The following is a 57,671-nucleotide window of genomic DNA, read 5'->3' on the forward strand; positions in this document are numbered from 1 at the left end:
CGTACAGGGAGGCAGGCGCGGCATTGGCAGGGGCGCCGGGAACGGACGGGGCGCCGTTGGCAGGCGACACGCCGTACGGGGCGGCATACGGGGCGCCGTTCTGGGCATACGGAGCGACCGGCGCAGGCGTTGCCGCACCGTTTCCGGACATGGAGGCGACACGCCTGTTTTCCGCGGCGCGTCGCGCCACGTCGCCCGGAAGCTCGACGTCGTATCCGGCGTTGTATGCGGCGAGGAACTGCTCCTTGGCCGCGCCGGACGTCTGCGCCAGTCGGCTCAGGTCCTGGCTGATGAATTCCTGCGACGCAATAACCGGCCTCGTCCCCTGCGACACGCCGGGCTGTGGGGCGACGGGAGCGGCCACCGGGGCGGCCATGGAGGGAGGCACCGCGGCACCCCCGGTCATTTGCGGCACGAAACCGGCCTGCTGCTGGGCGAAGGCCTGCTGCGGCGCGGGCTGCGGAGCAACAGGCTGCGGAACGACGAACTGCGATGGAACGGGTTGCGCGGCGACGGGCTGCGGAGCGATGCCTTGAACCGGAGCGGCATAGGACGCCCCGTATGGCGCCGCATCGGCGACGGGAACGGCGCCCTGAATCTGCATCGGAGCGGACTGCATCGGAGCGGACTGCACGGGAGCAGACTGCACGGAGGCGCCAATCACGGTGGGACTATCGTCCGACACGCCGGGACACGCCTCATACGGGGCGCCGTCCGCGGAGGCGCCCATGGCCGCCCCGTTCACCGTCTCGTCGTACTGTCCGGCGTCGTTCATCCGGTTCCCCTTCCTTGCACTCCCGGCCGGGGGCCGCATTCCGTCCACGGCCCCTCACCTACTTCACAGAGCATACACACCGCGCACGCCACGCCGCATACGACGGGGCGCCCGGAGCCGTAGCCCCGGGCGCCCCAAGCCGTCGATATTGCGGTCGTCGGCTGTTACCCGTCATCCGATGTAATCGGACCGATCAGGCGAGGTTCTGTCCCGTCGTCCCGGTCGCGGCATGACGCGGCGTGGCCTTCAGCGCATCCTCGCGCGCCTTCAGCGACTTGTCCTGCGGACTGTCGGCGGGAACCGCCGCCAGCGTGTTGGAGTTGATCAGCTGCTCAGGCGTCGACACGGACGGCTCCTCCGGCATGGCGAGGAAGACCTCGCGCTGGAAGGCCGCGGCCGCCGCCGCATCATGGTTCGGATCGTCATCGTCGAGCGGTTCGGCCTCGAGCACATGCGCGGCCACGAGCTCCTCCGGCGTCCTGACCATCGGCTCCTCGCGGGACTGCGGAACGAGAGGCTCGGTCCGCACCACGGTTTCCGTGTTATCAGCGAACGGAGACTGGATGGGCTGCGGCTGCGGCTTGGACTGCGGCTGCGGCTGAACCGGCGTCGGCGTCGGCTGCGGCTGCGGAGTCGGAGTCGGCTGCGGCCTGGGCTGCGGGTTCGGCCGCGGCGTCGGAGCAGGCTGCGGCTGCGACTGCACCGGAGCCGGAGTCGGCTGAGGCTGCACCGGAGTTGGCTGCGGCATCGGCTGCGGAGTCGGAGCAGGCTGGAACCTAGGCTGTGGCTGCGGCATCGGCTGGGGCTGGGGCGCCACGTTCGGCTGCGGAGCGGGTCGCACCGGAGCCGGAGCCGGCATCGGCATCGGCTGCGGCTGAGGCTGCGGTTTGGGCTGCGGAGTCGGCTGAACCGGAGTCGGAGCAGGCTGGAACCTAGGCTGCGGCTGCGGCGCCACGTTCGGCTGCGGGGCGGGACGCACCGGAGCCGGAGTCGGCTGCGTCTGCGTGCTCGGCCACTGTACGAGCGGGAAAGATCCGTTCGAGACAGGATTCTGCCGCGGCGTCGGCTGCGGGGTCGGAGTCACCGGCTGCGGACGCACCGCCGGGTTCTGCGGGATCTGACCGGAGCCAGATGTCATGTTCCCCTGCGTCGTGTTCCCCTGCGTCCGTGCCTGCAGCGGATTGAGCGGCTGCACAGGAGGCGTGGTCGGAGGAACCGGTCGAGCGGAATTCTGGCTCAGGTTCGGCTTCTGGGTCACCGGCGACGCCGGCACCTGCTGCGTTTTCGCCGCAGGGCGATCATTCTGCACCTGCGGCGCGGGACCGGGCTGGAATCCCTGCTGATTCTGAGGCGCTGCAGGCTGCTGCGTCGGCTGGGACACGCGCTGCTGGTTCGGAACCTGCTGGTTCGCAGTCGGCTGGTTCACAGTCGGCGGCACGAACCGCGGCTGCGCAATGTTCTGCTGCGCAGGATTTTGCTGCACAGGACGCTGCTGCGCGGCATTGTTCTGCGCAACCGGCATCTGAACGGGCTGCGGGAACTGCTGCGGCGTGGGAACACGATTCTGCAAAGGCATCGTCTGCCCATTGGTCGGCTTCATCTGCGCCGCGGCATTCGCATAACCCGCTGCGTTCGGGGTCTGCGGGGCAACCGCCGGACGACCGTTCTGCGGCGCGCCGTTCTGGGCAGGCGAAGGATTCACGGGCATCGTATTAAGAACCGGACGACCACCCGTCTGAGGCTGCGAAACCTTGTTCGGCACCGTCTGGTTCGGCACGGGCTGGTACGCGGTCGGACGACCGGCGGAACCCTGGCCCGGCACCACCTGGTTCGTCGCGACGGACGGAGCCGTCGTATTCGGAGCAGACGCCGTTCCTTCGGCCGACGTAGCCGAATGAGCGTTCGGCACATCGCCGGCAGCCGGCACAGGCTTACCGCAATGCCCGCAGAACTTTCCGCGGGGTGTCAATTCTCCATTGCAATACGGGCACTTTGCCATTCCCTTCTCCTTATCACGCGCCATGGTGGGAGGATCCGCATCGATCCGTCGAACCGGCCGGCCCACGTTGGGCCAATCACTCGGAAGACCCGCCGCACCCCCATCATGCCGTGCGAGAACGGGCGGCCATCCCGTAAAACAACGGACAGCCGTACCGTGTCGCAACGGAGCGGCGGACGCGACGTAGCGAATCGTTGCCTTCATACTATTGCGATGCCGCGAAAATCGCACATTCACGCCCAACTCAGGCCGGAATCCCCTCCCCAACCGCCCGAAATCGCGTTAGGCGGGTGCCGCCACACCCGCCGAACGCCATCCCAGGCGGAAATCCCCCTCCCGGCCAGACGAAACCGCGTTCAACGGGTGCCACCACACCCGCCGAATGCCATCCCAGGCAGAAAACACCGCCCAGGGCAGACGAAATCGCGTTAGGCGGGTGCCACCACACCCGCCCAAGCCCAACTCAGGCGGGAATTCCCTTCCCGGCCAGACGAAATCGTGTTCAACGGGTGCCGCCACACCCGCCGACCGCCATCCCATCCCGGGCAGGAGCAAAACGCCACCGCCGCGGCACGGAAAAGGCGGTACCCGCCCCTCGAAAGAGGTGGATACCGCCCTGATACCGGCCCCGCGCTAACCGCGCCGCCCTTACTTCGACGACATCGCCGTCGAGGAAGCGGTCGAGCTCGTCAGCATGGACCACATGGTGGCCTGGATGGTCAGGGTGGATTCGGTGTCGCCCGGACCGTTCTTGCCGAAGCTGTAGCTCACCGAGTTCGGCACGGCGATGCGCTGCATCTTCTGCAGCTGGCTGATGAACGCCTGCATCTGGTCATACGACCCCTGCACGGTGATCGACACGGGCACCTGCACCGGAATGCCGATGCTCAGCTTCGACGTGGTGACGGTAGGCAGCGACGCAAGCGTCGCCTCGCTGAAGGTGACGCTCTGGATCGTGACCTGCGCGCCCGCGGCGACGGTGTTCAGCGAATCGATGAAATCCTGCTGGTTGTAGGCGCCAGGAATCTCGGTCTGCATCTGGGCGAGTCGGCTCAGCTGGATCGACTGCTGCGGCTGGAGAATCGTGAGGTTCGCGATCTCGTCGCGCAGCTTCGCGTTCTTCGCCTCCACCGTCGCGGTCTGCTGGTCGGCCGACTCGATGTCGCTTTTCTTCGGCGTCACCACGGCGCCGACGGTGCCCAGAATCAGCAGGATGGCCAGCACGACCAGCCCGAGGGCCTGCCACTTGTACTTGTTCATGTCTCCCCCTAAGAGATAGTGCTACGAAAGACGATGTTTCCTAAGCCTTGAGCGTCACTCGCTGTCCGAGGACCCGCTCGTCGACGCCGTCGACGTGGACGTCGTGCTCAGGCCGGCCGCCTCGGATTCGAGCGACTCGCGCATCGTGGCAAGGAGCTGGCGCTTGCTGTCGTCGGCACCAGCGGAGTTGTCGCTGCGCTCGGTCGTGTTCCTGGACTGGCTGCCGTCGGCGTTGTCCACGATGAGGTGGAGGGTCACGCTTCCGGTGTAGGTGTAGCCGGCGTCGCTGCCGCCCGTAATGGACGTGAGCGAGCCGTTGATGTAGCCGGTGACTCCCTCGAAGTTGGCGATGAAATCGTGGGCCTTGATGAAGTCGGGGTCGGTGACGGTGAAGTCGACGGTGATGACGCCGCCGTTGCTCCACACGGTACCGGCGGTCGATGACGCCGACGAGCCCTTGCCCGTAGCGGAGGCGAGCTGGTACTCGGAGAAGTCAAGCGACTCGTACTTGCCGTTGGCCGGCAGCGCGGAGTTGAACTCGCCCGCCACCTTGTTCCAGTCGACCTCGTTGTACAGAACGCCGATCTTGACGAGCTGCTCGTCGTCCACGGAGTTGAGGGTGTCCTCGACGTCCTTGAACTGGGCCTTCTTCTGCACGAGCTGCGTGTACTGGTCCTGCGCCGCGGTGGTACGCTTGTCAGCCTGGTTCACGAGCACGCTCATGAGCACGATGGCCGCGATGCACAGCGCCGCCACCACCATGTCGACCACCACGAGCCCGTTGCGCACCACGCGGTCGTGGTTGCGGCGCACGACGGAGCGCGGGATGAGCTCTGCCCTGAAGTTCCAGTCCTTCGGATTGGAGGTGGTGGCCACCTTGGCCTTGGCGAAGGGGTGACGGAAGTCGAAGCCCTGCTTCTTGACGGTGGTCTTGCCCTCGCCGGCTCCCTCGGGATTCTGCCCTTCCTCGGAATCGACGGGCGGCATCGCCGCGGTCTGGGAGAGCGCGGATCCGTCATGCTCGCCGCGCGGCTTTGCGTTCTTCTTTCCAAACAGACTCATTGCGGCCTCTTTCCAAGTGCCAGGCCGAGCACGGCCGCGTAATCGGCGGCGTGGGCGGCGATGTTCTGATTCGTGACGTCCTTCGACAGCGAGAAGTTGCGGAAGGGGTCTCCCAGACGGACGACCTTGTTCGTCGAGCTTGCGAGCACGGCGGGGAAACCGCCGAGCGTGGCGCCGATGCCCGTGAGCAGGATGGTCTGCACGGTATCGTCGGGATGCTCGTTGTCGTAGTAGTTGATGGTGTTGCGCACGCCGACGATGAGCTGGGCCACGGTCTCGCGGATCACGGCCTCGGCCTTCTCGAGCTTCTCGTCGCCGACCACGTTCTGCAGGCCGATGCGGCGCTTGATCTGGATGGCGTTGTCCCTCGGGATGCTCAGCGCATCGACGATGGCGTCGATGACATCGTTATCACCGGCGGTTACGGTTCGCACGTACTGCGGATGCGCGTTGTCCATGATGATGACGTCGGTGTTGCTGGAGCCGACGTTCACGATGGCCTGCACCCTGTTCACGCTGGAGCTGGCGAACACGCGCGCGAGGCAGAACGGCGCGGCGTCGATGGTCTCGAGCACGAAGCCCGCCTTCTCGATCACCTCGGCCATGCTCTCCAGGCCGGCGCGCAGCGTGGCCACGATCAGCCCGTGCAGGATGGTTCCCTGGCTCGTGCGCTCCTTCGACAGCGGCACGAAGTCGAGGATGGACTGGTCCACCGGAAGCGGAATCAGGCCCTCGGCCTGGAACGGCAGCGTCTCGCGCAGCTCGTCCAGCGCCATGTCGGGGAAGTTCGCCTCGCGCAGCACCAGACGGCGGCTGGCGTAGGCCAGGGCCGTGTGCTCGGTGGGATACCGGTGGCGCGTGATGAGGTTGCCGATCAGTTTGGTCACGTTTTCCTTGGCGTCGTCCACGATCTCGCCATCGACCACCGCGCCCGCCGGCAGCGGCACCATATGGAAGTGCTGCACCTTGGGTTTGGAGGAATAAGGGTTTTCGATGACGGCCGCACGAACGGCATCATTCGACAACATCAATGTCGTGATTTGGCTCATGAGCACTCCCTTGCTAGTTTCTCTCCCATGCCGGGCTCACATGAGCCCGACGACGTGTAGATACAGGTCGGCGATGACCTGACCGGCGAAAACGCCGATCCAAGACCCCACGACCATGGAGGGACCGAAGGGAATCCCGCCCTTGGCCGTGACCTTCTTACGTGTTATTTGTACCAGTGCGGCAAGACCTCCGACGACGAAGGCCAGGAACGCGCCGATGATGAACTGCTTCCACCCCAGCCATCCGAGGGTCATGCCGAGCAGGAAGGCGAACTTGATGTCGCCGTCGCCCATGCCGCCTGGCCGGATGATGCTGAGGACGAAGTAGAAGGCGAACAGGATGAGCGCGCCGATGTACGCGCGTCCGTACGCCGGCCAGGCGTCCGTCATGCCGGATGCGAGCGCGAGAAGCACGGCGCTGACGATGACGGAGGGGTACACGATGACATTGAGGATCAGATGGTGATCGATGTCGATGTACGCCACGATGATGCTGATCGCCGCGAGGTACAGCAGGTCGGGCAGCATCCACCACGTGTACAGGCCTCCGACGGCCCCGCCGACGACGCCCGCCATGGCCAGGCCCGTGAGGGCCTCGATAACCGGGTAGCGCACGGAGATATGCTCCTTGCAGTGCCGGCATGTGCCTCCGAGCACGGCGTAGGACACAAGCGGGATGTTGTCATACCACGCAATCTGCGCGTTGCAGTTCGGACAAAAGCTGCGCTTGGGGTTGACGATGCTCATGTGGTTCGGCACGCGCCAGATGACGACGCCGAGGAACGATCCGAGGAAGCAACCCAGTATGAAGGTCACGACCTCGAGAAGAACGATGCTTGTGGTATCCATATCCTCACCTTATGTCACCGGTGCCCGCACACGGGCGGGGCACCGAGGTTGGCTCCTTGCTCCTGATGTTCCCGGCGCGGCGTCATCCCTTCGTGGCGCGCACAAGGGAATAGCCCTTGGACGCCGACACGGAGGTGTCGAGCGCGAAGGACGTCGACGATGTCTCCACGTAGTGCTTGTACTTGCCCTGTTCGGAAGCCGGGGCGTTCCATGTCTGCTGCGTGGACTTCAGCGTGGTGCGGCCGAAGAGGTCCTTAGAGGACGGCGTGGCGGCCTCGCACTTCTGCAGCGTGACGTAGGGGAACATCTGCGGATACTGGCTCACATTGCGGTCGGTGCCGTTTGTGCCGAACTTCCACCCGGTGAAGGTGTCGGTTTCCTCGAGACACAGGGCGCCGGCGTTCTTCGAGTCGTCCTTCAGGGCCTCGGCCAGACGGTCGGGGTCCGAGGCCACGGTCTGCGTGGCGGAGTCGAGGCTGCTCAGGAGAACGAACTTGTAATCGAAGCGGCCCGAGCTGGCGCCGTCGGCGGACAGCTTCTCGGTGCGCACGAACTGGTATGTCGGATCGGACACCGTGGAGCAGCCCCTCGTCGTGGCCTTGAGCAGCGCGCCCGGGGACGCGGCGTCCACCTTGAGGCAACCCAGCGTCGAGGAGATCTTGGCCTTGTAGGCGAGCTTCGTGGTGTCGATGGTGCCGTCGGCGTTCGTCGGGCGGTCATACGTCATCATGTCGTACTTGGTGCCGCTCGTATCCGTCTTCGTGCCGCACACGACGTTGGACGTTCCGTCGGACGACTGGCCGCTGATCATCTGCTTGTAGCAGAACGAGGTGATGGGCGCGGCGTTGACATAGCACTGCTTCGTCACGACGTTCTGTGTGTTCCACTGGAAGCTGCTCACGGCACGCGCCTGCATGCAGGCTCCTGTGTTGCTCACGATCTGGCTGGTGGTGTAACCGGCCTCGCCGCCGTTTCCGAGCGACTGGAGGTAGGTTCGTTCGTTATCCTTGTCAAGCCAGCCGGTGGATGTGACCTGGCCCCACTTGCCGGCCGTGACATAGCATCCGTCGGTCGCGACCGCGGGGTCGAGGTCCGATCCACAGCCACCGTGGTTGGACCACACGTTGTCCTTGGTCGGATAGAGTCCTTCGAAACGCGTGTCGTGCGCCATGGCACCTGTGGCCAGCGCCTGGCCGGGGTTGCTGTAGGCGGCGTTGATGAAGCCGAAGTAGAACGACCATTTCTGCAGTTTGTTCAGGGCGCTGTTGGCATCGGCGAGCTCGGCGGCGGTGTCATAGCCGTAGTTGCCGGAGGCGATGTCCACCTTGCTGCCGTTCCACGTGCCGGAGAATTCGCTCGGCGAGTAGCTCGTGCCGCATGTTCTCAGCGTCACATGGGCCGGAGCCGACGCATCCGGGTCCAGACCCGTGATGCACAGATCGGAGCCGGCCAGCCTGATCGTGTCGTCGGACGCGTAGCTCCACGCATTGTACTTGGAGTACACCGTGTTATTGGCCTGGCACATCGGGTTGTAGTTGTAGGTCACGGTGTTGCCGTCGCCCTTGACCGAACCGGGTGCGAACCACGCGCGCTTGAAGATGCGCACTGTCCAGCCCTCGGCGGGCACGGCCGTGCCGGTGGTGTCGACGTTGCCCGACGGGTCGGCCGCCACAAGGCAGGTCTCGTCGGCGGGGTCGTCGATGTAGTTGCCCTCGCCGTTGGTCAGATGCTCGGACGCGTGTTCGATCCATGTGCCCGTCACGGTGGCGGTGTCACCGTCGGCGGTCAGCGTCGAGCCAGTCACATGGAGCCATGCGTGCTGCGAGGCGCCCTGCTCGTTGTCATAGAAGGTGAACGAACCGTCGGTGGAGCCGTTTCCCGCCCAACTGCTGGATATCCTGGTCGTTTTCCCCAGGCTGGCGAACTGGTACACGCCCTGCTCGGCCAGGATGGGGTCGCCGGTGGTCGTCGAGGAATCGAAGCACTTCGCGGTCACGAGGGCATAGCGCGTCTTCGCCATATCCGCCAAGGTTGTCACCTGGTTCGCCGTTCTCGCGCCGGAGGCGTCGGTGGCGGTGGGATCGCCGTCCCAGTACGTCACGTCCACACTCACGGTGACGGCGCCGCTGGAGTAATCGTCGGCGGAGGACGCGGTGCCCGTGCCGTTGATGCGCGTGCACGTGTTCGTCTTGTTATCGGACTGCGACGAGTACACGCAGGTCAGCAGCACCGAGCCGTCCGACTGCACCACGAAATCGCTTGCGGATGTGGACGACGCCGGCATGTAGGGGTCGTACGACTTCTTGTCCACGGCCTGGGCGGAGGCGGAGCGCATGAAGCTCAGGCCGAGCTCGAGCCCGCTTTCCGCGGCGTAACGCGACTGCTGCGTGCGGCGGTCGGAGCTGTAGGGCACGGCCTGCCCCACGAGCACCGAGGTGATGATGGCCAGGGTGAGGATGACCATCGTGGTGAACAGCAGCGCCATGATCATGGCGGCACCGGTCTCGCCATGCGCCCTTTTGCGGATGCGGGCGCCCCACTGGCGTTCTACATAGGTCCACAACTGTGTGTTCCTCATATCTGTCAGTCCCTCCCGATCACATGTTGTTGATGGCGTCGTACATGGAGAACATAGGCATGTACAGGGCCAAGACCATGAAGCCGACGACGCAGCCGAGCAGAAGGATCATGATCGGCTCGAGCAGCGAGGTCAGCGACTTCGCCATGGCCTGCACCTCCTCGTCATACGCCTTGCCGGCGCTGGCGAGCATCTGGTCGATGGCGCCGGCGTCCTCGCCGATGGCCACCATCTGCACGAGCATGTTCGGGAACACGCTCTGCAGGGCCATGGCGTCGGAGAGCCTGGTGCCCTTCTCCACCTCGCGCGCCACGAACTTCGACGCGCTCTCGTACACGATGTTGCCGGACGTGGAGCCGACGATGTCCAGCGCTTCGAGGATCGGCACGCCCGAGGAGAGCATGGACGAGAAGTTACGGCAGAAGCGGGCGAGAGCCACCTTGTTGGTCAGCTTGCCGAACACCGGGACCTTGAGCTTGAACGGCTCCCACCACTGGCGGATGTACATCTTGTTGCTGTGCGAGCGCCAGTAGATGGTGAACGCGACGATGCCCACGATGAGCAACGGGATGGCCACCGGCGCGACGTTACCCATGCTCACAAGCGTCTGGGTGATCGCCGGGAGCTTGGCTCCCATGGAATCGTACATGTCCTTGAAGGTCGGGACGATGGTCAGGAGCATGACGCCCACAAGGAGGAAGGCGATGCACAGGACGACGATCGGGTAGGCCAGCGCGGACTTGATCTGCTGCTGGAGCCTGACGTCGGCCTCGAAGGAGTCGGCAACGGTGAGAAGGGCGCCGTCAAGGAAGCCGCCCGCCTCGCCGGCGCGCACCATATGCACCATGATGGGCGGGAAGAGCTCGTCCTCGTTATGCTCCATGGCCTCGGAGAACGACATGCCGTTCTCCACGTCGGAGACGCATTGGTGCAGGGCGTCGCGCAGGCGCTTGTTCTCCACCTGCTCGGTGACGATGTTCAGGGAGCGCACAAGCGGCACGCCGGCGGCCACCATGGTGGCGAGCTGGCGGGCCATGACGGCGTAGTCCTTCTTCTTGGGGTATTTGCCGCCGCCGAGGTTGATCTCCATGTCGAGACCGCTGGCATCGGCGGAGTTCTTGAGATCGGTGGGCAGAATCCCCTGGCGCTTCAGGCGGTCGATCGCCTGGCTGCGGCCGGTGGCCTCGATGTCGCCGCTGACCTTCTGCGAATTCTGGATGCCCTTGTAATGCCATACGGTGCTTACCGCTTCGTCTGCCATGGCCGTTCCTTTTCTCCCGACGGAACAACTCCTCGTCCCATCCGAGCTCGGTTTCCCTGGACGACGGCAACGACGCTATCGCCGTCTGATCCCTTTCTTGTGCATATTGTAGTCTATATGCTTTTCCCCCGCGCGTCGCCCGCATGATCATGGACAGGCGATCGACTGGCGGGCCGGGCCGGGCGCGAGGCGGGCGAGGCCTCCCCCATAACACTGTGATGGAATACGATTCCCCCGCCCCGAAACCACGGTCAGCGGGTGCCGGTCTGGAGGGCGGCGTCGGTGGCGGAGTCGTAGGTGAACTTCTTGACGGTTGTTTTCTGGTTGAAGGCCAGGATGGAGTAGCTCGTGCCGTCGCGGGACGGGGTAACCATAAGGAAGACTCCCGGCGAGCAGTTGAGATGTGCGCCGACGTCGAGGTAGGCCTTGTTGCCGCTGGCATCGCTGCAGGAGACGGCGGTGGTTCCGGGGAAGGTGCCGCCGTGGTCGGCCATATACGTCTCGACCACGGACTGTGCGTTCTTCGCGTCCTGCGCGGCGGCCGAATCCCAGGAGGCCCGGCGTTGGTTCATGAACAAGGGCACCGACACGGCGGCGAGAATGCCGATGATGATGACGACCACAAGCAGCTCGACAAGCGTGAACCCGCGCTCCCCGCGGCTGCGACGACCCTGTGTATGAATGACCATGGTCATACGACCTGCTTTCCGTTGTGGTGAATATGTGATTCCTCAGATGGCGACGACGCCCGGACTTCGCCGTCCGGAACGATTCTCGCACTTCACAAATCTATCACATAACAACGGAAGGCGCGACGAGGACGCAAAAAGGGGGCTGCGCCATGGCGCAGCCCCCTTTGGTTCTAACTAATCAGCGAACCCAGCCAATCAAGACTTATCACTTATCGGTGGACTTAAGTGCGGAGTCCGTATGGGAATCGTACGTGTAAGTCTTCGTACCGTTGGTATGATCTGCACTAATAGTATAGGTCAGATTATCATCTGACTTAGTAACCGTAAGGTGAACACCCGCGGAGCACGTGTAGTCCTGCCCGTCAACCGTCACCTTCACAGCGGAATTGGCAGCGGATGCATCGCAGTCGACAGCAAAATCAGCCGGCAGCTTACCCTCGTTCGCGCCCATCACAGTCTCGGTTACCGTCATGGCGTTCTTCGCGTCCTGCTCGGCGTTCGAGTTCCAGGCGGACTTGCGCTGGTTCAGGTAAATCGGGACGGACACGGCGGCGAGGATGCCGATGATGATGACGACCACGAGGAGCTCGACGAGCGTGAAGCCCTTCTGGCCCTTGCGACGACGCTCAAGCGCACGAGAAACCATATTCATGATTACCTACTTCCCTTTGTATGGGAATCTCCCATCTCAAGCCACCGTCCCACGAAGCACCATCTATGCGTTCCGCTTTCGGGAGGCTTTCCCTATCCCGGACGACTCCGTCCGTTCCAAAGGCTCCTGCCTTCTGGTTCACAAATATAACACAAAGTGAAGAAACCGCAAAGACGGACCGTATTCGGCGTGTTGCACGCAATTGCAAGGCTTCCGACATACACCGCGCCGGCACAACCGCCGCACCATTGCGAAGGAACGGCATTACCAGGCATGAACACGATGCCGACATGGCACAACGGACACCGACGCCAGGCATGCGACGGGGGCCGCGGGATTCGCCCCACGGCCCCCGATATCCGGTGTCCGATATCCGGTGTCACGGACAGCCGGCGCGGTGTCACGGACAGCCGGCGTCACTCAGACATCGCAACCGCGCCATCGGCCGGCCGCGCCCGTCAGATCTCGCACAGGTACTCCCCGCTTCCGCTGATGCCGATGCCGGGGTCGGCGGCGCCCGTGTCCGTGATGCATCCGGAGCGCGGCGCGGTGTACGCGGCGTAGTATTTGCCGGTCTGCGACTTGTACAGCAGGTACCGGATGTCGGACGACATCTTGGCGTCATACGCGTACACGTCGAAGTTCCTCGCCGTGGCGCCCGCCGGGTCGGAGTCAGAGCACGGGGCCACTGACGAGGCCGAGTGGTTCACGTAGCACGGCACATACAGCAACTCCACGTCCGCCGACTTCTCGAAAGTGGACTTGGGCTTGAACACCACCGAATCCACCGCCGCGGCGGGCGTGGGCTTGGAAATCTTCTCGCCCGCGGTGTCGCCTCCCAGGTCGGCCGGGAACATGCAGGACGAATAGTCGCTTCCCGCGCCCTTCAGGCAGCGGATCGACAGATTCGGCATATTGCCGTAGGTGGAGATCATATACGAGTTCAAGACGCCCACCGCCGTCTCGAGGTTCGCCCTCGTCTGCTGGAAGGCGCTCGAGCGCCGCTGGTTGCCGATCATGGGGATCGCGGCGCCGGTAAGCACCGCGAGGATGGCCACCACCGCCAGCAGTTCCACGAGCGTGAAGCCGCCCTGGCCCGCTCCCCTGCGCCTGAGGGCCCTGTACACCGTCGTCATGGCCTTGTCCTTTCCTTGGCCGTTCTCCCTATCGTCGAAAACTCAGCGCGTGCAGCCGCGCCACCCGTCAGACCGTGGTCACGCATGATGCCACGTCTCCCGTGCTCGTGTAGTTGCGCACCGTCAGCGTGGTGCTCGTGCTCGTGGCGATGACCTTGCCCGACACCATCGCGCCCGCGGAGGGCGAGACGGTGAGCATGCTGCCCGACTGCTCGAACATCTTCGCGTCATACGGCGACGGCGCGCTGGGCGAGTTGATGAGCCTGTTCGCGAACACCATGTCGGACGTCGCGTACGTGGTGCCCGAGGCGCCGGCCACGAACGGCGCGCTCGTCCACGAGAGGGTTCCCGCGGAGCTCAGCGCGTCGCCGCTCCACACGGGGGCCGTGTACGTGACGCGCACGCACAGGTTCGTGGCGGCCGACGTGCCGCCTGTGCCCGCGCTGGCGGCGGAGACCACGTTCGAGGGGATGAGCAGGTAGAGCTGCTGCGAGTCGCCGTCGTCCACCACCGTCATGCCCTCGGCGTACATGACGAAATGCGCGAGGTCCTCCGTGGCGTTGTTGATCTGCGTGGCGGACTGTGTGCGCATCATCGAGCGCTGGCTCGTGTGCATGAACTGCACCACGGTGGTGGCGAACATGGCGGTGAAGATGCTGAAGATGGACATGGCCACGAGCAGCTCCACAAGCGTCACGCCGCTCTGGACGCCGCGAGCCGCGCGGCGGAACCCACGCAGCCTCGCCTCATGCCAGGCGCGGCGTCGGCGCGCCGCGCAGTCGCGGATGGCGCTGCGGACGGAGGCGCGCCATGCGCCGAGGGTTTCGGCAACGGCACCGAGAACGGCGCCGGCCCGGCATGCGACGGCCGACGGCGCCCTGCGCGGCCGTTCGTTCCGCTTTTCCACTCTCTGCTTTCCTGCACTCTGCTTTCCTGCACTCTGCTCTGCCATATCATCAGCTCCATTGCCCGAAGTGTTCATAGCGACCATGGCTCATAGCGTCCATGCGCCCGAGTTGTTCATGGCGACTTCGCCGCAGCAGTCCAGGTACTCCGTGGTGGCATACACCTGCGGGGTGCTGGTGCTGCTTCCGTACGTCCAGCTGACCACCACGGTGACTCGCAGCATCGGCGTGTACACGTCGGCGCCCGCCTTGAAGGGGTAGTCCGCCTGAACCGTCGGGTCCGACAACGCCGTGGTGAGGTCGGGCAGCGAGGCGTCGGTGAGCTTGACATCCGAAGATGACGACGACGAAGAAGAAGACGACGAAGACGACCCGCCCGACGAGACACCCGACGCAAGGTATTCGGGCGAGGAGAACGCGGCCGGGTCGACGGCGAGGCACTGTGCGCTCGTGTTCTTGCGGTAGCACTTGCCCACCACGGTGTACACGGTGAACGGCGTGCCGTTGACGGTGTTGCTCGTATCCACCGGCGCGATGCTCGCCGTGCCGCCGGGCACCGTGGATGCGGTGGAGTACGCCAGCTGGAAATCGCCGTCGCTCACCACGCCGAGGTCCTTGGCCGCGGCGTACGCGGCCTCGGCGTCCGACTGCGACATGCCGGCGGTGATGGACGCCAGGTAGCTGCTGCCGCTGACGCCGCGGATGCGCGAGCGCACCTTCTCCATGCCCGATGTGGCGAGCGTGGTGGCGGTGACGCGCTGCTGCTGCTCATACGATGTGTGGATCGCGCGAACGGCGAACTGGGCCGCCACGGTGCCCACCATCAGAAGAATAAGGAGTGCGACGAGCACCTCGACGATGGTGAAACCCTTCTGGCCGCGCCGCGGAAGCCTCCACCCGCGCCCCCCGGACGCCATCGCGCCGTCAGCGCCGTCCGCGCCGGCCACGGCGACATCGTCCGCCGCGCCGGGCTCCGTGCCGCCGCGGACGGCATCGCACGCCCCGGCGGGTGATGCGCCGGCCTTGAAACGCCGAATCTTCATGTGCTTCCTCCATCACGGCCGCGTCCACTGCGACGAAGCCGCCGAATGCCTCAGGCAGCCCCGGCACCGTCCGCACGCGCGTTCGTGACGTGGAAATCGTGACGATGCGCGCGACGGGACACCCGGGCCGCTTCCCTTTAACCAACCATAGTATACATGGAGCCGCCCACGCGCATCCCGGCATCCGTCATCGGGACGGACGGCGCGGGATGACGCGGAAAACCCGGTGCGGTACACTGGGCTACGGATAGGCTCTGTTTCCGGCGCGCCGCAGCACCGGAGACGAAGGAAAGGACAGAAGATGCCAGAATCTCGCTCGTCAACGGGACGCTTCCCGTTCTTGCGGCGCGGGGGCGCCGAAACGGAGAACGGTACCGGTCAGAACGGCGCGGCGCCCGCCGGCGCCGATGCCGCGAACCGCACCCCGGCCCACGCGGCGCCCGCCTCGGACGGCGCATCGGATTCCCCGCGTCCGCGCCACGGCCAGGAGATGGACGCCGCCACCCGCGCGGCCAACGCCGTTGCCGCCGCACGCCGCGGAGGCATGCCGCCCACGCGCCGCCCCGCGCCCGCCCACACCACTGCGAACGGCCAGACCCCGGCCGACCAGAACTCAACGGAGCAGAAGGCGCAGGGCACGACGGGAGAATCGTCGAACCCCTCCGGCGCCACGCCGCCGAAGCAACCCACCTCCCCGCGTATGACGCGCGAACAGGAGGAGGTCGCCAAGGCGCAGGACATCGCCCGCCGCATGAGCCTTCCCTACGTGGACCTCGACGAATACCAGATCGACAAAACCGTCGTGAACATCGTGTCCGGCGAGATGCTGCGCAAGAACGAGATGCTGCCGATCGACATCATCCGCGGCCAGCTCGCCGTGGCCTGCGCCGACCCGACGAACTTCGCCGCCATCGACGACATCTCCGCCGCCACCGGCATGACGGTGCTGCCCATGGTGGCCGTGCCGGCCAAGGTGCGCCAGGCCATCAACCGCTATATCCGCGCGAACAGCGAGCTCAAGGAGATCTCCGACGAGATCGTGGCGAACACGCGCCAGGAGGTGCAGCTCGATGACGCGCAGAGCGACGCCGAGGCCTCCTCCCCCGTCGCGCGCTTCGTCTCGCTGGTCATCAACCAGGCCATCGACGACCACTGCTCCGATATCCACGTGGAGCCGCAGGAGGACGGCCTGCAGGTGCGCTTCCGCATCGACGGCGTGCTGCACGTCTTCCAGAAGGCGCCCAAGCAGATGACCCAGGGCGTCATCAGCCGCATCAAGGTGCTTTCCGACATGGATATCGGCGAGCACCGCAAGCCGCAGGACGGCCGTATCACCGTGCGCCACAACGGCAAGAACGTCGACCTTCGTGTGGCCGCGCTTCCCACCGTGTGGGGCGAGAAAATCGTCATGCGAATCCTCTCCACCCCCGCCGGCAACCTCAAGGTGGAGGACCTCGACTTCTCCGATCGCAACTACCAGGTGTTCAAGAGCGCCTACTCCCGGCCCTACGGCATGGTGCTCGTGACGGGCCCGACCGGCTCCGGTAAGTCGACCACCCTGTACGCCACGCTGGGCAACGTGGCGCGCCCCGAGATCAACGTCATCACCGTCGAGGACCCGGTCGAGTTCCGCATGAAGGGCATCAACCAGGTGCAGGTGAACAAGAAGGCCGGCATGACCTTCGCCGCCGCCCTGCGCTCGATTCTGCGAGCCGACCCGGACGTGGTGCTCATCGGCGAGATCCGTGACGCCGAGACGGCGAAGATCGCGACGGAGGCCGCACTGACCGGCCACCTCGTGCTCTCCACCCTCCACACCAACGACGCGCCGAGCGCCGTGTCGCGACTCGTGGAGATGGGCGTCGAGCCCTTCCTCATCTCGTCCTCGCTGTGCGCCGTCATGGCCCAGCGACTCGCCCGCCGCCTGTGCCCGGACTGCAAGCGCCTCGACAAGGCCACGCCGGCCGAGCTGCGCCTGTTCGGCATCGACTACAAGGAGGGCGACGAGCTGCCCGACGTGTACCGCCCGGTGGGCTGCAAGGAATGCTCGAACACCGGCTACCGCGGCCGCGTGGCCGTGCAGCAGGTGATGGGCGTCAGCGAGACGATGGAGGCCATGATCGCCAAGGAGGCCACCTCCCAGGAGATCCAGGCGCAGGCCGAGAAGGAGGGCATGACGTCCCTTCGTGACGACGGCTGGCAGAAGGTGCTCCAGGGCGTCACCTCCATCGACGAAGTGATCCGCGTCACCGTCTGACAGGGTCTACAATCGACAAACGGGCCCCGGCGCCGGTCAACGACCGACCGCGCCGGGCGCCACGGCATCACACGTGCGTGCGGGCAGCGGAGCCCGGGCGCCTATGGAAAGGCATATGGAAAGGAGAGGTGGATCCCATGGCACAAGATTCACAATCGCCCAACGGCGGCTCGCCCGATGACGACGACCTCGCCGACATCAAGGGCGTGACCATGCCCAGTGAAATGGGCGGCGCCGACAACGCCTCCGGAAGAGGAATCGACGACACCGACACCTACGGCTTCTTCGACATCCTCAACACCGAGACGCCGTTCAACGCCAAGTCCGACACGCAGCTGCGCGAGGCCGCGGACGCCGAGGCCCTCGCCCGCAGGAAGGAAGAAGAGGAGCGCCGCAAGGCCGAGGAGGAACGCAAGAAGCGCGAACGCCGCCCGTTCGGACGCCGCCGTGACGATTCCGACTCCGACGATTCCGATGATGCGCAGGACGCCGAATCCGACGATTCCGCGAACGACGCGAAGTCCAACGATTCCGTCAACCCCCTGGCCGAGAAGCTCGCCCGCGAGGCGCGCGCCATCGCCGAGGGCGAGCCGGCGCAGCCGCGCAACCCCTTCGCCGCTCCCCTGGACGGCGCGGACGATGGTTCCGACGAGGGCGCGAAGGGTTCCGATGCGTCCCAGAACGCCGACAGCGCGCGATCTGCGGACGATTCGGCCGACGACGACGGCACGACCATCGTGCATCGTGCGCGCGTGCCGCGGCAGGACCCGAACAAATACGCCTCCAGCACGGGCTTCGCCACGCCCCAGCAGGTGGCGGCGCTGCGCGAGGCGCGCCGCCGCGTCAAGGAACGTAGCACCGATCCCAACGCCGAGCCGTCGGTGGAAGATATCGAGCGCGAGGCGCGGGCCATCATGAACGAGACGCCCGGCGACCGCGCCGCCCTCACCGAGGAGGAGAAGAAGCGCCAGGAGGAGTTCAAGGAGCGCCAGCGCCAGGCCGACGCGCTGATGGATCAGCAGCGCGAGGAATCCGAGAGACGCGCGATGCTCGCCAAGAAGCGCCGCGAGGCGCAGCGAACCGTCTTCGCCGAGGAAGCCAAGCGCCAGGCCGACGAGGCCAAGCGCCAGCAGGAGGAGGAGCAGCGCAAGGCCGAGGAAGCCAAGCGCGCCGCCGCCGAGGAGAAGGCCCGCAAGGAGGCGGCCGAGCGTGAGCAGGCGGCGAAGGAGGCCGCGGCCCGCCAGGCTGCCCAGCAGGAGGAGGAACGCCGCCGCCATGATGCGCAACGCGCGGAGGAGCAGCGCAAGGCCGCCGCGCAGGCCGTGATCCAGCGCAACGAGGACGAAATGCGTCGTCGTGCCGCGGGCGGCGCGGATACTGGCATGCAGTCTCCCGTTCGCCAGGCGCCTGCGCGTCAGATGCCTGCACGTCCGACGCCGCAGAGGCAGGCGCCGAATTCCGTGGCCCCGGATGCGCGAAGCCTTCGGGACGCCGCGCGCGAGCTCGCCCGGGAATCCGCGCATGACGCCTCCGCCGGCCTGTCCTCCGCCGCCGACGTAGCGCGCGCCGCTCGTTCGGCGGCCGCTGCCTCGGCCCGACCGGCGCAGGGATCGTCAATGCAGGGATCATCGATGCAGGGATCATCAATGCGAAAGCCCCCTGCCGGCAGGAACGATGCGGCTGCCGCGGTCACGGCCTCGGCAACTGCCGCCGCCCGCGCCCCGCAGGCCGGACGACCGATGCCGCAGGCATCGTCCCGCCCGCAGGCATCGTCCCGCCCGCAGGCATCGTCCCGCCCGCAGGCCGACGCACACCGACCGCAGGCCGACGCACACCGCCCGCAGCAGGGCGCGTCCTCGCAGAACACTCAGAACGCCAAGGACACCACCATGAACGATTATCGATATGGCAACGGCGGGAACGCTTATAACGACGAAGCGCCCACCCAGCGCATGCCCGAGGAGATGTACGCACGCCGCGGCGTACAGATGCCCCCGGAGCAGGATTACCGGCAGGGCTACGGCCAGCAGGGATACCGCCAGCAAAGCGGATACCGCCAGCAGGGGTATCAGCAAGGCTACGAATCCCAGGGATACCGGCAGGGCTACCAGCAGCAGGGCTACCAGCAGCAAGGCTACGGACAGCAGCCTGCGCAGGGCGGCCCGGCGCAGGCGCATCCGTCGAACGAGGAGATGCGCGAGGAGTTCCAGGGCATGCCCGGCGTGTACGTGCAGCCCGACCACTTCGTGGTGCCGCAGAAGTCCGACGATTCCAAGACCAAGGACAACGAGAAGCGCAAGGCCCTCGCCGAGGCCGTGGTACGTCAGATGCACGCGCAGTACCCCGACGCCGACCCTGAGTTCATCGAGGCGCTCAGGAGGCTGACGCTCGAGAACGCGTCCGATATGCACCTTGTTGTGGGCGCCCATCCGGCGCTGCGAGTCGACGGCAAGCTCATGCAGATGCCCGACCTCAGCGTGTGGGACGGCAACAAGACGTGGGAGACCGTCAAGATCATGACCACGGAGGAGGACCGCGAGAGGTTCGAGAAGGAGCTCGAACTCGACCTGTCGTTCTCCATCGGCCAGCTCGAACGATTCCGTGTCAACGTGTTCCGCGACCGCCAGGGCGTGGGACTCGCGCTGCGAACCATTCCGCTCGAGATCAAGAACGCGCAGCAGCTGGGCCTCGACCCGCGCATCGCGGATCTCGCGCTTCTGCCGCGCGGCCTCGTCCTCGTCTGCGGCCCGACCGGCTCCGGTAAGTCGACCACCCTCGCGGCCATCGTCGACAAGGCCAACAACGAACGCCACGACCACATCATCACGATCGAGGATCCTATCGAGTTCGTGCACCAGCACAAGAACTGCATCGTGAACCAGCGCGAGATCGGCACCGATACGAAGAGCTTCTCCGAGGCGCTCAAGCACGCGCTGCGTGAGGACCCCGACATCATCATGGTCGGCGAGCTTCGAGACCTCGAGACGATTTCGACGGCCCTGACCGCCGTCGAGACCGGCCACCTCGTGTTCGCCACGCTGCATACGCAGGACGCCGCGTCCACCGTCGACCGACTCATCGACGTGTACCCGGAGAACCAGCAGCAGCAGATCCGCATCCAGGTGGCGTCGACGCTGCAGGCCGTGATCGTGCAGACGCTGCTGCCGCGCGCCTCGGGCCACGGCCGTGCGCCGGCCACCGAGGTGATGTACTCGACGCCCGCCATCGCGGCACTGATCCGCGGCGCCAAGACGCACCAGATCCGCACCCAGCTGCAGGCCGGCGGCGAAATCGGCATGCACACGCTGGACCAGGACCTCGCACGTCTCGTGACCAAGGGCATCGTGCGCCAGGAGGATGCCGTCAAGAAGTGCCAGGTGCGCGAGGAGTTCGACAAGCTCTGCGCCCGCGGCATCGCGTGACGACGATCGCGTGACGGCGGCGGCGATTCGTCGCCCCTAATCCACGGGGAGAGGCTTTCCAAGCCTCTCCCCTTTTCTGTGCCCGCGGTGAGGCGAGAGCGGGGCCGGGCGGGACGTTCAGTGTGTACGATCGCTCACACTGAACGGCCCCGACCCCTCCAAACCCACCGAAACCAAGGGTCAACGCCCTTCACCGCGCACATTCGCTCACACTGAACGCCCCCGACCCCTCCAAACCCACCGAAACCGAGGGCCAACACCCTTCACCGCGCACATTCGCTCACACTGAACGCCCCCGACCCCTCCAAACCCACCAAAACCGAGGGCCAACACCCTTCACCGCACACATTCGCTCACACTGAACGGCCCCGGCGTTTAAGGAGGTCGGCCGAAGAGGGGAAATCCCGCCCTCATGGCGAAGAAACCTCACCACGAACCTCCATTCCCGACCCCGCCCACGCCAATGAGGGGAGAATCGTGCCTCATGGCGAACAATCCTCGCCACGAACCGCCATTCCCGACCCCGCCCACGCCATCGAGGGGAGAATCGTGCCTCGTGGCGAACAATCCTCGCCACGAACCGCCATTCCCGACCTCGCCCCGCCGACGAGAGGAAAATCGTGCCTCATGGCGAAGAAACCTCACCATGAACTCCCCTTCCCGACCCCACCCCAGTCCGCAGGGGGAAAATCGTGCCTCATGGCGAACAATCCTCGCCACGAACCACCACCCGCTCCTCACCACTCACCCGCCGCCCCTCGAACGCCGCCCGCACTCATTCGTCCACCGGACGGAAAGCGATTCCGTCTTATTGGTAATCTCCACCGCCACCTCCCGCCGCCCGACCGCCCGCGTCAGACGCCGCCAGCGCCCACCTTCCTCGCCCCCGCTCCACATCGCTCCGCATCGCTCCACCTCACGGCGTATATTCGGGAGGGACGCGGTCGTTCCCCGCCATACCGCGGAAACCAAGGGAGAACCCAAAAACAATGAACGATCAGAACACCACGACCACCCCTGCGACCCCCGCCGCAACCCAGCTCCCGCCGGACTCGCCTGTCCGCGCGCGGATTCTCGAAGCGGCGCGAACGGTGCGGAACACCACGCCGCTGGCGCAGTCGGTCACGAATTTCGTGACGGTCAACTTCGTCGCCAACGCGCAGCTCGCGGCGGGCGGCACGGCGGCGATGAGCTATCTGCCGGACGACGTTCTCGCCACGGCCGAAATCTGCAACGCGTCGTATATCAACGTGGGCACGCTCCAGCCGTATTTCCGCGAGGCGTTCCCCGAGATCGCCCGCGGCTTCAAGCGCCTGGGCCACCCCTGGGTGCTCGACCCGGTGGCGGCGGGCATCGGTGACACGCGCACGGCCATCCTGACCGCATTCCGCGACACACCGCCGACGGTGGTGCGCGGCAATGCGTCGGAGATCATCACGCTGGCCACGATGTGGGGCTTGGGCGCGCCGTTCGACAAGGCATACGATGGCGCCGCCGCGGCATCCAACGCCGACTCCAACGCCGACGGAACCGACGGACACGCCGCACACGGGGCGGCCGAAGCAACCGACGTGGACATCACAGCGAACCGCCCGCAAGGCGTGGAATCGGTGGACGACGTGGATTCGGCGCGCGACGCCGCCGTGGCACTGGCCCGGTTCATCGGGGGCGCGGTGGCCGTGTCGGGCGCAGTGGACCTCGTGACCGACGGCACCACCGTGTACCGGCTCCCGGGCGGCAGCGAATACATGACGAAGATCACGGGCGCGGGCTGTTCACTCGGCGGCGTAGTCGGGACGTATCTGGCGGTGGCCGATCCGCTGACCGCCGCGCTCGGCGCGTCCGCGCTGTACAACCAGGCGGGCTCCGCGGCCGGCCGGAAGGCACACGGCCCCGGATCGTTCCAGGTAGAGTTCCTCGACGCGCTGTGGGCCACGACGCCCGAGCAGATCGCCGCCGCGCCCATCACGGTGGAATCCGCGCGCTGAAGCGGGACGGACACGTGCGGGCCGATCACAGGGCCGACGCCGACCGCACCCACCACACCATCGCACCGACCACACCATCAACAACAGAAGGAGAACCATGGCACATATCACCCCGAAGTCCCCGGACGCCCCGGATTACGTGAACACGCTGGCGTCCGTCGCCATCTACCCCAACGGCGTCGGCGAGGAACTATCGACCTACGTCAGCCAGGCGGTGGAGGTGATCCGCGAGTCCGGTCTGAGCAACGAGACGCATTCGATGGCCACCGAGATCGAAGGCGACCTCGACGATGTGCTGCGCGTCATCCGTGACGCCACGATGAAGCTCGCCGGCCAGGGCTACCGCACGGGCGTGCACCTTTCGCTCGACATCCGTCCGTCGTTCCGCGACCAGATGCATGCGAAGGTGAAGCTCGTCGACTCGATTCTCGCCGACGAGGCGGCCGACAAGGGCACCGTGGAAGCCGAGGACTAAGCTTCTTCCCGCTCCACCAACGCATCCACCAACGCATGAGGCCGTGCGCCCCGGATTCCGGGGGCTCACGGCCTCATGCATATCGCCATGCCTGCGCACGGCGGGAAAATCGTGGACACGCCGCACCGCAGCACCTACGGCACCTACGGCACCGCAGCGCCTACGGCACCTCATGCCGCGCCTGCCTCCCCGCGCGCCTACTTCTTCACGCCGCCGAAGCGACGGTCGCGGTTGGCATAACGGTCGATGGAGCGCCAGAACGCCTCGCGGCCGTAGTCGGGGAACAGCTCGGGCACGATGTCATACTCCGCGTACGCCGCCTCCCACGCCAGGAAGTTGCTCGTGCGCTGCTCCCCCGACGTGCGGATCACGAGGTCGCAGTCCGGGATGTCGGGGTTGTACAGGCGCTGCGCCACCGTCCTCTCGGTGATGCGGTCGGGGTTGAGCCTGCCGTCGCGCACCTCTCGCGCGATTTGCGCGGCCGCGTCCGCGATCTCCGCGCGGCCACCGTAGTTGATGCAGAACACCACGTCGATGGTGGTGTTGTTCTTCGTGCGCTCCTCGGCGGCTTCGATCTCCTCGATCACCGAACGCCACAGGCGCTCGCGGCGCCCGGACCAGCGCACGCGCACGCCCCAGCTGTCGAGCTGATCGAGGCGGCGGTGGATGATGTCGCGCGAAAATCCCATGAGGAAGCGCACCTCGCGGGGCGAGCGCTTCCAGTTCTCGGTGCTGAACGTGTACAGGCTCAGGTAGCGCACGCCGGCCTCGATGGCACCGGCGATCACATCGCAGACCACGGGTTCGGCCGCCTGGTGCCCCTCGGTGCGCACGAGGCCGCGACGCTGCGCCCAGCGCCCGTTGCCGTCCATGATGAGGCCCACATGGCGCGGAACCTTGCCTTTAGGGAACGTGGGGATGATGGACGGATCGGAGAACGGGGCCGCCGGGACGTTGAGTGACGTGTAGTCGACGTTGTCAAAACTCATATCATCGAATGTAACAGCCGGAGTGAACGAATGGGGCGCTCCAGGTAGTATTCGCTCCAATCCTCGACAATGGCGATGGTGGTGGCGTCGAGATCCGGGGCGGCGTCGAGGGCGCCCCAGTCCCCCGTGAGAAGCTGCGTAAGTTCGTCGAGCACACGCCGGTCGGTGGCGCGCGAGTCCGGGAGCATATGGGTGTCGCAGAACACGCCGCCGCCGGAGACGGAGAAATGCGTGCAGGCGACGTCGCCGCAGACGGTGCAGGAATCGAGACGGGGCAGCCATCCGCCGCGTGCCATGGCGCGAAGCACGTAGGAGTACGCGATGGTCTGCGGCGTGTGCATGCCACGGGCGAGCGAGGCGAGGGCGCCGACGAGCAGGTTGTACTGCAGGGAATCGGTGGCGTTCTCGTCATCGCTGACATCGCGCCATTTCGAGGCGTGTTGCGGGTCGGCGTGAAGACGGTCGGCGGTTTCGGCCACGACGTTCGCGGCGAGGTAGGCGTTGTAGTCGGCGCAGATGCCGCGCGCGTACGGGAACAGAACGGAGGCCTGCGACACGACGTCGAGGGAGCGCCCGGTGGCAATGAGCAGGTCGGAGCGCATGAAGGGCTCGAGACGCGAGCCGAAGCGGGATTTCTCGCGCCGGACGCCGCGTGCAACGGCGCGGACCTTGCCATGGCGGCGCGTAAGGATCGACACGATGCGGTCGGCCTCGCCCAGGTCATAGGTGCGCAGGACCACTCCCTCGTCGTGGTACAGGGGCATGCGTGTCTCCTTTCGCGCACTCCTTTCATGCACTCCTTTTGCGCAGTGGCGTGCGCGTTTCTGAAAGAGAATTCTAGGCTGCGGTGCGGAAGCGGATCCACGATTCGGCTGCGGGCGGAGGACAGACGATGACGGCACGGAGCGACGATGGCGCGACACGCCGCGACACGCCAGGCACGGGGCGACACGGGGCAACGATGGCGCGGCACGGGGCGACACGCGTATGCGAAAGGGTCGGCACGCAATCCGTGCCGACCCTTCGTGCACTGGCGCGGCAACGCCGGCGCCATCGTGTTATGCCAGGATGCCTACGCGGTCCACTCGTATGACTTCGAGGTGGAGGAATACGTGTAGGAGTGCTTGACGGCGCTGTTGCCGCTGGCATGGTCGTTCGTGGCGGTGATCTTCCATGCGCCGGCCGCGTCCACGCTCAGCGTCAGATGCACGCCTTCGCTCACGTCCACGGTCTTGTTGGCGATCTTGCAGGTGGGCGCCGTACCGCCGAGCGGATAGTCGCAGGTCGTGCCACTCAGGCCAGCGGCGGAATCATCGTGCGCCTGCGCGTAATCCGTAACGGCGATCACCGCCTCGCTCACCGCCTGCTCGGTCTGGGAATTGTAGGTGCCGGCACGCTGCTTGCGCCACAGCGGAATCGCGATAGCCGCAAGAATAGCCGCCACCACGATCACGACCATGATCTCGGTCAGCGTAAAGCCCTTCTCTCCCTTGGCCCTGCGCCGCAACGCCCTGATAACGGGGTTCATCGTTGTCTCCTCCATTCCGGAATGCCGATGCGCCAGTCGGCCACGCATCATCACGCGGCCCATGTCACGACACGCCTGACCTCTCCGGCGTGTCGCAAAACACGCGCAAAAAGCCATGCGTGCCGACGACGGGGCGGCGCATCCGGCTCCTCTTCGTTGACGTTTCGATTGTACCCGCGGCACGGGCGCGGCGAAACCGCATACCGAAACCGCGTCACCAGTAGATGAACAGGCCCCAGAAAGCGAGCACGAGGAGGATGAGCAGGATCTCGAGCATGCACACCACGGCGGTGAAGCGGCCGAACGTGGTGGCGGCGAACGGAACCTCGCCCACGGCCTCGGGAGCCGCGGGGCGGCGCGGCTTCCACGGTGCGCGGAGCAGGCCGTGCGCGTCGAGCACCTCGAGACCGGCGGCGAACACACATGCCCACACGAACACCACCATGCAGCACACCACCTGCACGGCGTACCAGCCCCACCAGATGGCGCCGGGGGCGACGGGCGCCGCGCCCCAGATGAGCTTGACGACGCGCAGGACCACCTGCCCCAGTTGCGAGAAGAAGAACAGAAGCGAGCCGAAGGTGCAGATGAAGCTCAGGAGCAGCAATCGTTTGAAATACCGCGAATAGCCCAGCGCGGAGCCCTCCTTGCGGTGCTTCTTGATGACGTGCTTGACCGCGGCGATGATGACGCAGACGAGAAGCACGAGCAGCAGGAGGATCTGCAGCACGTGGATGGCGATGCCGTAGACGGTGGCGGCGCGACGCGGGTGCAGGTTCTGCGGCACGGCCACGGCCTGACGGATCGTGGCACCGGCGACGGCGGGCGTCGTCTGCTTCAGGCCGCGGGTCTGTCCCACCGCCCAGTCCACGAAATCATCCTCGTAGTGGTCCACGAGCACGGTGCCGGTCTCCGCCTCGTCGCCGATACGCAGCACGTGGTTGCCGATCGGATAGTTGCGGATCGTGACGTCCCAGTTGCCCGCGTCATGCGCCATGCTGAGGATGGTGGCGGCGCCCTCCACCTGCGGCGTCATGACGTCCTTCGAGCCGTATGCCACGAAGGTGGGCACGCTGTAGGACTCGGGCAGCATGGCCTGGAAATTCACGTTGTCGAGGCCGAGGAAGGCCAAGTCGGCGGAGAAGACACGCTGCACCATGTTCTTGTAGCCGGGGTTGGCGCCGACGATGGAGAAGTCCTGCGAGACGAAGAACGCGAGCGCGTTGAGCGGGTTGAACACCAAGGGGCTCAGAAGCACCTGGAAGGCGATGTCGCCGTCCTCGCGGATCACGTACGGGGCGATCCACGCGCCTTCGGACGTGGCGTAGATGCCCACTTTGCCGGAGTCGACGTACGACAGGTTGCGCAGGTACTTGATGCATTGGTCGTAGGCGTGGGCGGAGCCCGGATAGTCGCGCGTCACGTCGTTCGTGCTCCACACGGGTTTGTCGACGGTGAGGGTGACGAAGCCGGCGGAGGCGAGGTCGGTGGCGACGTCGCCGAAGGAGTTTTCTGCGGTGCCGTAGCCCGCTCCGTGCATGTAGACGGCGGCGGGAAGCTTGGCCGGAAGGGCGGACGACGGCGCCGTGGCGCCATCGGCGAGCTTGGCATCGGCGGTGGAGCCCGAGGCACTGACGCCGGCGGGCATGCGCACAAGGATGTGGGCGTGCTGCACCTCGCCGGTGCCGGGACGCACGAGGTCGATGTAGTCGCTGATGGTCTCGACCTCGTAGGTGCCTTTGGCGGGCAGCGTCTCGCCGCCGGCTTCGTAGGCGACGCTGGTGTCGTTGCTCATGGTGCTGATCGACTGGTCCGTCGGCTCGCCGGTCCACGCGATGGTGGTGATGCGCGACAGGCCGATGAGGCCGGCCATGAGAAGGATGAAGACGATGATGCTGACGACGCAGCGCCTGGCCACGCTCCAGATATGACGCGACTGGTGCGGCTGGGTGGGGACGGCGGCGGTGCCTGCGGTGTCCGTGTCAGCGGCGGTGCCAGAGGCGGCGGAGGATGCGCCGGCATGGGGCGCCGTGCTGGTCTCGCGCGGCGTCGTCGGGTCCTGGTCATTGGGGGAAGGCTTTTTCACATCTGACACAATTGTGTAGTTTATGTCATGGCCGGAACCGGGAACGGGGCGAGGCAAGACGTCTCATCTCGTAGCGGAATCGTCCCCGGATGAGGCTATCGCCGCGCAGGCATCGTATTGTCTTCTCAGCAGCGTCCTGTCAGCGCGGCGCCCGTCAGGCCTGCGCCCCGTCGGTCACGGGAATGACCACGGGGCCCGCGCCCGAGGCGCCCGCCCCGTCGCCCGAGGCCTCCATCTCGCCTGCGATGCGCTGCGCCTCCTCGAGAAGCGTCTCCACGATCTGGTCCTCCGGCACGGTTTTGATCACCTTGCCCTTGATGAAGATCTGCCCCTTGCCGTTGCCGGACGCCACGCCGAGATCGGCCTCGCGCGCCTCGCCCGGACCGTTGACGATGCAGCCCATGACGGCCACTCGAATCGGCGCCGTGATGCCTTTGAGCCCTTCGGTCACCGCCTCGGCCAGCTGGATCACGTCGACCTGCGAGCGCCCGCAGCTGGGGCACGAGATGATGTCGAAATGGCGCTGGCGCAGCCCCAGGTATTCGAGGATCTTGCAGCCGACCTTGACCTCTTCGACCGGCGGCGCGGACAGCGACACGCGAATCGTGTCGCCGATGCCCTCGGCCAGCAGCGCGCCGAACGCGAGGCACGACTTGATGGTGCCCTGCCACGCGGGGCCGGCCTCGGTCACGCCAAGGTGGAGCGGCCAGTCGCCCTTCGAGGCGAGCAGGCGGTAGGTCTGCACCGTCGTGACGGGGTCGTGATGCTTGACGGAGATCTTGAAATCGTGGAAGCCGACGTCCTCGAACATATGCGCCTCCTTGAGCGCGGACGCCACGAGTGCCTCGGGCGTGGGGCCGCCGAAGCGCTCATAGATGTCTTTGTCGAGGGAGCCGGCGTTCACGCCGATGCGCAGGCTGATGCCCGCGTCGGTGGCGGCCTGGCAGATCTGCGGCCCCACCTTCTCGAAGTTGCGGATGTTGCCGGGGTTCACGCGCACGGCGGCGCAGCCGGCGTCGATGGCCTCGAACACGTACTTGCTCTGGAAGTGGATGTCGGCGATCACCGGCAGCGGCGAGCGGCGCACGAGCTCGGGCAGCGCGTCGGCGTCATCCTGCGTAGGAACGGCGACACGCACGATGTCGCAGCCTGCCTGGTCGAGTTCGCCGATCTGGCGCAGTGTGGCGGAGACGTCGCGAGTGGGCGTGTTCGTCATGGACTGCACGGAGATGGGCGCTCCCCCGCCGACTGGTACGGGGCCCACCATGATGCGGCGCGACACGCGGCGCGGATGCAGCGGCGATTCGGAGATATCCGGGTCGCCGGTTTTGCGGAAGCCGGCGGACGGGGCGGTTGCGGCGGACGCGGCGTCGTGAGTGCCGGTTGCGGTTGTGGTGTTTTCGGTGTTCTCGGTCATAACGGTCCTTCCTGCGGTCAGGAATGCTGTCAGGAATGCTGTCAGGAAACAGGAATGCTGTCAGGAAACAGGTCAGGCGGCGTAGGAGGCGATGCGGGCATCTGCGAGGGCGCGGGCCTCCCGCTCGCACTCGAGCATGTCGGCGACGGATTCGAAACGGGGCCCCGATGCGGAAGCGAGGCGGTCGTCCATGTCGTCGAGCACGCCGCGCACCACGTCGAAAATGCCCAGATACGGCAGACGGTGCGCGAGGAATGCGTGCACGGCCTGCTCGTTCGCCGCATTGAGGGCGGCGGTGTGGCGTTCGGAAGAGTCGAGGCAGCGGCGGGCCAGCGCCACGGAGGGGAAGGCCTCGTCATCCAGCGGTTCGAAGGTCCAGGTGGCGGCGCGTGTCCAATCGCAGTGCGCGGCCACGTCGGGCATGCGATCGGGCGCCGACAGGCCGAGTGCGATGGGCAGGCGCATGTCGGGCGGCGAGCATTGGGCGATCGTGGCGCCATCGCGGAACTCCACCATCGAATGCACCACCGACTGCGGGTGCACCGTCACCGCGATATGCGCCTGGTCGATGCCGAACAGGCGGCTCGCCTCGATCACCTCGAGGCCTTTGTTCATCAGCGTGGACGAGTTGATGGTGACGACGGGGCCCATATGCCACGTGGGGTGGTTGAGCGCCTGCTCAGGCGTGATGGAGCCCATGCGGTCGCGCGTCCAGCCGCGGAAGGGGCCGCCGGACGCGGTGATGACGAGACGCGAGACCTCGCTGTGTGTGCCGGCGCGCAGGCACTGCCAGACGGCGGAGTGCTCGGAGTCGACGGGGTTGATCTGGTCGGGGCGGATCTGCGCGTCGAACAGCAGGTGGCCGCCGGCCACCACGGATTCCTTGTTGGCGAGCGCCAGCTGGCTTCCGGCCTGGAGCGCGGCGATGGCCGGTTCGAGGCCGATGGAGCCGGTGATGCCGTTGAGCACCACGTCGGCGCCGGAGCCGGCGAGCGCCACGACCGCGTCGGGTCCCGCCGTCACGGTGACATCGCGGGGGCCGAGGCCGACGGCGGCGAGGTCATCGCGCAAGGCGGGCACGGCGCCGGGGTCGGATACGGCGATGGCCGGCACGTGGAACCGCGCGGCCTGCTCGGCGAGGAGGCGCGTATGCGCTCCCCCGGCCGCAAGGCCCGTCACGGTGAAATCGTCGGTATGGCGGGAGATGACGTCAAGTCCCTGGGTGCCGATGGATCCGGTGGAACCCAGAAGAATGACAGTGCGCATGAAGCGATCCTCGATTCGTCAATCCGCGCCGAGGCGCGGCCATGCGCGCGTCGCGCAGCGTTTCGGCGCAGCGCGACGCGCGCATCGTTAGGTAGAAATCGTGAAATGGATATCGTGGCGCCGTACGGCGCCTGCGGCGGCTACTGGCGGGAGGCGTCGGAGTCGGAACGGCCGTCGTCAGGAATCAGCGGCTCCACGATGGGGCCGGAGGAGATGATGCCGGTGGGAACCGACATGTCGGAGTCGGCGGCGGACTGGCGCGGGCGACCGGTCATGTCGCGCGAACCGTTGACCAGCGAGGCCAGCGAGCTGCTGCCGCGTTCGGACGTGTGCTTGGCATCGGCAAAGGACATCGGCGGCTGCGGGGCGGGGGCCGGCGTAGCGGCCGGCGAATCGGACGGGGCTGCGGCAGAGGCGCGGCCCGTGTCGCCGTGGTGCACGTCGGCGCGCGGTGCGAAGGACTGCGGGGCGGTGTCGAAGCCGGTGTCGAAGGACGATGCGCCCGCTCCGTAGGTGCCGAGGCCGGCGGCGTCGAAGTCCACGGTGGACGATGCGTCGGGGACGGAGGAAGACACGGAAGCGTCGAATCCCCGATCGCCGTAATCCGCCTCGGCGCCGTAATCGGAAACGCGAGTCGAGGCGACGGTCGTCGTTCCGGTCGCTGCCGCGGCGGCTGCGGCGCGGTCGCTCGCGGCGCGCGCCACGTCGAAGCCCGGAGTGAACGTCGGTGCGGGCTCCTCCGGTTCGTCGACGGGGGCCGGTGCGGACACGGTGCGGAAGTCCGCGGAATACGGCTCGTCGGCGGACGGGGCCGGCGACGGGGTGTCGTAGGAGGCCGGCGCGTCGACGGGCTCGGCGGAGGAATCGTTGACGAAGCGCTGCGCGGAATCGGTGGAGGCGATGGGCCCCTCGATGCGTTCGAAGGATTCGATGCGCGCGAGCACCTGGAGCATGCGGTTGATGTAGGCGTCGACCTGGCGCTCGTCATAGCCGCGGTGGCCGGTGCGCTGCGTGAACACGATGTTCGCGACGTCCGACAGCGTCCAGACCTCCGGGTCCTTGCGGCGCCTCTTCGGCTCCGGCGCGTCTTCGACGGCGATGCCGCTCGTCTTGCCCAGCTGGTCGGCGATCTGCGCGATGACGCAGTCGATCATGTGGTCGACCTGCGCGCGGTCATACGATGGCTTGTTCGGCAGGCCGTCGGAGAAGCGCTCGCCATGCGGGCGGGCGGCGCGGTCATGCAGGGAGCGGGCCAGGGTATCGGTGCGGGCGCGCCACGCCACGCGGCCGTAATGCTGGACGTCCCACTGCGTGCGCTTGTCGACGACGGCGCTTTCCAGGCGGGTGAGCGCGGCATCGACCTCGGCCACGGAATAGCCGTTCTTCACAAAGTCGAACGACGCGCTCTGAATCTCCTCCTGCGTGAGGCGCGGTTCGGGAGAATCGTAGAGTTCATGGGCGTGCTCGAGGAATTCGTCAACCTTCTGCGGGTTATATCCCATCTTGTGCTTGCCGACCCGAGTGATCGACGGGGCCGCGCCCTGCTCTGCGTTGTCCTTTGTCCTAGGCATCGAAGCATCCTCCTGAAGTCCGAGAATCTCTAACAAGATTACGCGATAATTCCGACCACGCCCGTCCAACGCCTCCATATGCGCGGAAAACGCACGTTTGCGAAGCCGCGCCCCGGGCCGGGGCACATTGTCGCGCACCCTCGACCGCAGTTAGGGCGCCAAAGACCGCTCCAAGCCGGCCTATCTCCCGCCGAGGGTGCAGAATCGTGCACCCTCGACGGCAGTTACGACGCCCAATACCGCTCCAAACCGACCTATTCCCTTCCGAGGGCGCACCATCGTGCACCCTCGACCACGGTTAGGGCGCCAAAGACCGCTCCAGACCGGCCTATCCCCCGCCGAAGGCACAGAATCGTGCACCCTCGACCGCAGTCATAGTCCCCCAAGCTGCTCCAGACCGGCCTATCCCCCGCCGAGGGCGCACCATCGTGCACCCTCGATGGCGGTTAGGGCTGTGGAATGGGGAGATCAGGCAGACAATCCCTGCCGAAGGTGCAGAATCGTGCACCCTCGGCGGCAGTAAGGGGTGCGGAACAGGGAAACCGGACAGACAAACGATACCGAGGGTGCAGTACCGCGCCCCCTCGACCACGGTTGGAGAGACGGTTGGGTCAGGGAATGGGGAATGGAGCCGTCGCCACGTGTCGGGGCGGCATCCCGGCGCCGACATGTGCGCCGACACATGCGCTAAAACCCGCGCCGAAACCGGCAATGGAAACCGGCGAAAAGAAAAACAGTGGGCAATGAGGGATTCGAACCCCCGACATCCGCCGTGTAAAGGCGACGCTCTAACCACCTGAGCTAATTGCCCGCAGTCAGACAGCATACAGCCTACCGCCCGACCACGCGTCCATTGTCCGGAACAGCCTGTCTGCCTTGGCATGGTATCCGGCACCGCCCCGGTCCTCGTCCCTGCCCAAGTTCAGAACAAAACGGAGCGGATTGCGTCGAACGGCATTGCCGCAACGATTCACGATTGCGCCGAGCGCCGGCGCCCGCCGAAGCCCATCTCGCAGGCGCGGCGGTATAACGCGAAGCTATGGGGCCGTCGGGGAAGAACCGATAATCGACGCCCCGTGTCGCGAGCGCGGCGGGAATATCGTGGCTCCTACAGCAGCCACCGAGCAGTCCCCGTACACGGATTCCCCGTACACGGAGCGCACGTCGAGGCATAACCCATCGCCTCCGACGCATCCCATCCGCTCCCGACCATCCACGGATATCCACACGGGCACGCACCGGCCGGCGCCACAAGCCCACCCAACGCCACGCACAGCGCACAGCGCACCACGCACCGCGCGCTGTGCACCGCGTCCATGCACCACGCAATCCGACCCCGGGAGCCCATATGACCTTCACGTATTACACGCCCAGCACCCTCGTCTTCGGCGACCACGCCCTCGACGCCCTCGAAGACCAGCTGCGCCTCAACGGGGCCACGTCCATCCTCTTCGTGTACAGCGGCGGCTACGTCGACACGCTGGGAATCCGCGATGCGGTGCAATCGGCCGCCGCCTCGCTCGGCGCGTCGCTCATCGAGAACGGCGACGTGGTGCCCAATCCGCGCATCGAGCTCGTGCGCACGCTGATCGACCGCTCGCGCTCCGCACATGTGGATTTCGTGCTCGCCGCGGGCGGCGCCAGCTCCTTCGACACCGCTAAGGCGGTGGCCGCGGGCCTGCGCTACGACGGCGACGTGTGGGACCTCTTCCTCGGCACGGCGCCGGTCACGAGCACGGTGCCGACGGGCGTCATCGGCACGATCGCGGGCAGCGGTTCGGAGGTCTCCGACTGCGCCGTGCTCCAGCAGGGCCAGGACAAGCGCGCCCTCGAGACGCGCGTCATCATCCCGCGCTTCGCCATCGTGGACCCGGCGTTCTCCGCCACCGCCCCGTACCACTATCAGGCCGCGGCCGCGGCGGATCTGGCCGTCGGGTTCCTTGAGCCGTATTTCACGTCGAAGCCGCATATCGAGGCGGCCGACCGCCTGCTGGAGGGCGGCTTCCGCGCAGCTCTCCGGGCCGGCGAACGGTACGCCGCCGACCCGTCCGACCTCGCGAACCGCACCGACCTGCACTGGCTGTCGGCGACTATGTTCAACCACTGCTTCCTCGCGACGGGTTCCTGCAACGATTGGACGACGCACCGCATCGAGCATGAGATCGGCGGCGAGTTCGACGTAATCCACGGCGAGGGCATCAGCGCCATCTTGCCCTCCATCATCCGCTCTGTGGCGCGCGTGGCGCCCGACAGATATGCACAGCTCGCGGTGCGCGCGCTGGACATCGACCCCTACGACCACACGCCGCTCGAGGCGGCGAACGCGCTGGCCGACGCGCTGGAGAGGCATTTCCGTGAGCTCGGCCTGGCCACGTCGCTGCACGAGCTGGACATCCCCCGCCCCGCCATCGCCACGATCGCCGACCGCCTTACGCACGGCGGCACGACGACGGTGGGCAACTACCATCCGCTCGACCGCGGGGCCGTCACCGAGATCCTCGAGCTCGCGTACTAGCCACCTGCCCCGTCCCGTTCTCCGCCTCACCCCATCCACTCGCCCCCATCGTCTGTCAGAAAGGAAGGAACGATGAACCAGCAATCACCCGCCGCGGTGCCCGAAACCGCCGCCGCGCAGGACGCGCGCCACGAATCCGCCCGCGCCAACGGCATCCACATCGCCGGCCTGACGAAAACCTACATCGGCGACGAAGGCCGCAAGGTCGCGCTCCACGATGTCGACATCGACATCGCCGAAGGCGACGTGTACGGCGTCATCGGCCTGTCGGGCGCCGGCAAAAGCACCCTCGTGCGCTGCATCAACGGCCTCGAGTCCTACGACAAGGGCTCCGTCACCGTGCGCGGCCACGAGGTCGGCGACCTGTCGAAGAAGCAGCTGCGCGACCTGCGCCGTGGCATCGGCATGATCTTCCAATCGTTCAACCTCATGCCCTCGCGCACCGCGGCCGGCAACGTGGAGCTGGCACTGCTCGACTCCGACCTGACCGCCGCCCAACGCGCCACCCGCGTGTCGCGCCTGCTCGACCTCGTGGGCCTCAAAGACAAAGCCGACAGCTACCCCAGCGAGCTGTCGGGCGGCCAGAAGCAGCGCGTCGCCATCGCCCGCGCCCTGGCGAACAACCCGAAGGTACTGCTCAGCGACGAGGCGACGAGCGCCCTCGACCCGAGCACCACGAAGTCCATTCTCAAGCTGCTGCGCCGCCTGCACGACGACCTGGGGCTCACCATCGTCATCATCACGCACCAGATGTCGGTGATCAAGCAGATCTGCAACCGCGTGGCCGTCATCGACCACGGCACCATCACCGAGGAAGGGCGCACCTTCGACGTGTTCGCCAACCCGCGCACGCCGTTGACGCAGGCCTTCGTCGCCACCACGTCGAGCCTGGGCAAGATCGACGATCTGATCGCCGACAAATCGCCGCTTATCGCACTGCACCCCGGACAGGTGCTGCTGCGCATGCGCTACATCTCGCAGGAGGTCTCAGAGGCCCTCGTCTCGCATATCTCCCGCACCTTCGGCATCGACGCGAACATCATCGTCGGCGACATCGACGTGATCGACGACGCACCCCTCGGCGGCCTCGTCGTCATCCTCGACGGCGCGGCCGACCGCATCGAGGCCGCCATCGACTACCTGCGCAACCGCAATATCGGAATCGAGGTTTTGACAGCATGACCATCCTGAACTCATGGTTCCCCAACGTCGCCGCGCGTTTCCCGGAATTCATCGACAGCATCATCCAGACCCTCGTCATGGTGCTCGTCTCCGGCCTCATCTCCTTCGTCCTCGCCACTCTCTTCGCGGTGCTGCTCACGCTGACCGCCAACGACGGGCTGACGCCGAACCGCGCCGTGTTCAACGTGCTCGACAAGCTCGTGAACCTGCTGAGGTCGATCCCGTTCATCATCCTCGCCGCGGCGCTCGTTCCCGTAACGCGCGCCATCGCAGGCACCGCCATCGGCACGCGCGGCGCCATCTTCCCGCTCGTCGTGGGCATCACGCCGTTCTTCACGAGGCAGATCCAGTCCGCGCTCGCAGGCGTCGACAGGGGGCTTATCGAAGCCGCCGAGTCGCTGGGCATGAGCGTTCCACGCATCGTGCGCCGCGTATACCTGCGCGAGGCGGTGCCGTCGATCATCCGCGTGAGCGTCATCGCCACGGTGAGCCTCATCGGCCTGACCGCCGTCGTGGGCATCGTGGGCGGCGGCGGCCTGGGCGACTTCGCCATCCGCTACGGATACCAGCGCTACATGCTCGATGCCACATACGCCACGATTATCGTGCTCGTCGTGCTGATCGGAATCATCGAGTTCGTCGGCCGGCAGCTCGTGGAGCTCACCGAGCACTGACGACGGGGCTCCGTCTTTCCCAGAAGCCCCGTCTTTCCCGCAGCCTTCGTTCCCCACACATCAAAACACCAGAGAAACCACAAGAGAAAGAAACGCATCCCCATGTCATCCACCGGTTCCCCGAATCCCGACACCAACCGCACCGACGATATCGACGCCGCCGCCGCGAACGGCGCCTCCGCCGTCACGTCGAAGAAGGCCCGCGCCCGCACCAGGCTTATCGCCGCGGCCATCGTCGCCGCCATCGTCGTGATCGGCGCCGTGGCCTACACGCTCGTGCGCTCGAACCGCGCCAAGGGCACGACGGTCGTCACCGTGGGCCTCGTAGGAGACTCCGACGAAGAGATCTGGAAGACGGTGCAGCAGGTGCTCGACAGCGAGAACGCCGGCATCACGATCGAGACGAAATCCTTCCAGGACGGCATCTGCGCCAACCGTGCGCAGGCCAACGGCGAGCTCGACCTCACCGCGTTCCAGCACTACGCGTTCCTCGAGCAGGAGATCTCCGACAACGGCTACGAGCTCTCCCCCATCGGCGAGACCTACATCTGCCCGCTGAACCTGTACTCCGACAAGTACACCGACGTCTCCCAGTTCCAGGCCGGCGACCAGGTGGCCATCCCGAGCAACGCCACGAACACGGGGCGCGCGCTCAAGGTGCTGGACGCGGCCGGGCTCATCCAGCTGGCCGACAACACCAAGGAGAATCCGACGGTGGATGACATCGTGGCGAATCCGAGCGGCATCGACATCCAGCTGGTGGACTCCCCGTCCATCGTGAACCTGCTGCCCGACTACGCCGGCGGCATCACGAACGCGAACTTCATCGTGGACGCGGGCAGAAGCGTAAGCGACGCGGTGTTCCAGATGAACCCCGACGCCAGCGACCCTGCGCTCAAGCCGTATGTGAACATCATCGTGGCGCAGACCTCGAAGAAGGACGACCCGACGTACCAGAAGGTGGTGGATGCCTACCACAGCAAGGCCGTCGCCGACATCATCACGAGCAGCTACGACGGCACCTACGTGCCGGCGTTCTCCTACTGATTCCACTGACGGGGCGTCGCGACCGGGCCCCGCTCCTCATCGCTTCGCCCGCCCCATCCCTCCATCCCTCCATCCCTCCATCCCTCCATCCCTCCATCCCTCCATCCCTCCATCCCTCCATCCCTCCATTCCCCTCCATCCCCCCCCATTGCCTTACCCCACGCAGAATCGAGGAACCATGACCACACCCAACACGCCTCAGACTTCCGGCCTGTCGGCCTTCGCACGCGGCGCCCAGGGCGCCGCACCCGGCATCACCCTGGGCGCACCGACCCGCGTGAGCGACGCCGCACCGTCATCCGCCGTCATCGATGCCTCGGTCGCGAGCGCCGTTGCGAGCGCCACGCCGACCGACGCCTATGTGCGCCGTTGGTCGATGTGGCATGACCGGCGCGTCGAGGAGCTGACGGCGCCCCACGGCTATCTGGCGCCCGTGTCGATCACATGGGTGGCCGAGGGCGAGTCCGCCCGCGTACCCCGTGTGCCCGGCACCTGGGTGGCGCGCGACGACACGCTTGTGTATGTGCCGGACGGGGCCGTCCCGCCATCAGCCCACGGAGCCATCGCCCCGTCCCCTGCCGTCACGCTCAACGCAACGCCGGTCGACGCCCCGGTCGCTTTCCGCCCCTCCCTGTTCGGCGAGGAAGCGCTCGCCTACCTGGACTACGGCGACTTGCGCGTCGAGGTCAATGCGCAGACCGACTTGGCGAACCGCACGAGGCATCGTTTCTGGATCCGCGTCAAGGACCCGCAGGCCAAGGCGCGCCGCACCTTCGATGGCATCGACACGTACCCCGTCGACCCGTCGTGGCGACTGCCCGCCTCCTTCCGCCGCGCCACCGGCAAGGAGCTGGATATCCACGATTCCGTCGTCACCACGGTGTTGCAGTCCTACCCAGTGGTGGGCTCCGTCGACTTCGAGTACGACGGAACGCCGTACAGCCTTGTGGTGTGCAATGTGTTCGGCCATGTGACGGTGTTCTTCTCCGACGAAACGACCGGCTCCGAGACCTACGCGATCGGCCGCGTGCTGCACCTCGACCCGCTGCATCTGGACGACCTCGACTCCATCGACTTCAACTACGCCTTCAACTACCCGTGCGCGTTCTCGCGCTTCTGCACCTGCCCCATCCCGTCGAAGCGCAACCACCTGCCCTTCAAGGTGACGGCGGGCGAGAAGAACCCGAGGAACGCCGCCGAGTACTGACGGGCGGCCAGGAGGACAGAATATGGCAACAGGACGCAAGGATTCGGACGTCCGCCCCGGCCCCAACAGGTATGTGAGCCGCATCGGCGCCGCGCTCCATCTGGGGCGCTATATCGAGGACTACCACCGCCCCGTCATCGTGACCGGCGAGGCGTCGTGGCAGGCATACACGCGCTACGTCGCCACGGCCACCGACCCCGAGACGGGGCTGCGCGGCGAAGTGCCGCTGACGCTTGTGGAGCATTATGACGGCAGCGCCACCATCCGCAATGCGCGCCAGATCGCGGGGCGCCTGCCCGCCGACACGGACGCGATCGTGGCCATCGGCGGCGGCAAGCTGTCGGATACGGCGAAGAACGTGGCGGAGCTGGCGCGCACAGACATCATCGTGGTGCCGACGCTCGCCTCCACATGCTCGGCCTATTCCACGGTGTCGGTGAACTACGACGAACGACACCGCTACGTGAGCTCGCCGCTGCATCCGCGCACGAGCGTCCTCACGCTCGTCGACCCCGCCTTGGTGGCCACGGGACCGCGCCGCTACCTCGTCGGAGGCATCGGCGACACACTCGCTAAGTGGTACGAAAGCGCCCCGATCTTCGATCACGCCGAGCATCTGGGGCCTTTCGACCTACTGGCTCGCGAATCCGCGCGGCTTATCCGCGCGCAACTGCTCGAGCACGGGGCGGCGGCGCTGCAGGCGCTGGACGAGGGGCGCGTGGACGTTCATCTGCAGACGGTGGTCGACACGGTGATCGGCCTGGCCGGCACCGTGGGCGGTTTCGGCGGCGCCGCAGCCCGCGCGTCGGGCGCCCATGCGGTCAACGATGCGCTGAGCCTGATTCCCGGCGCGGCGCAGGTGACGCATGGCGAGAAGGTGGCGTACGGCATCCTCGTGCAACTGGCGGCGCAGGGTCTGGAAGACGATATCCGCGCCCTCCTGCCGTTCTACCGCCGCATCGGGCTGCCACGTTCCCTGGGCGACATGGGCCTGGCTCCGACGCCCGAGGAACGCGCGGCGGTTCTCGGGTTCGCGGCGGGCAACCGCATGGGGTTCTCAGCGGCGGTGCCGGGCATCACGGCGCACGACGTGGGCGTGGCGATGGACGAGGTGGAGCGCATCGCGGCGCAGGACGACGCGGCGCATGCTGGCATGGCGCACGATGACTAGATGACTAACGGCACATATGCATAAGGGCGGTGGATGCGATCTGCATCCACCGCCCTCTTCAATGGGAAAGTAGGGAAAGTCGTATACCGCCTACCGCACCACCGCACGGAACCGGCACGCTGAACCGATTGAGCGAACGAACTCAGCGCATGTCATCGCGCTCGTTGCGCTCCATGCGGTCGGCGCGCTCCGCACCCTTGCCGAAAGCGCGCAGGCGAACACCGTTCCAGTCCTTGCTCACGGTCAGCGGGGTCGCGGCGTTCATGCCGGCGGTTTTTGCGGCGGACTGGAGCGTGGTGGGGCTGGTGCTGCCTTCGCGGCCGGGCTTGGGCGTGATGATCCAGAACGGAACCCCCTCGTCCGCGAGGCTCGTGGCATCCATGATGGTGTCGGCCAGGGCATCCTCGTCATCGCCGTCGCGCCACCAGATGATGACCCCGTCAACCGAGGAATCGTAATCCTCGTCCACAAGGTCCTCGTTGGTCAGATCCTGAATCTTCGAGCGCAGATCTTCGTCCACGTCCTCATCCCACAACCATTCCTGGATGATGTCACCGGGATGGAAACCAAACTCCTGCGCTTCTGTGATCGTAGTTGTAGACACGTCACACAGCTTAGCAACTGCCATGTAACACGGCCGCAACCCGTCCACGAAGCGACATGCCAATCCCGCGCCGTCGCCCCGCCGTCACTGCGACGCGCTGCTCGAGGCAATGGCGTCGTTATACACGTCCACGCTGCACCGGGGCAGCGAATCGCCCTCCCCCTTGCCGATCGCCACCAGCGCCTTGTACGCGTCGTCGAGGTTCGTCACGGCCACGTCGCGCATGCCGTCGGGAACGTTATCCACCACCTCGTCGCAGTTCGTGGCGGGCGCGAGGAACCACGTGGCCCCGTCACGACGCGCACCGAGGAGCTTCTGCCGGATGCCGCCGATGGCGCCCACGGTGCCGTCGGACTCCATCGTGCCCGTGCCGGCGATCGTCAGGCCGCCGGTTTCGTCGGCCGGCGTGAGCTCGTCGATGACCCCGAGCGTATACATGAGGCCGGCGGAAGGGCCGCCCACCTCGCCCGGCTGGATGGTGACGTCCACGCCGTCCTTCGAGAAGCCGGAGACGAGGCCGTTGGCCACGATGTAGTCGAGCGCGTTGGACGAGGCGGAGTCCTCCGCGGTCGTCATCTGGTCGTTGCTCGTGCTCGTGTACTGCTCCGACGTGGTGCCGTAGGGAACCACGGCCTCGCGCGGCAGCACCACCGCGGACCTGGTGAAGTACGCCATAAGCGTCTGCCAGTTCTGCGCCGTGGTGTTCGCACCCGCCACCGACACCGTGGTCATGAGCAGCTTGCCGGAATCACGGTAGGTCTGCGCGCCGTCGATCGTGATCACCGCCTGCTGTCCGTCGGACGTGGTCACCTCGCCGAGCACATCGAGCGTCAGGCCCGGGTAGCGCAGCGCGTATGGGGTGGGAAGGAGCATGGCCACGATGCACAGCACCGTCAGGAGCGCGCCGAGCAGGTATTTCGTTCCCATGCGGCCGTCGGAAAGGTCGCGGATCCAGGAGACGGGGCCGCGGCGGATGGCCGCCGTCCGGTCGGACAGGGCCGCGCCGGTCTTTCCTGTGCCGGTCTTTCCTGTGCCGGTCCTTCCAGCCCTCGTCTTTCCCGCTCTCAGCGTATTCGGGGCTTTGTCATGCGATTTTTGCGCCATGGCCCATACTATAGAAGAAACATTCCGTCCGGCGGGCGGTCCGTCCGATGCCCGCCGAACGAGGCACGGCAATGCCGCGGCGACTCGCCGGGGCGGAACAGGATGGGAACCTTATGGACGAGAACCAGTTGCACCAGTGGATGCTGGACGCCTTCGGACCGTTTGAGGGCGAACAGGCGTGGCAGCAGTTCCAGAAGCTTCCCGACAACATCAAGCAGCAGCTGCTCGAGAACTCCGCCACCGGCCTGCCCGACCCCCAGCAGCTGCGCTCCTTCTTCACGGCGCTCAACGCGAGCGGTCTGCGCACCATGTCCGACATGGACGCGGTGATGAAGGACGGCCCCATCATCGTGGATATGTCGAAGGCCCTGGCCGACGAACGCATTCGCCAGAAGGACTACCAGCCGAACGTGACGGCGCGTGACGCCGACGATATGCGCGCCGCCGTGAGCGAAGCGAATCTGTGGCTTGACTCCACGATGACCTTCGACCCGGCGCCCGGCTCCGTCGAGATCTGGACGCGCGAGCAGTGGGCCGACAAGACGCTCCCCCGCTGGGCGAAGCTCGCGAGCCCTGTGGTGGGCCGCCTGTGCTCGTCGCTGGCCGACGTGTTCCAACAGCGTTTCGGAGACCAGATGCAGGGCGAGGTGTCGGGCCTGTTCGCCGGCCCCGTGCCCATCCCGATCCCCGACAGCATGAGGAACCCGGGCACGATCATGCGCTTCGTGGGCAGCATGTCGTTCTCCCTGCAGCTGGGCGCCGCCGCCGGCGAGATGGCGACGGAGGTGCGCGGCTCCTATGACCAGGGCCTTCCGATGGGAACGAACGCCGCGGGCGCGCTGATCGTGCAAAACGTGAAGGAGTACGCGCACCAACTGGACATCGACGTGCACGAGGTCATGTCTTTCCTCGCGCTGATCGAGGTGGCCCACGCGCGCCTGTATGCGGCGGTTCCGTGGCTTCCGTCTCGCTTCGAGACGCTTATCTACAAGTACGCGCGCTCCACGTCGATCGACCTCGATTCCATGGAGTCGCAGCTGCGCGATGCCGCGGGCATGGATCCCGAGTCGATTTCGGGCGCTGTGAACCTGAGCAATGTGGCCGCCGAGAAAACGCCGGAGCAGCGCGAGGTGCTCAAGTCCATCGAGAACCTGCTTGCGCTTGTGGAGGGCTGGGTGGATTGCGTGGTGTGGCGCGCCGGCATGGCGCACCTGCCGCATCTCGACCAGCTCCTGGAGATGCGTCGCCGCGAGAGGGCGACGGGCGGTCCGGCGGAGCAGACGCTGGAATCGCTGCTGGGGCTCGAGATCCATCCCAGGACGATTCGCCAGGCGGCCGACGTGTGGTCCGCCATGACGGCGGACGGCGTGGAGGATCGCGACGCGCACTGGAACCACCCCGACCTGTTGCCTTCGCTGGGCGGCGGCGAATCCGAGGTGTCGACGAGCGACGATGGCGCCGTGGCGGATGCGGATGCCGCCGCCGCTTCTGCGGATGACGGTGCCGCCGCTTCTGCCGACGGCGCGGATGGGACATCCGAGGCACGCCCCTCCATCGACTGGGATGCCGAGCTCGAGAAGCTGCTGAGCGAAGACGGCGACGATGGCACGGATGGCGGCAACGCTTCGGATGGCGACTCGCCGGAAGGTTCCGGCGAGTCCGACGACGCGCACGACGACTGACGACCGGCCGACCGAATCCTGCCCTTCCCGGTCCCGTCACATGCCGCGCAGGAAGGGACTCAGCGGACGGCGCACCGCCGGAGCGGTCGACTGGCCCTTGGGATATGACGGGAACAGTGCATCCTCGGCACGCGTCACGGCCACGTACATGAGCCGTCTCTCCTCCTCGCGCTCCGCGTCGCTACGCGGCCGCCCGTATGGAATAAGGCCGTCGGCGCACCCCGCCACGAACACATAGCGCCATTCGAGGCCCTTCGACGAATGAATCGTCGACAGGCTCACAGTACCGGGGTCGGCGCGCCCCTCGGCCACCGCGCCCGGCGTTTCGAGAAGCTCCGTGATGAGGCGCTCCCGCTCCATGCGCCGATCCGCGGCGGCCGCAGTCGGTGCATCGTCCGGCGCTCTCCCGCCGGCCGGCGGCACGGCGCCATCCAGCCCCGTCGCCCCGTCGCCGGAGCTTGCACCGCCGGAACGCCCGGCACCGCCGGCCGCATCGGACCCATCGTCGTCCATCTCCTTCTCCGCCTGCGCGTCCCACGCCGCATCGTCCTCGGCATACGCCGCGTGCCGCGCGTTCGCCAGGTCGCCGGCCGACAGCGCCTCCTGCGCCTCGCGCCGGTCGCCGCGCACCGTCAGCGGGATGCCCGCGTCCGCGAGCGCCTTCCTGATCGGCACGAGCTGCGCGTTCGTGCGCGCCAGCACGCCGATGTCGCCGGGGCGCACGCCAAGCGAAACGAGGCGGGAGACGCGCGAGGCGATGCCGCGCGCCTCGTCGAGCTCATCGTCGTAGACGGTGGGGCGGATCGGGTGTCCGTCGCCGCGCGCCGACACCAGCGTCAGGTAGTCGTCGCGGCACGGCGAGGCGTCGAGCACGCGGTTGGCGTAATGCACGATCTGCGGCGTGGAGCGGTAGTCCCGGTCGAGCACGATATCGGAGTGGACGGGGGCGAATTCGCGGGCGAAGTCGAGCAGGTAGTGGCTTGTGGCGCCGGCGAAGGAGTAGATGGTCTGCGCGGCGTCGCCCACGACGCAGACCTCGGTGATGCCGCCCAGCCACAGGCGCAGGAGCCGGTGCTGCAGCGGCGAGACGTCCTGGTACTCGTCGACGGTGACGCAGTCGATGCCGCGGCGGATGCGGCGCGCCTGTTCGGGGAAGGCCTGGAGGATGTGGCACACGAGCAGGAGGATGTCGTTGAAATTCATCTCCCCGAGGGCGCTTTTCTGCCGTTCGAACTCGAGCGCCACCTTGGCGAAGGTGACCGGGTCGAGCTGCGCCGGCGGGATGCGCCCCGTGGCGGAGCAGACGGCCGGGTAGTCCTCGGGGGCGATCAGCGAGACCTTGGTCCAGTCGATCTCGGAATTGATAAGGCGCAGGTCGTGGATGTCGAGGTCGGATTGGTTCGTGACCACGCGCACCGCCTCCGAGAGCGCCGGCAGGCTGGTGGCGCGCAGCACGGGGAAGGGCTCGTCGGTCAGGGAGCTCCAGACGAAGCGCAGCTGGCTGAGGGCCGCGGAGTGGAAGGTTTTGGCGCGCACCTCGCCGGCGCCGAGGGCTGCGAGACGCGAGCGCATCTCGGCGGCGGCCTTGGCGGAGAAGGTGACGGCGAGCGCGTGCGCGGGGTTCCACACGTCCAGCGCGCATGCGTAGGCGATGCGCCGCGTGATGGTGCGCGTCTTGCCGGCGCCGGCGCCGGCGATGATGCGGACGGGGCCGCTCGTGGACTGCACGGCGCGGCGTTGGTTCGCGTCGAGTCCTTCGAGAAGGGCCTCGGCTTGCTTGGCGGTCACGGCCGTCACCTCCTTGCGGTTGCGTTCGGTTCGTTGCGTCCGGTTGCGTTCTGCACGCCGGCGCCGCGCACGATGCGGAGCACCCTTATCTTACCGAGGCCTGACGCATCTTTCGGGATTGCGCGGCTTCCACGATTCCCCGGCCCCGCGATTCCCGCCCCGAGCCGAAGGCGCTCCGGTATCCTTGGGACGCGTGCTGTATTAAGGTTGTGAATTGTGACTAAGACCCTCTACGAAGCAGCCGCGCTGACAGCAGCCGTTGCACCCGACATCGCGCCCGCGGGCGTCCGTGAATCCGAGCAGTTCATGGAGGCAGGCGATCGAGACGGATTGCAGACGGTTGTCGTCACTGACTCCGCGGGCAAGGAATACGATACGACGATCGCCGAAGGCGGCGACGCCGTCAGGCTCCTGTCCCGCCGCGCCGTGGCCGCCATCAGTATGCACAAGGCGAAGGAGCCGGCCAGCCTGCGCTTCCGCCTCGAGAACGTGCGCTATTTCAAAACCATCGACAAATCCGCGTCGAAGGGTCTTGCGGTCATGATCACGCGCCACCACGACGGCGAGGCCGCCATGCTCACCGACCTGACGGCCGCGCAGTGCGGCACGATCGGCGCCGCCATCGGCTCCGTGCACCGCATGAACCCGCAGTTCGCCGTCGACGCCAAGTTCCCCACGTACACCGCCCAGCAGATCCGCAAGCAGATGGGCGGCTGGATGCGCTATCTGTCGAAGAACAACCAGATCCCCAAGGAGATCACGGGAAGCTGGCGCGAGATCCTGTCGCAGCCCAACCTCTTCGACTTCCAATGCCGTCTCGTGCACGGCGGCTTCGAGGACGGCGACGTGCTGTTCCGCCAGGAGGACGTGAGCGCGATGCTGCACTGGGAGAACCTGCAGGTCAACGACCCGGCGCGCGACCTGGCGTGGATCTACAAGTACCTCGACCCGGAGCGCCGCAACGCGGTGACCGCCGCCTACGCACGCATCATGGATTCGCGCATGGACGACATGATCATGCTGCGCGCCCGCATGTGGGTGGAGATGGAGCAGGTGCGCGACTACCTCGACGCCATCGAACGCGCCGACAACGTGGAGATCATGAACTTCAAGGCCAGCCTCGACCAGCTGGCGCACCGCATCATCGCGACGCGCGGCGCGCAGCCGAACGCCTCGCGCCACTACGAGCACCCGAATACGCTGACGGTCGGCGACCTGCTCAACTCCCCCGACGGGGCTCCCGGCGCACGCCCGGTGGAGCATCCGGGCGAGGCGTCGCACGCCGCCGAGCGGCTGTCTCCGGACCTGCAGACGGCGGGGCTGGGCCGCCCGTATACCGTGAACGCGGCGGATTTCGCACGCCGCGAAGGCCTGTCACACGAGAATCAGGCGAGCGCCGGGCAGGCAGGACAGGCGCGCGCGGCGCAGCGGGGAACGGCGCAACAGGGCGCGGATGTGACGGCGGAAACCATGGCGATCTCGATGACGCGCGGCACGGGCGCCGTCCGCTCCGGCGCCGCCGGCCAGGCGAACGCCGATCCGTCCGAGCAGGTGCAGCATTTCGCGCTTCCGGAGCTCAACACCGTGGGTCTGAACCTCGACAAGCTCTCCCACCCCGACGCCTCGCCGTGGGCGCATGAGGCCACGGGCTCCGTGCACGCCACCCCTGTCGGCGACACGACGGGAACGCGTCCCGCCACGCGTGGCACGGTGCGTCAGAATCGTCGGCCCGCGGCGCAGAACGCCGCCTCGCAGCGCCCCGTCCCGCAGAACGAAACGTCGCGACCGGCCGAGCCGAGCGACGAGACAAACGCCATCGAAACCGTCGCGAGCGCCACCTTCGAACCGCGACACGCGGCGTTCCGAGGCGAGTCGGCCGAAACATACGTCTATGCGCGCGACGTGCACGCCGACGAGGTGGCGGAGTTCTCCGACACCTTCCAGGCACCCGTGCATTACGGCGGGCAGTATGCCCCCGACGATGCGCCCGACGATGGCTCCGCCGGCTCCGATCTGCAGACCGTGATGCTGCCGGCCCAGCCGCTGTATTTCGAAGAGGACAGCGACGATGACCCGGCGCATGTGAGCCTTCCGGGCTTCGGCCGCCCGGCCGCGGAAAACGCCGCCCCGTCGCAGACGGCGCAGTCCGAAGCCTCGGATTCGCAGTCCACGCCGTCGTCGCAGCATGCCCCGTCGTCTCAGTCCGCCCCGTCTACCGACTCCGCCGATCCGGCGCCGGCCCGGAACGGATCCGGCGACGAGGCCGTGAGCGTCGGCTTCGGCACCGCCGGCCGCGCGCACAATGCACAGCACGGCGCACATCGTGGCCCCTTGGACACCGACGACCTGCCGGCCGGCAACGACAACCCCACCGAGGTGCTCCCCCAGCACGGAACCGTGGTGGCCGACGACGCGGATTCGAACGAACCGTCCGGCGAGTTCTCCATCTAGCCTCTCCGTTCCACCACACCGGCCCCGTCCGCCCCGTTCAGCTGGCAGCTGAGACCCGGGCGACGGGGCCGTTCGCATGCCGGCCCCGACTAGAATCGGCTTCGGACAACCATTCACGCCGCGCATGCGCGCGGCATCGAGGCAAGGAGACCCCATGGACGTCGAGATCGGTATCGAGAACACGGCACGCCCCGTGCATTTCAGCACGAAGGACAGCGTCGACAGCGTCACCTCCATCATCAAGGATGCCGCCGCGAACGGCTCCGTCGCGCAGTTCACGAACGAGAAGGGCGAGACCGTGCTCGTCAACTGCAAGTCCCTGGCCTACGCCATCGTGGGCGTCGAGGAACCGCGCCACGTCGGCTTCGGCATGTGACGCACGCGCCGCGGCGCATCCACACACCGGCGATTGCATACAGCACATACGCGAAGGCCCCCTCCGAACGGAGGGGGCCTTCGTCATCCCGGGCGGCGCCGCCCGAAGCGTTACTTCAGCACGACCGCGACATCGCACGACAGGCCGCTGACCTGCACGACGTTCGAGATGCCGAGCGTCGACGCGATGCTCTGCGCGGTGGCGAGGTCGGCGTCGGTGTTGTACCACACGGTGGTGGCGGTCGGCAGCGAGCTGTAGTCGGACGGGTTCATGGCCGACACGTCGGTGTAGCCGTTGCTCATCAGCGTCTGCGCCGTGGAGGCGGCCGCGCCGTTCACGCCGCTGCCGTTGTACACGATGACGGTGGCCGCCATGTTGGCCGTGGCCGAGGCCGAGCTGCTCGATTCGGTGTCGGACGGGGAGACGGAGTCGGAGGTGGATTCCTCGGCGGAGGACGAGGCGGATGCCGCGTCTGTGGACGAGGCAGATGACGAGGACGCGTCCGAAGACGCGGTGTCGGACGGGGAGGCGGAGGATTCCGTGGTCTGCGCGGAGGTGGAGGCGGCGTTGTCCGCCGCCGTGGTGGCGCGCTGGTTGAAGGCGCCTGAGAAGAACGCCCACGCGAAGATACCGAGCGCCAGCGCGATCACGATGGTGACGATATACGGGACGAGTCGCACGGCGAGGCTGCGCTTGCCGCGGTGCATTCCGGTCGGTCCGATGGGCGGGTTATCGAACTCGTCGGCGGGATACTTGTGTTCGTTTTCGGCCATGGTTCTCCTCATGAGATGTGACTAAGGGCCAGTCTACTTGTTTCCCTGACCAATCGGCCACATCGGGGGCGCACCGTCACCGCATCGCCCCATCGTATGCCCCACCGCATCGCCCCATCGTCCGCGCCATCACATGCCCGCCGCCCCGCCGCCCGCGCCGCAGCGCCCCGCGCCATCCGCCTTCCCCGCCCCGCCGTAGAGTGGAGGGTATGAAACTCGCTTCACTTTCCGACCTCATGGAGCCCGGCTGGGCGCAGGCCATGGCGGGGGCGGAGCCGCAGATCCGCGCCATGGGGCGCTTCCTGCGCTCCGAGCAGTCCGAGGGCCGCGACTTCCTGCCCGCATGGCCGCGCATCTTCCGCGCGTTCACGATTCCCCTCGACTCCATCAAGGTCCTGATCGTCGGGCAGGACCCCTACCCCACGCCGGGCCATCCGGTGGGCCTGAGCTTCTCCGTGGCCCCCGACGTGCGCCCGCTGCCGCGCAGTCTGCAGAACATCTACGCCGAGCTCGTCGAGGACATGGGCGTGCCCATGCCCGCCACCGGCGACCTGACGCCGTGGACGACGCAGGGGGTCATGCTGCTCAACAGATGCCTCACCGTGCAGGTGGGCAAGCCGAATTCGCACCGCGGCAAGGGATGGGAGGCCATCACCGACATGGCCATCGACACCCTCAACTCCCGCACGAACCCGGACGGCTCCCCCAAACCGCTTGTGGCGATCCTGTGGGGCCGCAACGCGCAGACGCTGGCGCCGCGCCTGACGAACGCCACGATTATCGCCTCGCCTCACCCGAGCCCCATGTCGGCCCGCTACGGCTTCTTCGGCTCCCGACCGTTCTCGCGCGCCAATGAAGCGCTTGTGCAGATGGGCGCCTCGCCGGTCGATTGGTCGCTTCCCGCGATCTAGGCTAGGTACGCAATCCCGATTAGACTGAGATGACGCGCCGCGCGACCACACCGCCGCACACCATGGCGCGCATAACCGTTAGGAGATCCAGGAGTTCCATGACAGGACCCAATACCGTTCCCATGCCCGCGGGCCCCGGCCAGGGCAGGCCGCTCGGCGCGCCGCAGCAAAGCGACCCGCAGGGCGTGGCGCATGTGCTCAATCCCGACACCATCGCCCACGCCAACGAGCTCGTCAGCCGCATCCGCGCCTGCTTCTCGCGCGGCCTCATCGGCCAGCAGCAGCTGCGCGAATCGCTGATCGTCACGCTGATGGCGGGCGGGCATATCCTCATCGAATCCGCCCCGGGCCTGGCCAAGACCACGGCCGCGCGCCTCCTGGCCTCCTCCGTGTCCGGATCGTTCAGCCGCATCCAGTGCACACCCGACCTCATGCCCGCCGACCTCGTGGGCACACAGGTCTTCGACTTCGCCACGCAGCGCATGACCACGCAGATCGGCCCCGTGCACGCCAACATCGTGCTGCTCGACGAGATCAACCGCTCGAGCCCGAAGACGCAGTCCGCCATGCTCGAGGCCATGGCCGAGGGCGCCACCACCATCGGCGGCGAAAGCATCCCGCTTCCCAGCCCCTTCATGGTCATCGCCACGCAGAACCCGATCGACGAGGAAGGCACGTACACGCTGCCCGAGGCGCAGATGGACCGCTTCATGATGAAAACCGTCATGACGTACCCCACGCCCGAGCAGGAGGGCAGGATGCTCGACATGCTCACGCGCCGCCGCACCGACCAGCCGGACTACTCGCACAGCCCGGAGACCACGATCAGCCTGCGCGACCTCGAGTTCCTGCGCGACACCGTGCGCCACGTGCATGTGGCCGGCGCCATCATGAAATACGTCGTCGACCTCGTCTCGACCACGCGCGGCTCGGGCCCCCGCCCCATCCAGGGCCTGGGCAACATCGTGCGCCTGGGCGCCAGCCCCCGCGCCTCCATCGCCCTCGTGCGCGTGGCACAGGCGCAGGCGCTGCTCAACCGCCGCGACTACGTGGTGCCGGAGGACGTCAAGGACTTCGCCACCGACGTGCTGCGCCACAGGGTGCTGCTCACCTTCGAGGCGCAGGCGGACGATATCACGAGCGACGAGGTCATCGACCGCGTCATCAAGGCGGTTCCCGTTCCGTGATGTTCCGCACACCCACGCCCCCGGCCCGCCCCGAGGGTCCCGACGTCGGGAACGCGGCGGCCGTCTCCGCGCCCGCCGCGGCGCAAGGCCCCGTTTCGCTGGACGAAGGGCTGTCCGCCGCGCCGAAGGACCCGATTCGCACGCGCATCATCGCGATGGCGCAGCGCCTGTCGCTGCCGACGGTGACGCGCGCCCTCGGCATCCTCGAAGGCGAGCATCCGTCGGGACGCCGCGGCAGCGGCTACGAGTTCCTCGACGAGCGCTTCTACCAGGCCGGCGACGAGGCGCGCCTCATCGACTGGAAGGCGTCGGCGCGCCGCGGCCGCCCCGTGATCGCCGACAAGGAGCGCACCGTCACGAGCAAGGTGTGGATGCTGCTCGACGGCGGCGTGGAGATGACCGGCCTGACGCGCGCGGGCGAGAACAAGTACCGCGTGGCGTTCAATGCGATGCGCATGTTCGCCATGCTCTCGCTGCGCCGCGGCGACGACATCACGATTCTCGCGGCGAACAAAGACGACGTGTTCCGTGCCACGGTGAACCGCGACTTCGCACAGTTCGACCAGACGCTGCGCTCGATGTCCCGCCGGCTCGCCAAGTCGCCGCGCTCCATGAAGCAACTGCTGCGCTGCGCCAAGCGCATCCCCGACCGCCGCTCGCTGATTGTCATCGTGTCCGACGAAACCGGCTGGCAGCATGCGTCGATGTCGCAGATCAAGGCGCTGCGCCGCACGCACCAGATCGTGGCCGTGAGCATCGACTCCCTCAACCCGTTCTCCGTGCCGCAGACGCCGCACGGCGCCTTCGACGCGCACACCGACCGCCGCATCCCGGCATACCTGCGCACGCGCGCCACGGCCGACGAGCTGACGGCACACCGCGCGTTCCTGTCAGAACGCGCCCGCACCGAGCTGACGCGCCACGGCGTGACGTACCTGAGCGGCGAATCCAGCGAGGACATATTCCGCCAGTTCGTCACCTATCTTTCGACCATCATGAAAAACACCGATATCTCCCGGGGGGTGACCAGATGATGCCCTGGTCCGCGTATATCCTCGCCGCCCGCCCCTGTGCCGCGGACGCCCAGACCCTCGCGTACCAGTTCGACGAGACGCCCATGCCCCAGCGCCCCATCTCCGTGTTCGGCGCCCTGGGCATCGTGTTCCTTCTCGTCGCCATCATCATCGTGTACGCGGCGTTCCTGCGCCGCCCGCGTGCGGCCGCCCCGTCGGCGTACGCACGCCACGGCATCGACTCGGACACGCGCTCGTGGCATGAGCGCGTGGCGCAGATCCTCGCCAGGTTCAACGCCGGACAGATCGATGACGACGAGGCTTACCGCCTGCTGGCGCGTCTGTGCCGCGAGTACGCGACGATGCGCACGGGCTCCGACATGTCCACGACCACGCTCACGGATATCCGCCGCGCCTCGGGCGCGCAGGCCGGTATGCGCCCCAATCCGGGCCTGCAGGCGCTGAGGCAGACGATCGCCGCGCTGTACCCGCCGGAGTTCGCCGACCCCGCCAGCAATCCGCGTGCCGCCGAGGCGACCGTGGACATGGCGTGCGATTGGGTGGACAGGCTGATCGAGGGGTGGCACTGATGGACGCCTTCCTTCTGACGATGGCCGGCCAGACGATGGCCGGTCCGACGATGGCCGACGGCTGGACGGACGGCCTGCGCCTCGACGGCTTCTCCCTGCGCTGGCCGCTCGTCGGCATCGGCGTGGCGGCCGCGTTCGCCATCCTGTGGTACATCGCCCACCGTGCGGCGCAGCGCTCCGCCTACCGCCCCGCCGACGACATGCCGCCGGTGTGGACGCTGAACGACGACATGCAGGGCATCGCGGCCGATAACCGCTACCGCGGCTGGATCCGCGCGAACCGCGCCGCCGTCGTGCTCCTGTCGATCGTCGGACTCGTCACGGCGGCGCTATGCGCCCGTCCGAGCGCCATCCAGCGCGATAACGACGCCGCCACCAGGCGCGACATCGTGCTGTGCCTCGACGCGTCGGAATCCGCGCTGCCCTACGACCAGCAGATCCTCGAATCGTATCTCAAGCTCACCGAGCATTTCAGCGGCGAGCGCATCGGCCTGAGCATCTTCAACTCCACCTCGCGCACCGTGTTCCCGCTGACCGACGATTACTCGCTGGTCAAGAACCAGCTGCAGTACGCCAGCGACCTGCTCGCCAACCTCACCTCAAGCGGCAGCGTGGCGAACCTGACGCAGGACCAGATCGCCGAAATCGACCGCTGGCTCGAGGGCACGTGGAATATCACCGACGCTTCGTCCCTGATCGGCGACGGCCTCGTCAGCTGCGCCATGATGCTCCCCGAGTTCGTGCTCAACGAGGGCCGCTCAAGCGGCACGACGGCGGGCTCAGGCTCCGGTACGTCGGCATCCTCCGACAGAACCGGCATGATCCTTCTGGCCACCGACAACATGACCAACGGAACCGGTGTCTACACCCTCGGCGAGGGCCTCGACCTGACCGACCGCTCGAATATCGCCGTCGACGGCCTGTACGCCGGAACGTCGCTGACCAGCGGCACCTCCGAGGCCGTCGAGATGCGCACGCTGATCGAGCGGCACGGCGGCGTTTTCGAAATGCCCAGCTCGCAGGACGCCATCGACAACCTCGTGCGCGACATCGACAACCGCAGCGTGGGCGAGGAACAGGACATCAACCGCTCCGACCTGCGCGACAGGCCGCTGCTTTTCCTCGCGGCCCTCGCGCTGCTGTGGCTGCTGTACCTCGCGATCGAAGGGGCGCTGAGACGATGAGATTCACCCTGCAACCCATCTTCGGATGGCCCGTCACGATCGCCGTCATCGTCGTCGTGCTCGCCGTGACGGCGGCGCTCGCCATCCGCGCGCACCGCCAGGCGCCCGACGTGGATTCGACGGCCGTGGACTGGGGCCGGCGCTGCGCCGTGTCCGCGGTTATCTGCCTCATGATACTCGGCCCCAGCACGATGGTGCAGTCCACCACGCGCGCCGTGTCGGCCACCGACGTGGTCATCGCGCTCGACGTCACCGGCTCCATGGCCGTGGACGACGCCTCGTACCCGGGCACCGGCGGCGAAAAGATGACGCGCATCACGGCCGCCAGCTACGTGGTCAGCGACCTGACCAAGCTCTACCCCGACTCGAGTTTCGCCGCCCTGAGCTTCGGCGGCGACAGCTCGACCCTCGGCCTTCCGCTGACGCCCGACGTGTCGGCCGTCACCTCCTGGGTCGACGACCTGTACACGGAGCCCACGGGCGTGTCGAGCGGATCCAATCCCTCCGCCCCGCTCGACGGGCTGACGACGGTGCTCTCCGACATGCGCTCGCAGCACCAGAACGACCGCATCGTGCTGTATTACATCTCCGACGGCGAGCAGACCGCCGACGGGCAGCGCAACTCCTTCTCCGCCTTGCGCGCCTATGTGGACGACGCCGTGGTGGTGGGCGTGGGATCCGACGACGGCGGTACCGTGCCGCAGCTCAGGTCGGGCCTGCGCGCCGGCGACGCCTACCCCGACGGCACCACGTGGGTCACCGACCCCGACACCGGCCAGCCCGGCGTGTCGAAGCGCGACTCGGCCACTCTCTCGGCCATCGCCGACGAACTGTCGGGCGTGTACCAGGCGGTCGATGCCTCGAGCGCCGTCCAGTACCCGGCCTCCGGCCAGTCGCAGCAGGACTACCAGCTGGTGCGCGTCGAAAAGCAGGTGAACAGCACGAACCCGATCGTATGGCCGTTCGCGGCCGTGCTCGCCGCGCTGCTCCTGTGGGAGGCCATCGCGCACGCCCGAACCTCGAGGAGGCTGCTATGAGCCAGACCATTCCCGGCCCCGCGCCCGGCGCCCCGTCGGCGCCCGCGCCGAACGGCATGTCCTGGGCGCCCGGCGCACCGGACGCCCAGGCGGCGCCGGCGCACCGCTCCCCCGCGGTCACGGCGCTCGCCATCGTCGGAATCGTGCTTTCCGTCGTCATCGCGGCCTGGGCCTTCCTCACCATGTACACGGTGAACCGCTACGATGCCGCGACGCGCCAGCTGCAGACCGACATCACCACGTTCACGGCCGACGATTCGGCCGACCTCGACGCACTGCTCGCGCAACAGCATTCGGTGGACGCACAGTTCGCGGACGTACTGACGTGGAAATGGAGCCAGCTGCCGTTCCTGCGCTCCGACATGGAACGCAACGCCCAGGTCAGCAAGGACCTGACCGAGGCCATCGAGAAGCAGCAGCAGACCAACGCGAATTCAAGCAACGGCTCCTCGAACGATTCCGACAGCGACAGCGACGGCTCCAGCAGCGACTCGCCGAGCGGCGACTCCTCGCAAAGCGGCCCCGGCACCGCATCGAACGACTCCTCCGACTCCGCCTCGCCGTCATCCACCGACGGGCAGACCTCGGACTCCTCGCAATCCCCGAGCGCGTCGGACTCGATGTCGTCGGACTCCTCCCAGGCGCCCGATTCCTCGAGTTCCTCCAGCGACGCCGGAGACGGCGACGACGAGAAGCTGCAACAGCTTCGCAACCGAAACAGCGGCGGCAGTTCGAACCCCTCCGGCAGCTCGCCGGCGGGCGGGACCGGCGGCCCCACCGTGAGCCGTCCGTGGTAAGGCGCCGCATGGTTCTCCGCACCGGTACCTCGACGCCCGGCGATCGAGCGCCCGAGGTACCGGCGACCGGGGCATCGACCCCGAGTTATCCACAGGCCCGCGCGTGCGCGTGACCTTCGTCCACAATGTCATGGCGCCCGGCGTGTCGGCTTGCGCCTCTGCCACGATGACCCCATGACACAGATACATCCCCTGACCAAAAGTTCGCCGACGCCGGGAGGGCTCCCCGTCGGCACGCTGTCCCCAGGTGCAGGCCTGAACGGCATCCAGCCGTCCAAGCCCCTGCACTCGCCCTCGTCGCCCTCGACACCCGGCCCGCCGAGCATGCTGACCCCGCAAGGTCTGTCCGGCGGATGCCAATGCCACGGCACCGTGCAGCTCGCCGTACAGATTCTCGAAAGCGCCGTCGCGGGATCCCAGGACGCGCTCAGGGCCGCGCTCGACGCCATCGGCAACTTCGACCTGACCCAATGGGAGGGTTCGGCGGCCACCCTATGCCATGACATGCTGCAACGCATGTGCTCCGTCATCAACGCAACCGACGACGAGCTGCAGGTGACCCTGCGCATGACCACGATCACGGGAGGCACGCCATGACCCAGTACGTCGACACCAAGATTCGCGCGAACCTCACCTACCTGGGCGACATCGACGCCCTCGAGCGCTTCGCCACGGGCCTTCTGGCCGTTGCCGAGAGGGTCTCCACCATCACCGCCATGTGGCAGTCCATGCCCCTCAAGATGCAGATGCACCGCCACTCCACAATGTGCCCGTACCTGCCGATGGGCGCGCCGTCGGTCACGCCGAGCGGGCACAAGTCGCTGCCCTTCGACGCGATCGAAGGGCAGGCGCGCACGCACGTCGAGCAGTACGCGCAGCTCGCCGCGACGCTGCAGTCGGCCGCCGAACGCATCCTGCGCGCCTACTCCATCTACTCGGATTCCGAACAGAGGGCGCGGCGCATCGTCAACGAGATGATCGAGTTCGCCATCGAGCGCTTCCCCATCGGTTCGTCGTTCTTTCTGGCCGGCGCGTCGGTGTTCATCCCGTTCATCGGGCTCGTCGACGAAGGCGAGTTCACGCCCGCCTCGTACTCGCACGAGCTGTGGTGGTTCCAGGACGGCATCGTCTCCGGCTACGGCGCGGTGCTCTCCGGCGTCCCGATGAGCGCCGGGCTGAAATCCCTGTTCAAGAAAATCGGCTCGAGCTCGGGCAAGATGCCCGGCGGCATCGACCTGTCGAGGCTGTTCGACCCGAAAACCCTCGACGCGCTCGAGTGGAAGGACGTCGTCGAGAACCTCTTCCACACCGACGAGGCAAACGAAGCCGCCGGGCAGTTCACGAAGCTGGGCGGGTCGTTCGTCGACCGCATCCAGGGCTCCGACGTGAACGTCTACGAGATCCACCCGCGCAAGCCGCTGGAGAAACCCGAGACCATAGCCGACGCCTACCGCAACATCGAGTTGCTCAACGGCCCCTCCACCAGCCCCGGATACGCCACCATCTGCATCCAGCGGCTCGAAAGGCCCGACGGCAAGCGCGCATGGATCGTGACGCTCCCGGATTCCGACGGCCATCCCGACTCCCCGTGCTCGGTCAACCAGATCGTGCCGCTGATGTCGGATTCCTCGCGCCAGCGCCTCGACTCGGAAAGTATGAAGTTCGCGCGCGAGGCGATGAAGCAGGCCGGCGTGAAGAAAGGCGACGACGTGGTGCTTATCGGCGGCTCGCAGGGCGGGCTCACGGCGGCGTCGATGGCGGGCGGCATCTCGAGCGAATACGATTTCCTCCACGTCGTCACCGCCTCGGCCCCTATAGCGAACCACCCGATCCCGGGCAACACGTATGTGACGAGCGTCGAGATGGAAACCGACCCCCTGACGGCGCTCGACGGCGCACAGAACCCCGTGCGGGAGAGCTGGCTGACGGTGCAGGGCATGAACTCGCGCACGCCCTCGCCCACCTCCACTCCCGTGGAGGGAACCGGGGACCACCTCGAGCAGCCCACCGGCATGAACTACCAGCGCGCCGCCTGGCAGAACGCCACCGAGGCCGGCTCCCCCGCCGTGGAGGAGCACGAACGGCATTTCCAGGAGGCCACCCAGGGAGAGCTCGTGG

The 57,671-nt window shown here is 67.0% G+C and carries 46 protein-coding genes and 1 tRNA gene (2 of these 47 cut by a window edge); 22 read left to right on the plus strand and 25 right to left on the minus strand.

Annotated features, from left to right (window positions below):
* The 13 genes from PSRA_RS09485 to PSRA_RS04585 all read right to left on the minus strand — a co-directional run.
* Nucleotides 1-775, minus strand: partial view of a hypothetical protein gene (locus tag PSRA_RS09485; RefSeq protein ID WP_094660707.1) — the 5' portion only. It extends 1,313 nt beyond the left edge of the window; the window shows 775 of its 2,088 coding nt (coding positions 1-775); it begins with the start codon at nt 773-775; its stop codon lies beyond the left edge, outside the window.
* A 193-nt stretch (nt 776-968) separates the two neighbouring features.
* Nucleotides 969-2,744, minus strand: coding sequence for a hypothetical protein (locus PSRA_RS09355; protein WP_158216318.1), 1,776 nt, complete (start codon nt 2,742-2,744; stop codon nt 969-971).
* Nucleotides 2,745-3,422: 678 nt separating this feature from the next.
* Entirely contained in the window at nt 3,423-4,034 is a 612-nt protein-coding gene (gene pilO / locus PSRA_RS04535) for a type 4a pilus biogenesis protein PilO (protein WP_094660709.1), read from the minus strand.
* Nucleotides 4,035-4,088: 54 nt separating this feature from the next.
* Complete coding sequence (locus PSRA_RS04540) at nt 4,089-5,096, minus strand: hypothetical protein (protein ID WP_094660710.1); 1,008 nt, start codon at nt 5,094-5,096, stop codon at nt 4,089-4,091.
* Nucleotides 5,093-6,145 (minus strand): type IV pilus assembly protein PilM, encoded by a 1,053-nt coding sequence (pilM, locus tag PSRA_RS04545; protein ID WP_094660711.1) that lies wholly within the window; start codon nt 6,143-6,145, stop codon nt 5,093-5,095. The genes PSRA_RS04540 and pilM overlap by 4 nt, the downstream gene beginning before the upstream one ends.
* Before the next feature lie 36 nt (nt 6,146-6,181).
* On the minus strand, nt 6,182-6,994 hold the full coding sequence (locus tag PSRA_RS04550) for a prepilin peptidase (protein WP_094660712.1): 813 nt from the start codon (nt 6,992-6,994) through the stop codon (nt 6,182-6,184).
* Between the two features lie 82 nt (nt 6,995-7,076).
* On the minus strand, nt 7,077-9,572 hold the full coding sequence (locus tag PSRA_RS04555) for a pilus assembly PilX N-terminal domain-containing protein (RefSeq protein WP_143516328.1): 2,496 nt from the start codon (nt 9,570-9,572) through the stop codon (nt 7,077-7,079).
* A gap of 19 nt (nt 9,573-9,591) precedes the next feature.
* Nucleotides 9,592-10,833, minus strand: a complete 1,242-nt coding sequence (locus PSRA_RS04560) for a type II secretion system F family protein (RefSeq protein ID WP_094660714.1) — start codon at nt 10,831-10,833, stop codon at nt 9,592-9,594.
* Between the two features lie 251 nt (nt 10,834-11,084).
* The gene (locus PSRA_RS04565) at nt 11,085-11,528 is read right to left on the minus strand and encodes a type IV pilin protein (protein WP_094660715.1); all 444 of its coding nucleotides are present in this window, start codon (nt 11,526-11,528) and stop codon (nt 11,085-11,087) included.
* Nucleotides 11,529-11,730: 202 nt separating this feature from the next.
* The gene (locus PSRA_RS04570) at nt 11,731-12,177 is read right to left on the minus strand and encodes a type IV pilin protein (protein WP_094660716.1); all 447 of its coding nucleotides are present in this window, start codon (nt 12,175-12,177) and stop codon (nt 11,731-11,733) included.
* 458 nt (nt 12,178-12,635) lie between these two features.
* Nucleotides 12,636-13,313, minus strand: coding sequence for a type II secretion system protein (locus PSRA_RS04575; protein WP_094660717.1), 678 nt, complete (start codon nt 13,311-13,313; stop codon nt 12,636-12,638).
* A gap of 67 nt (nt 13,314-13,380) precedes the next feature.
* A complete protein-coding gene (locus tag PSRA_RS04580) occupies nt 13,381-14,265 on the minus strand; it encodes a PulJ/GspJ family protein (RefSeq protein ID WP_158216319.1) in 885 nt (294 codons plus the stop codon).
* Nucleotides 14,266-14,307: 42 nt separating this feature from the next.
* Nucleotides 14,308-15,261 (minus strand): prepilin-type N-terminal cleavage/methylation domain-containing protein, encoded by a 954-nt coding sequence (locus PSRA_RS04585; protein WP_094660719.1) that lies wholly within the window; start codon nt 15,259-15,261, stop codon nt 14,308-14,310.
* A 301-nt stretch (nt 15,262-15,562) separates the two neighbouring features.
* On the opposite strand from PSRA_RS04585, the gene PSRA_RS04590 reads away from it, so the two are divergent.
* The 4 genes from PSRA_RS04590 to PSRA_RS04605 all read left to right on the plus strand — a co-directional run bounded on the left by PSRA_RS04590 (nt 15,563) and on the right by PSRA_RS04605 (nt 23,403).
* Entirely contained in the window at nt 15,563-17,518 is a 1,956-nt protein-coding gene (locus PSRA_RS04590; RefSeq protein ID WP_245834892.1) for a GspE/PulE family protein, read from the plus strand.
* Between the two features lie 137 nt (nt 17,519-17,655).
* Nucleotides 17,656-20,940, plus strand: a complete 3,285-nt coding sequence (locus PSRA_RS09570; protein WP_245834893.1) for a type IV pilus twitching motility protein PilT — start codon at nt 17,656-17,658, stop codon at nt 20,938-20,940.
* Between the two features lie 989 nt (nt 20,941-21,929).
* Complete coding sequence (locus tag PSRA_RS04600; protein ID WP_094660720.1) at nt 21,930-22,928, plus strand: hydroxyethylthiazole kinase; 999 nt, start codon at nt 21,930-21,932, stop codon at nt 22,926-22,928.
* A gap of 97 nt (nt 22,929-23,025) precedes the next feature.
* Nucleotides 23,026-23,403, plus strand: coding sequence for an MTH1187 family thiamine-binding protein (locus tag PSRA_RS04605; RefSeq protein WP_094660721.1), 378 nt, complete (start codon nt 23,026-23,028; stop codon nt 23,401-23,403).
* Nucleotides 23,404-23,600: 197 nt separating this feature from the next.
* Here the strand turns inward: PSRA_RS04605 and PSRA_RS04610 are convergent, their stop codons facing one another.
* The 8 genes from PSRA_RS04610 to PSRA_RS04645 all read right to left on the minus strand — a co-directional run bounded on the left by PSRA_RS04610 (nt 23,601) and on the right by PSRA_RS04645 (nt 33,071).
* The gene (locus PSRA_RS04610; RefSeq protein WP_094660722.1) at nt 23,601-24,392 is read right to left on the minus strand and encodes an isoprenyl transferase; all 792 of its coding nucleotides are present in this window, start codon (nt 24,390-24,392) and stop codon (nt 23,601-23,603) included.
* On the minus strand, nt 24,389-25,156 hold the full coding sequence (gene recO / locus PSRA_RS04615; protein ID WP_094660723.1) for a DNA repair protein RecO: 768 nt from the start codon (nt 25,154-25,156) through the stop codon (nt 24,389-24,391). Before recO ends, PSRA_RS04610 begins: the two co-directional genes overlap by 4 nt.
* Before the next feature lie 308 nt (nt 25,157-25,464).
* Complete coding sequence (locus PSRA_RS04620) at nt 25,465-25,920, minus strand: prepilin-type N-terminal cleavage/methylation domain-containing protein (RefSeq protein ID WP_094660724.1); 456 nt, start codon at nt 25,918-25,920, stop codon at nt 25,465-25,467.
* Between the two features lie 214 nt (nt 25,921-26,134).
* Complete coding sequence (locus PSRA_RS04625; RefSeq protein ID WP_245834894.1) at nt 26,135-28,006, minus strand: alpha/beta hydrolase family protein; 1,872 nt, start codon at nt 28,004-28,006, stop codon at nt 26,135-26,137.
* A 154-nt stretch (nt 28,007-28,160) separates the two neighbouring features.
* Entirely contained in the window at nt 28,161-29,423 is a 1,263-nt protein-coding gene (gene ispG, locus PSRA_RS04630; RefSeq protein WP_094660725.1) for a flavodoxin-dependent (E)-4-hydroxy-3-methylbut-2-enyl-diphosphate synthase, read from the minus strand.
* Nucleotides 29,424-29,495: 72 nt separating this feature from the next.
* Complete coding sequence (gene dxr, locus PSRA_RS04635; protein WP_094660726.1) at nt 29,496-30,689, minus strand: 1-deoxy-D-xylulose-5-phosphate reductoisomerase; 1,194 nt, start codon at nt 30,687-30,689, stop codon at nt 29,496-29,498.
* Nucleotides 30,690-30,829: 140 nt separating this feature from the next.
* A complete protein-coding gene (locus tag PSRA_RS04640) occupies nt 30,830-32,260 on the minus strand; it encodes a DivIVA domain-containing protein (RefSeq protein ID WP_158216320.1) in 1,431 nt (476 codons plus the stop codon).
* A gap of 737 nt (nt 32,261-32,997) precedes the next feature.
* Nucleotides 32,998-33,071: transfer RNA gene (locus tag PSRA_RS04645), tRNA-Val, on the minus strand.
* Nucleotides 33,072-33,608: 537 nt separating this feature from the next.
* Between PSRA_RS04645 and PSRA_RS04650 the strand changes: the two genes are divergently transcribed.
* The 6 genes from PSRA_RS04650 (at nt 33,609) to PSRA_RS04675 (ending at nt 40,056) form a co-directional block, all read left to right on the plus strand.
* Nucleotides 33,609-34,775: an iron-containing alcohol dehydrogenase gene (locus tag PSRA_RS04650; protein ID WP_094660728.1), complete on the plus strand. Its 1,167-nt coding sequence runs from the start codon at nt 33,609-33,611 to the stop codon at nt 34,773-34,775.
* 72 nt (nt 34,776-34,847) lie between these two features.
* Nucleotides 34,848-35,957: a methionine ABC transporter ATP-binding protein gene (locus PSRA_RS04655; RefSeq protein WP_094660729.1), complete on the plus strand. Its 1,110-nt coding sequence runs from the start codon at nt 34,848-34,850 to the stop codon at nt 35,955-35,957.
* Nucleotides 35,954-36,631 carry a methionine ABC transporter permease gene (locus tag PSRA_RS04660; RefSeq protein WP_094660730.1) on the plus strand — a complete coding sequence of 226 codons (678 nt, stop codon included), beginning with the start codon at nt 35,954-35,956 and terminating at the stop codon, nt 36,629-36,631. The genes PSRA_RS04655 and PSRA_RS04660 overlap by 4 nt, the downstream gene beginning before the upstream one ends.
* Before the next feature lie 102 nt (nt 36,632-36,733).
* Entirely contained in the window at nt 36,734-37,678 is a 945-nt protein-coding gene (locus tag PSRA_RS04665) for a MetQ/NlpA family ABC transporter substrate-binding protein (protein WP_094660731.1), read from the plus strand.
* Nucleotides 37,679-37,856: 178 nt separating this feature from the next.
* Nucleotides 37,857-38,885 (plus strand): DUF1684 domain-containing protein, encoded by a 1,029-nt coding sequence (locus PSRA_RS04670; RefSeq protein ID WP_094660732.1) that lies wholly within the window; start codon nt 37,857-37,859, stop codon nt 38,883-38,885.
* Nucleotides 38,886-38,907: 22 nt separating this feature from the next.
* The gene (locus tag PSRA_RS04675; RefSeq protein WP_094660733.1) at nt 38,908-40,056 is read left to right on the plus strand and encodes an iron-containing alcohol dehydrogenase family protein; all 1,149 of its coding nucleotides are present in this window, start codon (nt 38,908-38,910) and stop codon (nt 40,054-40,056) included.
* 142 nt (nt 40,057-40,198) lie between these two features.
* Here the strand turns inward: PSRA_RS04675 and PSRA_RS04680 are convergent, their stop codons facing one another.
* Nucleotides 40,199-40,684 (minus strand): DUF3052 domain-containing protein, encoded by a 486-nt coding sequence (locus PSRA_RS04680; RefSeq protein WP_094660734.1) that lies wholly within the window; start codon nt 40,682-40,684, stop codon nt 40,199-40,201.
* Nucleotides 40,685-40,744: 60 nt separating this feature from the next.
* Nucleotides 40,745-41,764 (minus strand): YlbL family protein, encoded by a 1,020-nt coding sequence (locus PSRA_RS04685; protein ID WP_094660735.1) that lies wholly within the window; start codon nt 41,762-41,764, stop codon nt 40,745-40,747.
* Between the two features lie 113 nt (nt 41,765-41,877).
* Between PSRA_RS04685 and PSRA_RS04690 the strand changes: the two genes are divergently transcribed.
* Nucleotides 41,878-43,446 (plus strand): zinc-dependent metalloprotease, encoded by a 1,569-nt coding sequence (locus PSRA_RS04690; protein ID WP_094660736.1) that lies wholly within the window; start codon nt 41,878-41,880, stop codon nt 43,444-43,446.
* A 36-nt stretch (nt 43,447-43,482) separates the two neighbouring features.
* Here PSRA_RS04690 and PSRA_RS04695 read toward each other — a convergent pair whose 3' ends face one another.
* Entirely contained in the window at nt 43,483-45,234 is a 1,752-nt protein-coding gene (locus tag PSRA_RS04695) for an ATP-dependent helicase (RefSeq protein WP_158216321.1), read from the minus strand.
* A 216-nt stretch (nt 45,235-45,450) separates the two neighbouring features.
* Between PSRA_RS04695 and PSRA_RS04700 the strand changes: the two genes are divergently transcribed.
* Nucleotides 45,451-47,685, plus strand: a complete 2,235-nt coding sequence (locus PSRA_RS04700) for a phosphotransferase (RefSeq protein WP_094660738.1) — start codon at nt 45,451-45,453, stop codon at nt 47,683-47,685.
* Between the two features lie 154 nt (nt 47,686-47,839).
* Nucleotides 47,840-48,061: a DUF3107 domain-containing protein gene (locus PSRA_RS04705; protein ID WP_158216322.1), complete on the plus strand. Its 222-nt coding sequence runs from the start codon at nt 47,840-47,842 to the stop codon at nt 48,059-48,061.
* Nucleotides 48,062-48,171: 110 nt separating this feature from the next.
* On the opposite strand, the gene PSRA_RS04710 is transcribed toward PSRA_RS04705, so the two are convergent.
* Complete coding sequence (locus tag PSRA_RS04710; RefSeq protein WP_245834896.1) at nt 48,172-48,834, minus strand: LytR C-terminal domain-containing protein; 663 nt, start codon at nt 48,832-48,834, stop codon at nt 48,172-48,174.
* Between the two features lie 209 nt (nt 48,835-49,043).
* On the opposite strand from PSRA_RS04710, the gene PSRA_RS04715 reads away from it, so the two are divergent.
* The 9 genes from PSRA_RS04715 to PSRA_RS04755 all read left to right on the plus strand — a co-directional run.
* A complete protein-coding gene (locus tag PSRA_RS04715; RefSeq protein ID WP_094660741.1) occupies nt 49,044-49,745 on the plus strand; it encodes a uracil-DNA glycosylase in 702 nt (233 codons plus the stop codon).
* 62 nt (nt 49,746-49,807) lie between these two features.
* Nucleotides 49,808-50,932 carry an AAA family ATPase gene (locus PSRA_RS04720; protein ID WP_420820548.1) on the plus strand — a complete coding sequence of 375 codons (1,125 nt, stop codon included), beginning with the start codon at nt 49,808-49,810 and terminating at the stop codon, nt 50,930-50,932.
* Nucleotides 50,932-51,966, plus strand: a complete 1,035-nt coding sequence (locus PSRA_RS04725) for a DUF58 domain-containing protein (protein ID WP_094660743.1) — start codon at nt 50,932-50,934, stop codon at nt 51,964-51,966. The genes PSRA_RS04720 and PSRA_RS04725 overlap by 1 nt, the downstream gene beginning before the upstream one ends.
* Entirely contained in the window at nt 51,963-52,535 is a 573-nt protein-coding gene (locus tag PSRA_RS04730) for a hypothetical protein (protein WP_094660744.1), read from the plus strand. Before PSRA_RS04725 ends, PSRA_RS04730 begins: the two co-directional genes overlap by 4 nt.
* Nucleotides 52,535-53,719 carry a vWA domain-containing protein gene (locus PSRA_RS04735; RefSeq protein ID WP_094660745.1) on the plus strand — a complete coding sequence of 395 codons (1,185 nt, stop codon included), beginning with the start codon at nt 52,535-52,537 and terminating at the stop codon, nt 53,717-53,719. The genes PSRA_RS04730 and PSRA_RS04735 overlap by 1 nt, the downstream gene beginning before the upstream one ends.
* Nucleotides 53,716-54,756 (plus strand): vWA domain-containing protein, encoded by a 1,041-nt coding sequence (locus PSRA_RS04740; RefSeq protein WP_094660746.1) that lies wholly within the window; start codon nt 53,716-53,718, stop codon nt 54,754-54,756. The genes PSRA_RS04735 and PSRA_RS04740 overlap by 4 nt, the downstream gene beginning before the upstream one ends.
* Entirely contained in the window at nt 54,753-55,553 is an 801-nt protein-coding gene (locus PSRA_RS04745) for a DUF6466 family protein (RefSeq protein ID WP_094660747.1), read from the plus strand. The genes PSRA_RS04740 and PSRA_RS04745 overlap by 4 nt, the downstream gene beginning before the upstream one ends.
* A 174-nt stretch (nt 55,554-55,727) precedes the next feature.
* Entirely contained in the window at nt 55,728-56,150 is a 423-nt protein-coding gene (locus PSRA_RS04750; protein WP_094660748.1) for a hypothetical protein, read from the plus strand.
* Nucleotides 56,147-57,671: the 5' portion of a hypothetical protein gene (locus PSRA_RS04755; RefSeq protein ID WP_094660749.1), read on the plus strand. Its footprint extends 32 nt past the window's final position; 1,525 of the gene's 1,557 nt are visible here — the first part of the coding sequence; the start codon lies at nt 56,147-56,149; its stop codon lies off the right edge, out of view. The genes PSRA_RS04750 and PSRA_RS04755 overlap by 4 nt, the downstream gene beginning before the upstream one ends.

Origin of the sequence: Pseudoscardovia radai (assembly GCF_002259605.1) — a bacterium.
Taxonomy (GTDB): Bacteria; Actinomycetota; Actinomycetes; order Actinomycetales; family Bifidobacteriaceae; genus Pseudoscardovia; species Pseudoscardovia radai.

What these genes read in the sequence shown, in the direction of transcription:
- PSRA_RS04710 (WP_245834896.1), bottom strand. Translation starts at nt 48,834, where the DNA reads ATGGCCGAAAACGAACACAAGTATCCCGCCGACGAGTTCGATAACCCG.
- PSRA_RS04750 (WP_094660748.1), top strand. Translation starts at nt 55,728, where the DNA reads ATGACACAGATACATCCCCTGACCAAAAGTTCGCCGACGCCGGGAGGG.
- PSRA_RS04585 (WP_094660719.1), bottom strand. Translation starts at nt 15,261, where the DNA reads ATGAAGATTCGGCGTTTCAAGGCCGGCGCATCACCCGCCGGGGCGTGC.
- PSRA_RS04580 (WP_158216319.1), bottom strand. Translation starts at nt 14,265, where the DNA reads ATGGCAGAGCAGAGTGCAGGAAAGCAGAGTGCAGGAAAGCAGAGAGTG.
- PSRA_RS04740 (WP_094660746.1), top strand. Translation starts at nt 53,716, where the DNA reads ATGAGATTCACCCTGCAACCCATCTTCGGATGGCCCGTCACGATCGCC.
- recO (WP_094660723.1), bottom strand. Translation starts at nt 25,156, where the DNA reads ATGCCCCTGTACCACGACGAGGGAGTGGTCCTGCGCACCTATGACCTG.
- PSRA_RS04550 (WP_094660712.1), bottom strand. Translation starts at nt 6,994, where the DNA reads ATGGATACCACAAGCATCGTTCTTCTCGAGGTCGTGACCTTCATACTG.
- pilM (WP_094660711.1), bottom strand. Translation starts at nt 6,145, where the DNA reads ATGAGCCAAATCACGACATTGATGTTGTCGAATGATGCCGTTCGTGCG.
- pilO (WP_094660709.1), bottom strand. Translation starts at nt 4,034, where the DNA reads ATGAACAAGTACAAGTGGCAGGCCCTCGGGCTGGTCGTGCTGGCCATC.
- PSRA_RS04705 (WP_158216322.1), top strand. Translation starts at nt 47,840, where the DNA reads ATGGACGTCGAGATCGGTATCGAGAACACGGCACGCCCCGTGCATTTC.
- PSRA_RS04600 (WP_094660720.1), top strand. Translation starts at nt 21,930, where the DNA reads ATGAACGATCAGAACACCACGACCACCCCTGCGACCCCCGCCGCAACC.
- PSRA_RS04575 (WP_094660717.1), bottom strand. Translation starts at nt 13,313, where the DNA reads ATGACGACGGTGTACAGGGCCCTCAGGCGCAGGGGAGCGGGCCAGGGC.
- PSRA_RS04570 (WP_094660716.1), bottom strand. Translation starts at nt 12,177, where the DNA reads ATGAATATGGTTTCTCGTGCGCTTGAGCGTCGTCGCAAGGGCCAGAAG.
- PSRA_RS04620 (WP_094660724.1), bottom strand. Translation starts at nt 25,920, where the DNA reads ATGAACCCCGTTATCAGGGCGTTGCGGCGCAGGGCCAAGGGAGAGAAG.
- PSRA_RS04690 (WP_094660736.1), top strand. Translation starts at nt 41,878, where the DNA reads ATGGACGAGAACCAGTTGCACCAGTGGATGCTGGACGCCTTCGGACCG.
- PSRA_RS04730 (WP_094660744.1), top strand. Translation starts at nt 51,963, where the DNA reads ATGATGCCCTGGTCCGCGTATATCCTCGCCGCCCGCCCCTGTGCCGCG.
- PSRA_RS04735 (WP_094660745.1), top strand. Translation starts at nt 52,535, where the DNA reads ATGGACGCCTTCCTTCTGACGATGGCCGGCCAGACGATGGCCGGTCCG.
- PSRA_RS09570 (WP_245834893.1), top strand. Translation starts at nt 17,656, where the DNA reads ATGGCACAAGATTCACAATCGCCCAACGGCGGCTCGCCCGATGACGAC.
- PSRA_RS04660 (WP_094660730.1), top strand. Translation starts at nt 35,954, where the DNA reads ATGACCATCCTGAACTCATGGTTCCCCAACGTCGCCGCGCGTTTCCCG.
- PSRA_RS04685 (WP_094660735.1), bottom strand. Translation starts at nt 41,764, where the DNA reads ATGGCGCAAAAATCGCATGACAAAGCCCCGAATACGCTGAGAGCGGGA.
- PSRA_RS04555 (WP_143516328.1), bottom strand. Translation starts at nt 9,572, where the DNA reads ATGAGGAACACACAGTTGTGGACCTATGTAGAACGCCAGTGGGGCGCC.
- PSRA_RS04610 (WP_094660722.1), bottom strand. Translation starts at nt 24,392, where the DNA reads ATGAGTTTTGACAACGTCGACTACACGTCACTCAACGTCCCGGCGGCC.
- dxr (WP_094660726.1), bottom strand. Translation starts at nt 30,689, where the DNA reads ATGCGCACTGTCATTCTTCTGGGTTCCACCGGATCCATCGGCACCCAG.
- PSRA_RS04655 (WP_094660729.1), top strand. Translation starts at nt 34,848, where the DNA reads ATGAACCAGCAATCACCCGCCGCGGTGCCCGAAACCGCCGCCGCGCAG.
- PSRA_RS04590 (WP_245834892.1), top strand. Translation starts at nt 15,563, where the DNA reads ATGCCAGAATCTCGCTCGTCAACGGGACGCTTCCCGTTCTTGCGGCGC.
- PSRA_RS04650 (WP_094660728.1), top strand. Translation starts at nt 33,609, where the DNA reads ATGACCTTCACGTATTACACGCCCAGCACCCTCGTCTTCGGCGACCAC.
- ispG (WP_094660725.1), bottom strand. Translation starts at nt 29,423, where the DNA reads ATGACCGAGAACACCGAAAACACCACAACCGCAACCGGCACTCACGAC.
- PSRA_RS04715 (WP_094660741.1), top strand. Translation starts at nt 49,044, where the DNA reads ATGAAACTCGCTTCACTTTCCGACCTCATGGAGCCCGGCTGGGCGCAG.
- PSRA_RS04640 (WP_158216320.1), bottom strand. Translation starts at nt 32,260, where the DNA reads ATGCCTAGGACAAAGGACAACGCAGAGCAGGGCGCGGCCCCGTCGATC.
- PSRA_RS04675 (WP_094660733.1), top strand. Translation starts at nt 38,908, where the DNA reads ATGGCAACAGGACGCAAGGATTCGGACGTCCGCCCCGGCCCCAACAGG.
- PSRA_RS04565 (WP_094660715.1), bottom strand. Translation starts at nt 11,528, where the DNA reads ATGACCATGGTCATTCATACACAGGGTCGTCGCAGCCGCGGGGAGCGC.
- PSRA_RS04665 (WP_094660731.1), top strand. Translation starts at nt 36,734, where the DNA reads ATGTCATCCACCGGTTCCCCGAATCCCGACACCAACCGCACCGACGAT.
- PSRA_RS04540 (WP_094660710.1), bottom strand. Translation starts at nt 5,096, where the DNA reads ATGAGTCTGTTTGGAAAGAAGAACGCAAAGCCGCGCGGCGAGCATGAC.
- PSRA_RS04605 (WP_094660721.1), top strand. Translation starts at nt 23,026, where the DNA reads ATGGCACATATCACCCCGAAGTCCCCGGACGCCCCGGATTACGTGAAC.
- PSRA_RS04725 (WP_094660743.1), top strand. Translation starts at nt 50,932, where the DNA reads ATGTTCCGCACACCCACGCCCCCGGCCCGCCCCGAGGGTCCCGACGTC.
- PSRA_RS04560 (WP_094660714.1), bottom strand. Translation starts at nt 10,833, where the DNA reads ATGGCAGACGAAGCGGTAAGCACCGTATGGCATTACAAGGGCATCCAG.
- PSRA_RS04680 (WP_094660734.1), bottom strand. Translation starts at nt 40,684, where the DNA reads ATGGCAGTTGCTAAGCTGTGTGACGTGTCTACAACTACGATCACAGAA.
- PSRA_RS04745 (WP_094660747.1), top strand. Translation starts at nt 54,753, where the DNA reads ATGAGCCAGACCATTCCCGGCCCCGCGCCCGGCGCCCCGTCGGCGCCC.
- PSRA_RS04670 (WP_094660732.1), top strand. Translation starts at nt 37,857, where the DNA reads ATGACCACACCCAACACGCCTCAGACTTCCGGCCTGTCGGCCTTCGCA.
- PSRA_RS04720 (WP_420820548.1), top strand. Translation starts at nt 49,808, where the DNA reads ATGGCGCGCATAACCGTTAGGAGATCCAGGAGTTCCATGACAGGACCC.